Raw genomic sequence first — 57,178 nt, forward strand, 5'->3', positions numbered from 1 at the left:
CTCCGTTGAAGTAAAACAGACACAACATGCGCCCCCGGGAAAACGGGATGCACACCCTGCACAAAATTTGAAACCAGCTGTAAAAACCAGACCACACCACGGGGTGGCGGATCCAGTCAATTCAACCAATTCAATACAATAAATTGGTATCAACAAACTTGGCACACTATTGAGTTCTCAAACAACAGACACACCCGGCACCACCACAACCACAGGTCGCGGATCACTCCGGAGCAACTTCACTAACTTACCCGAACCCCCGGAGCTATGCAAATCAACGTTTCCGCGATCCACACGTCCAGAAGAGGATACCCACCCGAAATCAGCGCATAAAAAACAGCGCCATTTTCCAGGCCGTTTATCAGGGGGTCGGTCGCTATCTTTCCGCATCAGCGGCGGCGACTCGAATAACTTTACAGGCCCGGGGCTCCCGGCACAAATCCACCGGCGGGGCGGCTCCCAGGTGGCGGAACCCCCGGATTGGCGGGGATTACGGGCCCCACCGCCCTCCATCGGGCCACTTACGGGCCCGGGCGGGTTTTGTGTACCGCGTCACAGTCCGCAATGTTGCCGCCCTCGACCCTTGCGGCAACCCCGGACCCGAAGGGCCGGCGTCGTGATCATCTGGCCTGTTCTCTTGGCAGCACCGCACTGCTACCTTGGCGGGATGGAACGATCTCTGGTGAGGCCCAGGAAGAGCAAGATTATCGCGGGGGTCTGCGCGGCTCTGGCTGACCGCTTCGGTATCCCCGTGACGCTGATCCGCATCGGCTTCGTGCTCTTCGGCCTGTTCGGCGTCGGCGAGCTCGTCTACATCGCGCTGTGGATCATCATCCCCAAGGCCCCGTAGGGGAACCCCCAAAAGGCTGAACGGAAATAGCGACGCCAGCGGGCAACAGGCACGTCGTCCAGGAACGCCACATGGGACACATACTGCCGATACCGCTTCAGCGCGTCGTCGATCGCGATGTTGCCACAGTTCAGCCTGTCCTGCAGCCATTCCAGCCGGGCGCTGGTTGCTTCCGCTGCGCTGGCCCGGTCTGTAGGGGTCAGTTGGTCCGCTCGTCGACTGGTCCGCGGTGACGACGACGGTCTCGTCAACGACGTCTTCCCTGATCTGGTGCTGCGGTGTCACCGGAGTGTTGTGCCCCAGTGTTGTGCCCGGAGGAGCGCCGGGTGGGTGAGCAAGTCCGCCGTCGAGCCTGGCTTTGGCCTACGTCAGTTCGAGGGGAGTCTGTGGTCCGGCAGTTGCCAGAGCAGCGACCGATCCGCAGGGAATGAGAATGTCAGCGAACTGGTGAGCCGTTTGAGCGCGGCGAATTCCTCCGAACGGACGTAGCGCCGCGCATCTTCAGTTGATGAAAACATGCGTGCATAACTGGATCTGGGGGCAGCTGCGGCATGGCCCGGCGAGTCGAGTCCCACGACAGCGCCGAATCTGAGGATCAACGGCGGCGCCCCAGGGACATGGACCGAATCCCCGTAGCCGTTCCCGCCTGATGTCTGCGGCACGAGTCCGAAGGATCCCCTGGGTTCCTTCTCTGCTGTTAGCCCATACGAGAAGGCGGAGGCCAGGGCCGGATCCAGCAGCTCTGCGCCTGTGGTGACGTCAGCACGTTGTAGTTGCAGTCCGGGTTCCAGGGGGAGTGGACACGCTTGCGGGTCGGCGGACGGGCCGAGATAAAGCATGGCAACGGGCAAAGAGTTCTCATCAAACACGGTGGCGTGCAGTCCGGGATACCCGGCCGACGGCTCATGCCGGTGCACGCTCCAAGCGACCGGGAGCTGGATGCTTGCCTCGACGGAGCTGGAGGCATCGGCCCACGGCGTGACCAAGGCAGCGGTACGCCATTCCATCGAGGAGGCTGGGAAGCCGGCGACGGCCGGGGCGCTCCCCCCGGGGCGGCCTTCGCCGGCGTTGACGCCCTGTTGCTTCGATGCCGGCGTGAGTGCGGCAGCCATGCCCAACCCTCCTGCGGCCAACAGGGTGAACGCCAGGACGGCGTGCATGAGTTTCCTCCCAACGCCTCCCTGCCGGGATCGGGTCGTCGACAAGCCGGGTCCAAGCGCGTCGTACCCATCGGACGCCATGCTTGAACCGGCGTCGACGGGAAGCCACGGCGATTGGACGCGCGGCGCTGCATCAGAAATCTGTTGCTCAAGGGGTTTCATCGGTGCTGCCCGCCACGTCGTAGCCGAGCCGCTGGGCCCGCCGGCCCGCGTGCCTGTAGGCCCTGTCCAAGAGCGCGCCCGCGCGCGTCATGGAACAACCCAAGTAGTCAGCGAGTTCGCCCATGCTGAGTTGGTCCCAGTAGACGAGCCTCAGCGCTTCGCGCTCTTTGGGGCGGAGGGACGCGATGATCCCGGCCATGGATTCCTGCTGTGCCACCTCGCTGTCCTTCTCCCGGATGGCTGCGGCCGCCGGGCGTGACGACGCGGCGAGCAGCGCTCCAAACGGGACCTCGATTCCTTCCCGCGTTTGGCTCAGTGCCCAGCGGAACGCGTCCATGGCCAGTACCTGGGCATAGTCCGCATCCCCCGTTCGGCGAGCCAGGAACACGCTGAGTCTGTGGAAATCTGTTGGCGAGTGTAAATCTGTTGGAGAGTCAATCGCTTGGCTGGGCATGGCCCGCTCCCTATTCCGGTTGGATGATGCGCACGGACGACACCATCCGTTTGTACGTCTGCTACTCGTCCGTTTCCGTGAACGCCTTGGCTTCCTCGGGCGAGGCGCACGTCGGGGTTACGGACGTCCTGGCTGTCGCCCCGGCAGCCAGGCCGTTGAACTGGAAGTGCTCTGAAATAGCCAGCAGGGTGCCGAAACCGGTCGGGAGACGTCAGCCGCTACCGCATCCAGGCCCCCGGCAGGTACCACGAGCGGGACACCGAGTACGGTTCGCTGGGCAGGTTGCCAGCCTTCCAGGGCTCGCGGGACCGCACTTCCGGAGTGTGGCCCCGGCCATCCCTCAGGATGGCGAGGAGGGTGCTGGGAACGCCGACAAGGATGGTTCCAGCGAGCAGGACGGTCAGTACTTCCATTGTTGATTCACCTCAGGTGCTGAGTGGATTGGATGACTCCAGTGTGTCCAGCCGCCGTGTGAGCAACCGTGTGAATCCCCGCGGCCGAATACCCGCGACGCCGGAGAGCCCGCGGCGTAAAGTTATTCCTATGGCCGAGACGTGGATTCGGCTTCTCGGTCCGCCCAGGATCGAGTCCCCAGGCGCCACTCCAGCACAGCCCAAGGGCCGCAAAGCCTGGGCTGTGCTGGCCTACCTTGCCCTGCAGCCGGAGGGCATCAGCCGGACCCGGACCGCCGCACTGCTGTTCCCGGATGCCGCGGATCCGCTGGGCGCCCTGCGCTGGAACCTCTCCGAGCTGCGCCGGACCTTGGCCGGCGTTTCCATTTCCGGGGACCCGCTGCGGGTGGCCATGCTGCCGCCCTGGCGCTGCGATGCTCTGGAACTGGTCGGCTCCGCCAACGGCCACGACCTGGATCCGCGGCACTTCGACGGCCAGCTGCTGGAAGGGCTCACCTTTGCGGACAGCCCCGTCTTCGACGCCTGGCTGGCGGACCAGCGGTACCGGCTCGAGAACTGCGTCCAGTCGCTGCTGTACGAAGCGTCGCTGGCCGCCCTCGCCTCAGGGGGCGCCGCCGAGGCTGTCGAGCTGGCCACGCTGGCGCTGCGCCGGGATCCCTTCCATGCGGACTGCACCGCAGTTCTCGTGAAAGCACTCGTTGCCCTGGGCGAGCACCATCGGGCCCGGGCGGAGGTCACCAAATGCGCTGACCTGTACCACCGTGAACTCGGCCTCCCGCTGCCGGCGGAAGTGCGTCGGGCCTTGTCCGCCTCGGCTCCGGCCGCCGACCCCGGGATCCCCGCCACCGTCTCCACTGTCCGGTCTTACCTCGACGCCGGCAGCACCTCCCTCTCGGCGGGAGCCGTCGACCGGGGCCTGGAGCAACTGCGGCTCGCCGTCGTCCTGGCCCAGCGCACCGCCGCACCGCACCTGGTGGCCGAGTCCCTCGTGACACTGGCCGGGGCCCTGATCCACCAGGCCGGCGGCCGCGGTGCCGAGGTCGCCGATTTCCTGCACCGCGCGCTGTCGGCCGAAGCGCCCGACGGCGTCTCCCGGACCGCCGCCGCTGCCTTCCGCGAACTGGGCTACCTCTCCGTGCAGCGCGGCGTCCCGGACCGCGCGGCCGGCTGGCTGGACCGGGCGATGCAGTCGGCACGCGGGATCCCCGACGAGCAGGCCCGGATCCTCGCGATCCAGGGCATGCTGGCGTCAGACACCGCGCACTACGGGGACGCGGTGACGGCCTTCACCGACTCCGGACGGCTCGCGAAGGAAGTCCGGAACCGCCGGCAGCAGGCCTTCAGCGAGGCGCTGCTGGGGCGGGTCCATCTGCTCCGCGGGGAGCTGGAGCCGGCCGCCGCAGCCCTGGACCGGGCCCTGGACTGGATCGCGGAGGAACACTGGACCGCGTTCGAGCCGTTTGTCGCCGGCGTGCGGGGCGAAACGTACCTTGCCGCCGGCCAGCTGGAGGATGCCGCCGCCTTGATTGACCGGTCCTGGGTGATGGCAGACCTGGCCGGCGACCACTGCTACATGGCACTGGCGGCCGGTGCCGAGGCCCGGCTGTACCTGACGCACGGCGACCTGGCAGCCGCCGAGCACTGGATCGACCGGGGCCTGGAACCCACTCCCTGGTACCTCTGGTACACGGCCCGGCTGCTGGACGCCGCGGCGGAAGTCACCATCGCCACGGGCTCGCCGCGGGCATCAAAATTTGTGGACCGGCTGGCGGCGCTGGCCAGCCGCAGCGGCATGCGCGAGTTCGTGGTCCGGGCGCAGTCACACCGGGCGGTGCTCGGGGACCAGGCTGCCGCCCAGTCCGTGCCCTGGCTGGCAAGGGAGATCGACAATCCCGCGCTGACCGCGTTCCTGGCCCGGCGCCACGGCGTTCCCGCGTGAGCTAACGGGAGTTGGGCAGGTCCTGAGCCGATTCCGGAAGCCCTGTCCCGCCGTCGTCCGCGGGACTAACATTCAGCTGTGCCGAAAGGATTACCCCGGCGCCCGCCGTTGTGTGAAAGGACAGCTGTCATGGAATGCATTACGTGGTTCGCGCCAATTTTGCCCGGCAAACTGGAGGAGTGGAAAGAACTCAATGCGGAGGTGACCGGTCCGCGGGGGGAGGAACACGACCGCTCGAGGAAGCGCATGGGCATTACCCGGGAAGTCGCCAGCCTGATGCAGACCCCGGAGGGGGATTTCGTCTGCCTGTTCCATGAGGGCGAGGATCTGGCCAAGGCCTTCCAGATGCTGGCGGCGTCGGACGATCCCTACGATGTCTGGTTCCGCGAGAATCTGGCGAGACTGCACGGTCTGTCAGCGGAAATGTTGAAGGGCCCCATCCCGGCCACGCTGTTTTCCGACTACCGCGCCGCCGGATAAGCGCCGGCCCGCCCGCGATGCTGGCAACGTGGGACGAAGCACGCTTGGGTTAAACAAAAGCAGGGCCCGTCAAAGACGGACCCTGCTCGAAACCTGTAAGGTTCCGGACTCAGAAGAGTTAGCTGGAAGCTAAGTCTTAGAGAGCCTGGATGTTTACGGCCTGGGGACCCTTGGGGCCCTGCTCGGTTTCGAAGGAGACCTTCTGGTTCTCTTCGAGTGAGCGGAAGCCGGAAGAGGCGATCGCGGAGTAGTGTGCGAAGACGTCCTGTGAGGAGTCATCGGGGGAAATGAAGCCGAAGCCCTTTTCAGCGTTAAACCATTTGACGGTACCAGTAGCCATTATTTTTTGTCCTTCGTGAAGGTGGAGGAAAAGTCCCGACTTTCGGGTCCTCCGGTGTGGGGTGCTCAAAACCGCTGCTTCAGAAGAACAAGGTCTTTCAACCTTGCGTACTGCCTGAACTACGAACTGCATAAACACAACAACAGGATCAACAATACAGGAGATTTCCGGAGAAGATTACCACCGCGGTTTCCACGGCTCCCCCGGCACCTCACTTGCGCCCCTCCGCCGGGACGTTCGCGGATCTAGAATGGCGACATGACACCGCAGGAGTTGGCCAACCTGGCGCACCTGCGCCGGGCCCGGGACCTGATCGACCGCGACTACGCCCGGCCGCTCGATGTGCCCACCATGGCCGCCGGCGCGCTGATGTCCGCGGCGCACTTCTCCCGCCAGTTCAAGGCGGCGTACGGTGAGTCGCCCTACAACTATCTGATGACCCGGCGGATCGAACGCGCCATGGCGCTGCTGCGGGCCGGTGTCAGCGTGACGGACGCGTGCATGGAGGTCGGCTGCACCTCGCTGGGATCGTTCAGCTCGCGGTTCACCGAAATCGTCGGTATCACGCCCAGCGAATACCGGGCCCGGGAGCATCACGCGGTACAGGCGATGCCGCCGTGCATTGCCCGGCTGCGCACCCGGCCCGCGCGCAGGCCGAGCAGGATTGAAGAAGCGCCCCCGCGAGCGCAGTAATAGCGTGGAGACATGAACATTTCACTGCAGTACTCACACATCACCGTCAACGACCTGGACGAGTCGCTCGCGTTCTACCGCGACGTGCTCGGCCTCGAAGTGCGCAACGACGTCGGCTCGGACGGGCAGCGTTGGGTCACCCTCGGCAGCGCGGCGCAACCGGATCTGGAGCTCGTGCTGTCCGTCCCGCACGCCGGCCGCTCGACGGACGACGGCGACGCCCTCCAGCAGCTGCTCGTCAAGGGTGTCCTGCCGAACATCGTGTTCCGCACGGACGATCTCGACGCTACGTTCGAGAAAGTCCGCGCGGCCGGCGCGGAGGTCCTCCAGGAACCCATCGCCCAGCCGTGGGGCCCGCGTGACTGCGCTTTCCGCGACCCGTCCGGCAACATGGTCCGGTTCAACCAGGCCGCCTAGCCTCCGCGGAGCCGCCGGCTGACGAAGCCGCGCACCCCGGCCTGCCTCGCCGGACGCACTGCTCCACGGCGGGGTTGTCCATCAGCACCACGATCGCCGGTCCTCGGCGCGGGCTGCATTAGGCTGGCCGGCATGGGGAATCGTATTGGGGGTACGCCGCGCAGCGCAGCGACGGCGGCAACGGCAGCGGCGGCAGGAATCGGCTGGCTCGTCAGCGGGGCATTGTTCACGGCACTGAGCTGGTTCAGCGCCTTTCCGGTCTCGCTCACCAGGCTGGTGGTCCCGGAAACAGTTGCCGCTTCCAGCTGGCATGCGGCGGCGCCGTGGCCGATGCTCATTCCCGTCCTCTCCGTTTTGACGCTGCTGGGCATGCTGCTGATCCTGCTGCGCTTGCTGGTTTCCCGCCCGTCGGACCAGTCCGACAACCGGACGGCCATGATGAGCGTATGGCTGTGCGTGGTGCTCGCGTCTTTCTTCACCAGCGTGCTCTGGTCCGCCGGGAGCATCTCGGCGCAGTGGCCGCCACCGCGCATGGCGATGTTGCTCGACAGCGGCGGCCCGGCCATGCTGACCGCCGGCTACTGGGGCGTTGTGTGGGGCTGGATTCCTGCCGTGGTCTGGATCCGTGCGGCCCGCAGCAGGACGGCCGACGAGGGTGACAACGGCGGCCCGGACGGCGGCCCGGATGGCCTGCAGGCTCCACGGAGAATCGGCCCGGGCCGACGACGGCCCCAGGGGCGGCTCGGGGCCCTCCTCGCTGCGACTGCCATCTGCGCCGCACTGCTGGTGGCCGCGGCGCCGCTGTCCGGAGCGGCAACCCGCGCCGCCGCCAATGCCGCCCAGGTCCGGCCCGCGCCCTCGCCGTCGCCCGCCCGGCCGCCCGTTGTGTACGGCTCGCCAACCGTGGGCCCCGCGCAACAAACTCCGGATCCGAGCTGGTGCCGCAGCGGGCAGGTGGCGATTTCCCTCGGCGAATCGGACGCCGCCACCGGCCACCGCGGCATGCCCATCCGGCTGGTCAATTCCGGCACGGTTCCCTGCGTGCTCAATGGCTATCCCGACGTCGCCTTCGACGACACCGACGGCTGGGCCATGGACGTCCTGACGGTCCGCGGCGGCTCTTTCATGACTACAGACCCTGGCCCCCGCGCTATCACCGTTGCTCCGGGTGCCGCAGCCCAGGCGGCCCTGGGCTGGAACGCCATGGCCGGCGCCGGAGATACCAGGGTGGGCGCGATCCTCGTCGCGCCCTTTTCCGGCGCCGACCGGACCCGTCTGCCGGCCGACCTGGACATGGTAAGCGGCGGGTATGTGGCCGTGACCGGCTGGAGCCTGGTCCAGCCGACGGGTTAGTTGATGATTTGGCCGCGCTCGTCCGCACGGAGCGCTGCCAGGCGTTCTTTCCATGCCTGTAGCGCCTCGGGCGTCTGTCGTTCCCAATCGGTGACTTCGCCTAAGACCCTGAGCGGGGCACTGCTGCGATATGACCGGGTGGGGTTGCCGGGGAATTTCTTGTCGGTCACGTTCGGGTCGTCCTCGAATGCCCCGGTCGGCTCGACGGCGTAGACGCGCGGGGCTCCGTCACCCGGCGCGAGTTCCGCAGCGAGTCCGGCACCGTTCGGAAGGGCAGTGAAGTAGATGTGGTTCATCACGACTTCGGGACGGTAGTTCGACCTGAAGCCCGCCCTGAGGAGATCCCCGTCCCGGAGGCTGGCTTTCGTGCCGTGAAAGAAGGGACCCTCGTCCAGCGGTTGGCTCACAGCTACAGCCTAGCGAAAACAGGTGGCAAGGAAGAAGGTGGCCGAGGCCGGAGCGGGGCTTACTGAGGGCTCCCTGGCGGGAGACTGTCAGGACCGGGCTGCGGTCGGGACTTGCCGTGGGCCTTCACCCGCGGCGGCCGGAGCCTGCACCGGCCATGGCCCGGACAGCCGGCCTGTCCGGGTTGTCATGGGCGGCTGCAGAGCCCGGGGCGGACTGGGTGGACACGTTGTCCGTGGCGCCAGTGTTGTCCGGTGCCTCGCGGCGTGTCCGGCGCCCCACGGCGCGGCCCATGGCCATCGACAGCCGGTGCGAAGGCTGTTCCACAAACCGGAAGAACAGCTCGGCGATCACGAGCGAGGCGGCCACGGAAACGGCGAGCGCCAGCGGAAGTGAGACGGACCGCAGCAGGGTGACGCCGGCCAGGATGATCGGAAGGTGCACCAGGTAGAGGCTGAACGACACGCGCCCCAGCCACTGCGCCGCGGCCGTGTCCCCGAGCCGCTTGGCCGAGCCGCAGGAGATGAACAGCAGGACGATCAGCGTCGCGCCCACCGTCACAACGGCCTCGACACCGGGGATCGGCTGTTCAGGGCTGATCCATTCCGCATTGGCCAGGAAGATGCCAGCGGCGGCTACGAAGAGCCAGACCAGCCGGGGCCAGGACCGGGTCAGCTTCCCGATCCGCTCACGCTCGGCGCCAAGGACGGCCCCGATGGCGAAAATCGGCAGATAGGACAGCCAGTCCAGGCGCAGCAGGGCTCCCGCAAGTGCCAGCAAAAGGGCGAGGGCGATCTTCAGGTGCCAGAGGCGCCTGGCCCGGAGGGCGATGAGGACGTAGACCGGGAGCAGGAGGGAGAACAGGACCTCCCATTTGAGGGACCAGAGCGGGGTGTTGATGGTGCTTGCATTCAGCAGGAGCAGGCCGTCCTTGAGGACCTGGCCCACACTGGGGTCGATCACATACATGTCCGCCCACGGGCTCTGCAACGGCGACGCCGACCGGGGAACGATGGCCATCAGCGCCACAGCCACCGCCAGGGACGCCCAGGCCGGCAGGTACAGGCGGAAAAACCGCTTGGCGTAGTACTGGGCCCAGCTTCTGGCCGCGCCCGGACGGGTGAACGGCAGAACCAGGACGAAGCCGGACAGCACAAAAAAGACGTGAACAGCCGGAGTGCCATTCCAGAGCACGTGCAGCGGAGAAAACACAGCCCAAGTCCCCGCCGTCGTGAGCCCCGCGGAACGGTCGCCACTCACAGCGCTCCCGATACCCGGGAGCGTGGACACGACGTGACAGGCAACAACAACCAGGGCAGCAAGGCCCCTGAGGCCATCCAGCTGCGTCACTCTGGTTTGATCAGAATTTGAGCGCATCCACCTTATGTTACCAGTTCGTTACATTGCCGCTGGCTTCCGACAGCTCTTCAGCCGGTTCCCGCCGGCTACGGAAGGGCCTCGAAACGGATGGCGGCGATGCCGTCCTCCCACGTGGGTAGCGTCTCAAAGGCGCCCTTCCGGCTAGCTCGGAACGGTGCCGTAGATGAGCTGGTGGTCCTTTTCGTACAAGCGCCGGCCAACCAGGCCGTAGAGCGCCCGGACCGGCGCCGGAACGCTTGCCTTCATCCACACTGTCCGCTCGTCGGGCGTGAGGGGGTCCACGGCGTAGCCCAGCTGGATCAGCAGCCGGTTCTTCGGCGCGCTGGCCATGGCGTGCCTGCCAAAGGCGTCCCACTCGTGCTGGCTCATCGTCGCGGAGGCAACGGGGAGGATTGTCCGCTCTTCCTGGCCCATGTGCGGGTTGAGGACGTCATTCGGCTCGTCGAGAAGCTGTGCCGTCCGGTCGCGGGCGGCCGAGCCGGCACTGTCGCGCCAGGCCTGCAGTTCGCCGCCCAGTTGCTGCGCCACGGCAGCCGCTGCCCGGTGTTCGGCCTTCATCTGCTCCACGTGAAGGGCGCATGCGGGCGACCTCGACTCCAGCGTGGTGAACAGCCGCTCGTCCTCCGTGGCGTGATGGTTGTGCAGTATGTCGGTGAACTCCGCAATGTGCGTTCCCACCACGTCGGCGCGTTCCGTGTCGCCCGGCCGCACCTCGCGGACGAGCCGCGGGGCTTCGCCAAACTGTCGCCACAGCATCCCGTGCATCACCACCATGCCCACGGTGTCGCAGCCGCGGCCGGAGCCGGCTCCTTGTGGTTCCTGGCTGGCTTGGGGTGCGGACATGCTGGCCTCCTACACAGTGTGATGGCGGTAATTTACGCCGCCGCGGAACGCCCGTCTACATTTTCCAGACGTTTGCAGGAGGCAGTCCGCTGGGACTGGGCGCTGGAGGGACTGCACCCGCTTGAAACGCCCGACGTCGGCCCCCTCCGGAGTGACATCTGCTGGCGCGCCTTCCCGGTGGTTGCTACGATTGCTACGGAGGCAGCCATGACAACCATTCCGCACCGCGAACTGCGGAACCAGAGCAGCAAAATCCTGGAGCGTGTGAAAAACGGCGAAACCATCGACGTCACGAACAACGGCGAGATAGCGGCCACACTGATCCCTCCGTCTTCGTCCCCGTTCGAGCGGCTGCTGCTGGCAGGGCAGGTCCGGCCGGCAGCCAGCGTCGTGGACTTTCAGTCGTTGCCACGTGTCAGTCAGTCCTCCGGCACAGCCGAGATCCTGGCCGACCTCCGCGGTGACCGTTGATCATCTACCTGGACACCTCCGCTGTCCTGAAGCTCGTGGTGGAGGAACAGGAATCATCCGCCGCCGCCCGGTACCTCGCAGAAGCTGCGGCCCGTGGTGACAAGCTGGTGGCGTCCATGCTGCTGTATACGGAACTGCATTGCGCCGGGCACCGGCGCGGTTTCCCGGCCGCGCTGGTGAATTCCGTGCTCGGCGGGATCAACCTCGTGGATCTGGCGCGCTCGGACCTGATGTACGCGGCTGCCCTGCCCGGGGGTTTGCGGAGCGCTGATGCCATCCATCTAGCGGCCGCCATCCGGCTGCAGTCCGACGTCCTGGTGGCCTACGGCGCCGAACTGCTGGCGGCAGCGGTGGACGCCGGGCTCAACACGGCGTCCCCGGGCAGCCCGACGTAGACGCGCCCAGAGCCCATTCCGGATCGGGCCACGCCCGGGGGTTCCGTCGTCAGCTCGGGCGCAGCGGCCAGGGTCTCCACCCGCCGGAAACATCCCGCAGCCGGATTTCGGCGTCGTGGAGTCGGGCGGCGCTGGCGGGAGGGGGTTCGCCCTGGCCGCTTTCGGAGCCGGAACCGTCAAACGCGGCGAGGGCGTATTCGCTCCACCGGTTGCGGCTCACCGGGTAGCGTTCGCTGTATCCGCCGGCCGCGACCGAGAGCACCAGCAGCTCCAGCCGGTCCGCTGTTGTTTCCACGGTTTCGTCGCAGGCATCGCAGCCGCAGACCGGAAACGGGAAGTCATGCAGCACCCCGGCGTGCACCATCACGCCCGGGTACCGGGTCAGCACAATTGTCAGGGCAGCGGCCCCGGGATCCCGCGGGGTGATTTTGACCGCCTGCAGCATTTCCGGGCCCTGCATCAGCAGCTCCCCGGCATGGACCGGATCGTCCTGGACGTCGACGTCGTACACGGCCGTGAGATAGTCGATCAGGGCGCGGGCGACGGCGTGGAGCCCGGCGAAGCGCTCGGGGTGGCTGTCCACGCTGTAGGACTCCGGGTCGGGGCCGGCCTCGCCCCACTGCCGGCCGTAGGGAATGGGCTCCCCGTCGCGGTTGTAGTAGGTCTCAGACGGCAGGTCGGGCCGGACGTACCGGGGCTGCCCGGCGGACCGGAATACCGGAAGAGGCGGCCTTGCCGGGGGCTCGTCCGGCTCTTCCTGCGCCCAGTCCGAGAGCACGGCAATCAGGCAGCGCACCGCGTCGTCGTCCGCGCTGCGCAGAGCTTCGAGCAGGCGGTTGACCTCGAACGCCTTCTCCCGGTTTCCCACCGTGGGCGGGGCCCCTTCGTAGGCAGTCCACTTCGCGTCCGGCCGCAGCCGGGCGATGGTGTTCCCGGCGAAGACCGCCGCCGCCGCACTGAGGGTGCTGTCCTCCGCGAGCCGGGAGCCGACCGTGCGCAGGAACCAGATGAGTTGCTCCGGGTCCGCGGCCAGTCCGCCGGCCCGCACGCCCTGCGCCGCGCAGAATTCAGCGAACGGCGCATAGCCTTCCAGATGCCGGACCACCGCGGGGCCGGACCCTTCCCGGTACAGTGCGGTGCGGCGCGGAATGGGTTCCGGCATTCCGGTGGGCTGCCCTTCGAAGATGTCCTCTGGTGTCCCCATGACCGCGATCCTAGTCCGCCGCCGGAACCAGACCCGCCCGTACGTTCACGGTGATGCCCTGGACCCTGTGCCTGTACCGCCCCCGGCTGCAGGCATATCCTGCAGGAAGACCCCCTGACCACCAGCTGCCGGAGGAAGACTCATGGAAATGCCGAAAGCGTCCGACGCCGACAAGGAACACTTCCGCTCGGTGCTGCCTGACCACCCCGAGGTGATCGTCAAGCCCATGTTCGGGAACCTGGGGGCCTTCGTGAACGGGAACATGTTCGCAGGGCTGTTCGGCCCCACCATCGGCGTGAAACTGGACGAGTCGGACAAGGAGATGCTGGAAGGTACCGAGCGGACCGTTCCCTTCGGGCCACCGGAGCGTCCCATGGGCGGCTACACCGGATTGCCGGCAGTCTGGAACGCCGAGGGCTCCGGCGATGAGGCGCGGGCCCGGGCATGGGTAGGGAAGGCCTTTGAGTACGCGGCCGGGCTGCCGCCCAAGGAGCCGAAGGTTGGCAAGCCCCGGCCCAAAAAGTAGCCGCCGCCGGCCCGTGATTGCCGCGCATGGCCTGAGAAGCCTAGGGCAGAGCCACCTTCACGAGTTCTGACCGGGTCCCGGTCTGCAGGTCCTCGGTAAGGACCAGCGCACCGACCTGGGGGCAGTGATATTTATGCTCCCGGGCATTCGTTTCAAGCGGCGTCCAGTCGTAGACCTTGACGCAGTCGGTGTAGGTGCCGGATTTCGTGGTGACGGTCTCGCCGGTAGCGACTGTGTCCCGGGTGTCTTCCGCATGACCAGCGTAGAACTCCTGCCTGTAGGAATCGCCGACGCGCTGCTCTGCCTTCATCCAGATGCCGGCTTTTGCCCCGTTGCGTCCATGTATGAAGCTGCCGGAGTGGTTCAACAACATACCGTTCCAGTAGTTGTCCACGTCCTCGCCGAAGTACCATACGTCGCCGTCTTTGTGTTGCGCCAGGTAATCCCGGGTTTCCTCTACGAGCTGCCCGTTCTTGTATTCCTTATCCAGATACACGACCGTCTCCACGCCCTCGATGGTCATGGTCTCCGGCAGGATTTCGATTTCAATCCTCTCGGTGACCTTTCCCTGCTCGGTGGTCTCGTAAGTCAATTTTTTGCCGACTGGGAGGGCGAAGTATTTATTGGTTATTTGGGTGGTGAAATCGGCGGGGTTGATCTGCGGGTTGTACTCCGCGGCTCTGGTCCTTTTTGTGTTGTCGAAGGCAAACAGTGTCACCCCGCCAACAACGAGCAACAGGACGATGAGACCCAGGAACATTTTGGTACGTGGATTCATGACCTTTCCCACTCCTTCTGAGTAGAAATTCCTGCAGGGGCCAGAGCACCGCTGCTTGCCGTTGGCCTTAGGAAAAAGGTAGTGCAGTCGGCTGAACCAGAACACCCTTGCAGAATGACTTCTGATCAGGCTGCGCTTAGCGACGCGTCGGGGAGCGATCGGGTTGGGGACGGTCAGTGCGGCCGGAACAGGAGCTGGTCCGGGACTGTGCGCTGGAACGGCTCCTTCCCGGTCGCCGAGCCGGCTGAACCCGAGCGCACCGAAACCCACTCGACAGGTCTTGTCACGCAGCTAACGGGGTGTTCACATCATCCACAGAGGTTGTCCAACAGGCTTCCGTACGGTCCAAGGTATGGACAACTTTTCACGCAGATCCCTCCTGACCGCCGGCCTTGGGGCCGGGCTCGTCGCCGCCTGGCCGGGTGCCGCCGTCGCCACCTCCACCGCGGACGACGCCGGTCTCCGCACCGATCCCTTCCTGCTGGGCATCGCCTCCGGCGAGCCGTGGCCGGACGGCTTCGTGCTCTGGACCCGGCTGGCGCTGGACCCGGTGGCCGAGGACGGCCTGGGCGGCATGCCGTCGCGCAACGTCGCGGTGGCCTGGGAAGTGGCCGAAGACGCCGGCATGCGCACGGTAGTAGCCCGCGGCGTCGCGCAGGCCCGGATCGAGACCGCGCACTCCGTGCACGTGGAGCTGAAAGGCCTGCGGCCGGGGCGCGAATATTTCTACCGGTTCCGCACCGGCAGGCACCTCAGCCACGTGGGACGCACCCGGACCAGCCCGGCGCTGCATGAGACGCCGGCGTCGCTGGCCATGGCGTTCGCCAGCTGCGCGCAGTTCGAGCACGGCTACTTCACCGCTTACGCCCGGCTGGCGCAGGACCAGCCGGACCTGGTGCTGCACCTGGGTGATTACCTGTACGAATACAAGAAGGACAGCTACGTGATCGGCGGCGGCAACCCGCGCGACCACGCCGGTCCGGAGACCACCAGCCTGGCCGGCTACCGGCAGCGGCACGCGCAGTACAAGGCCGACGCCGACCTGCAGGCCGCACACGCTGTGGCGCCGTGGCTGGTGGTGTGGGATGACCACGAGGTGGACAACAACTGGGCGGATGAGGTCCCGGAAAACAAGGATGCCGGGCAGCTGAACGACACCACCGAGCATTTCCGGCAGCGCCGGGCGGCCGCATTCCAGGCCTACCACGAGAACATGCCGCTGCGGCCCTCGTCCGTGCCCGCCGGGTTCGACATGAAGATCTACCGCACCATCCAGTGGGGCCAGCTGGCCAACTTCCACATGATGGACACCCGGCAGTACCGCGACGACCAGCTCGCCGGCGACGGCTGGAAGAAGAACGTCGCCGAACGCCTCGCCGAGGACCGCACCATCACGGGCGCGGAGCAGGAGAAGTGGCTGCTGGACGGGTTCATGAACTCCACCCAGCGCTGGGACATCCTGGGCCAGCAGGTCTTCTTCGCCGAGAAGGACCGGAACAAGGCCCCGGAGATCGACGACGTCTCCATGGACGGGTGGGACGGCTACGCCGCGTCGCGCCGACGCATCACACAGGGCTGGGTGGACGCGAACGTCCGCAACGCCGTCGTCCTCACCGGCGACGTGCACCGGAACTGGGCCAACGACGTCAAGGTCGACTACAAGGACCCGGCCTCGCCCGTAGTGGGCTCGGAACTGGTCTGCACCTCCATCACCTCCACCGGAAACGGCACAGGCTCCACCACCGACCCGGCCATGCCCTGGAACCCGCACCTGAAGTTCTACAACGACAACCGCGGCTACGTGAACACCACCATCACGAAGGACGCGCTCACCGCCGACTTCCGGACGCTGGACTACGTCACGACGCCGGGATCCCCGGTCAGCACGAAGGCATCGTTCGCGATCCAGGACGGCGTGCCGGGGCTGCGGTAGCGGCGGTAGACGTCCCTCTAGGGAAAGCCGACGACGGCGGGCAAGCGCCCGCCGTCGTCGGCTTTCCCCTTCCGTAGGGCCCGCGGCGCCACGACGTCTAATCGTCTGCCAGGTACTTGACGATGCCTTCGAGCAGTTCATCCCGGAGCTGTTCGTCTCAGTCCTTAATAGGGCTCGTCGCGACCAGGGCTGGGTAAAATTAGCAAGCCCTAAGCTGGGTGCCATGACCACTGCCCCAGTGAAACGCACCCCCCTCGGCTCCCGCGTCTCACAAGCGGTGCAGACCCTCACGCCGGGGTACTTCGCCCTCACGATGGCCAGCGGGATCATCTCGGTGGGTCTTGAGCTCGAAGGCTTCGACGCACTCTCGGCCGCACTCCTGCTGGTCTGCGCGGTCTCCTACGCCGTGATCCTGGTTCTCAGCCTGGTGCGGCTGGTGCGGTTCCGCGCCGACATGCGCCGCGACTTCCTGGACCCCGGCCGGGCGTTCGGCTTCTTCACGTTCATCGCCGGAACGAATGTGCTCGGCGTGCGTCTGGGGATGGCGGGGTGGCCGGGGACGACGGCGGTGCTCCTGGCCGTCGCGGTGCTCGCCTGGGTGGTGCTGGGCTACGTGGTGCCGTGGACCGCCGTGCTGGGCCGGGACGAGCGGCCCGTGCTGAAGGATGCCAACGGCTCCTGGTTCATCTGGTGCGTGGCCAGCCAGTCCGTGGCGGTCGCGGCGGCGTCGCTGGAACCCCTCGCCGGGCCGGACTGGCGCGCCGCCCTGGCGCTGGTCGCCGTCGTCGCCTGGTCGGTGGGGCTCATCCTGTACGCCGCGGTGGGGATCTTCGTCTCGCTGCGGCTCATGACCTACCCCATCCGGGCCGAGGACCTCCGCCCGCCGTACTTCGTGGCCATGGGCGCCATGGCGATCAGCGTCCTCGCCGGCGCGCGGATCGTCGAAATGGCCGGCGCGCCCATGGTGGATGCGACGCGCGGGCTGGTGGCCGGCACCTCCGTGGTGTTCTGGGCCTTCGCCTCGTGGCTCTTTCCGGTCCTCCTCGCAGCCGGATGGTGGCGGCACGTGATCCACCGCGTGCCCCTGTCCTACGAACCCGGCCTCTGGAGCGTCATCTTCCCCCTGGGCATGTACGCCGTGGCCGGGATCTATCTGGGGCGCGCCGACCACCTTCCTCTGGTGGCGCTGATTGGCCGCACGGAGCTGTGGCTGGCTGTCGCCGCATTACTCGCGACCCTGGCCGCGATGCTGTGGCACCTGTGGGTCACGCTGGTGCGCCCGGGTCGGTGACGCTACGCCCCGGGCGGGCGAACTGGGGATGCACCAGCACACGGGCAATGGCTGGCCATCTCCTGAGCCAATGCCGGTTCATGCCTGCGCCCAGGCTCCCGGCGTCAGCTCCGACGCAGGGGCCAGGGCCGCCACCCGCCCGCAACCTCCCGCAGCCGGGCCTCGGCGTCGCGCAGGCGGGCGGCGCCGGCCGGCGGGGGTTCGCCCTGGCCGCTTTCGGAGCCGGAACCGTCGAACGCGGTGAGGGCGTATTCGCTCCACCGTTTGCGGCCCACCGGGTAGCGTTCGCTGTATCCGCCGGCCGCGACCGAGAGCACCAGCATTTCCAGCCGGTCCGCTGTTGTTTCCACGGTTTCGTCGCAGGCATCGCAGCCGCAGACCGGAAACGGGAAGTCATGCAGCACCCCGGCGTGCACCATCACGCCCGGGTACCCGGTCAGCACAATTGTCAGGGCCGCGGCCCCGGGATCCCGTGGGGTGATTTTGACCGCCTGCAGCATTTCCGGGCCCTGCATCAGCAGCTCCCCGGCATGGACCGGATCGTCCTGGACGTCGACGTCGTACACGGCGGTGAGGTGGTCGATCAGGGCGCGGGCGACGGCGTGGAGCCCGGCGAAGCGCTCGGGGTGGCTGTCCACACTGTAGGACTCCGGGTCGGGGCCCGCCTCGCCCCACTGCCGGCCGTAGGGAATGGGCTCCCCGTCGCGGTTGTAGTAGGTCTCAGACGGCAGGTCGGGCCGGACATAGCGGGGCTGCCCGGCTGACCGGAATACCGGAAGAGGCGGCCTTGCCGGGGGCTCCTCCGGCTCTTCCTGCGCCCAGTCCGAGAGCACGGCAATCAGGCCGCGCACCGCGCCGTCGTCCGCGCTGCGCAGAGCTTCGAGCAGGCGGTTGACCTCGAACGCCTTCTCCCGGTTTCCCACCGTGGGCGGGGCCCCTTCGTAGGCAGTCCACTTCGCGTCCGGCCGCAGCCGGGCGATTGTGTTCCCGGCGAAGACCGCCGCCGCCGCACTGAGGGTGCCGTCCTCCGCGAGCTGGGAGCCGGCCGTGCGCAGGAACCAGATGAGTTGTTCAGGGTCCGCGGCCAGTCCGCCGGCCCGCACGCCCTGCGCCGCGCAGAATTCAACGAACGGCGCATAGCCTTCCAGATGCCGGACCACCGCGGGGCCGGACCCTTCCCGGTACAGTGCGGTGCCGCGCGCCATTTGTTCCGGCAGTCCGGCGGGCTGGCCTTCGAAGATGTCCTCTGATGTCCCCATAACCGCGATCCTAGCCCCCACCGGCCATCACCTGCCTAGGTGCAACTACGTCCCTTCCTCCTCAACGGTACGATCTCACAAGCTGCAGCGCAGCAGGGCTTCGACCAAACCAAAATTCGATGGGGGACGACTGAAATGGTGGAACTGAAACGCATTTACTGGAGCCGGCAGACGCTCCGGTGGGGCTATGCGGCGGTGATTCTGTGGCTGGGCGCCTCCGTTGTCCTGGCGCTCATGCCGAAGATGAGCCCGGCTGGCAGCCGCAGCACAGCGACGGTCACCGACGTTTTGCGCGGCTTGCTCGACGGCGTCCTGGCCGCGGCCGCGCTCCCCGGGCTGCTCGCGCTGGTTCTGATAATTGTCGCGGTCATCATTCGCGCTAGGGACATCAAACGCCGGGACCAAGTGCGGCGTTTCAGCCGCCAGCAGCGCCGGGAGGGCATGGCACGCGCGGGCGGCCAGTGCGAGATGGAGGCCGGACTCCGGCGGCGGTGCCCGCTGCTGGCTGAGCACGGTGACCATTTCTACCCGTGGTCCAAGGGCGGATCCACAAACCTGCAGAACTTTGTCGCGGCCTGCGCCAGATGCAACCGGACCAAGGGGGCGAGGGTTCCCTCGCCCGGTCAGCAGGCAAGGATGGAACGACGACGGCGGGCGTACGTTGCGCCTGACGGTTCCGTCGGCGTCGGCGCGCGGCAGCCGCTCTCCTGAGCGGGCCGAGGGTAGACGCCCGGGATCCGGCGTTCCTCGAGGATAAGTGGAACGTACGCGTCCTTCTGATCATTAGTTGGACTCTCAGAGCTCTTCGTTAAGGAAAAACGTTAAAGCTTCAACCATAGCGACCCTTCACCAACAACACACGCCACACCAGTTTCGCCTGTCACATTTGGGGCCACTCTTGGCGTAAGACACAAAAGACCCCTAGTTCTGTCATATTTGAGCCATGACAACACCAGAGTTCCCTGGGGCGGGCTCACAGCAGACTTCGCCCAACCACCCACCTGTCGCGCCGTCGGCCTACGAGGCGTCAACGCAGGCCCTCCTGCCCCAGCCGACGAAGGCAAAGAAGCCTTTGAACGTCGTAGGCCTCATCTCGCTTATCACAGCAGCACTCGGGTTCATCTTCGCCTGTATGCCCGGCGCCCTCATCGTTGGCTGGATACTGTTGCCAATCGCATTCGTTCTGGCCCTCGTCTCCCTCTTCTTGAAAGACAAGCCAAAGGGCATGGGTATCGCTGCCTTAATCCTGTCAATCGTTGGAACAATTGTCGGGGTCGTCGTATTCTTTGCCGTCGTCGGGTCCTCCTTTGACAACGCGTTCGGCAGCGGCGACACCAAAGTCGTAGCACCGTCCGGGGATGCAGGTCCCACTGACGGTGCGGCAGCGGAAGCTCCCGCTGCCAAAACCGGGACCCGGGAAACCCCACATCCGATCGGCTCGGTCATTGAGTCCAAGGACTGGCGCGTTGTGGTCAACTCGGTCACCCTCGCCGCCACAGACGCTGTTGTCGCTGCCAACCAATTCAATGACCCGCCTGCCGCGGGTTCGGAGTACATCCTCGTGAACTACTCCGCCACCTACATCGGCGATGATGCTAACGGGCAGACGCCTTCGTTCGTGTCAGTCGCATACGTGACAGCAGATGGAAGGACCGTGAACAGCTACGACAAGTCCGTCATAGAACCGGATCCCATCAGCTCGAACGCTCTCTTTAGAGGCGGCTCGGCAACAGGCAATGAGGCTTTTGAAGTGCCGTCGGCCACCGCGTCTCAAGGCGTTCTCGCCGTCAGGGCCGGCATGTTCGGCGACAAGGTATTCGTCGCAGCCAAATAACACTCTGAGGAAGTTCGCGGTGCCCCCGGCTAATCAGCTGGGGGCACTGCTGTGCCGCCCTAAGCATTTTCAATGGCTATCACTTATGTCGCAATGCTTCTGCATCCGCTATCGACGCCAAACTTCTTGGCTGTCAAGGGGCACCGTCCTGATCTAAACCTCCAGTCCTGCGAGCAACCGTCGCTAAGGTGCTCCCGAAATGCGCTACGACTATGGCAATGCCTACTCGCCTGCCCAGAGATCTGTCACTCCGGCTTAGTCCCGGAATGTAGCGCGGCGCCCAAACTACGGGGGCCGCCCTCGTACTAATCGAATTTCTCGAACTTCAACGGGGGACCAATTGAACAAACTTTTTGCTGCCGGCTCCTTAGACGCCCTCCTGGCCCTGACGCGTGCGGAGGCTCAAACGGAGGAACCTCGGCCGCCGTCACCACACCGCCATCATTCACCGTCAATCAGAGCTGCAAGCAGCTATCCATCAGGGCGACGATGGCCAGTTGATGAAAGCTGTCGATGCACTGTCTGGCTTGCCCGCCGAGGTCACCATCTCGGATATAACCTCCACCGGCGGCGATGACGGCCGAACCTCGAGTTTGTATCCGGGACTGCGCACGAGGAGATGAAGCCGCTCATGCTGCGGGATGACCTCATCGGCCATTTCCGGCACTATGCCGAGATCATCGACGCTCCTGTCCGAACGGGTGCCGATGTCACGCGCATCGCTGCCGCGGACGGCGGCGGCTTCAACGTGGCCACAACCCAGGGCAGCTGGCGGGCCCGGAACGTGGTCCTCGCTACGGGCGGCTACTAGACGCCGAAAATCCCCGCGCTGTCGGCGCAACTGCCCAGCCACATCCTGCAACTTCACACCGACAGCTACCGCAACCCGGGCCAACTTCCCGACGGTGCCGTGCTCATCGTTGGCACCGGCCAGTCCGGCGGCCAGATCGCCGAGGAGCTGCTCGCCGTCGGCCGCGAAATCCATCTGGCGGTGTCCACGTGCCGGGAAGCACCGCGCCGGTACAGCGGCCAGGACCTCCTCTATTGGATGATGCAGATTGCACAATTCGGCCCGACTACGGACTGAACGGCCTCACCGTGGGGCAGTTGCCCTCCCCCGCGGCGAGGTTCGCCTGCAACCCGCTGGTGTCCGGCGCCGACGGCGGCCACGACATCCACCTGCGCAACCTCGAAGCGGCCGACGAGGGCGACCTCGTCTTCAGTGATGACCTTCCGGAACGACTGCGCTTGGTGGAGACGGCGTTCTACCAGCCGATGAAGCCGATGGTCGACAGCTACATTGCCGACGCCGGCCTGTCGGCACCGGAGCCGGAGCCGCCGCGCCAGGACCACTGGCTTCCTTCGGAGCCGGCGCGGCTGAGTCTCGGAGCCGCCAACGTCACGTCGGTCCTCTGGGCCACGGGCTACCGGCTGGACTTCAGCATCCTGGACATCCCGGTGCTGGACTAATGGAACTAACCCGGCACCACAAGGCGTCACCGAACACCCGGTCTTGTACGCCGTCGGGCTGCCGTGGCTGACCGGGCATGGCTCGTCCATCGTGGCGGGCGTGGGCCGCGATGCCGAGTACATTGCGCAGCATATCGCCGTCCGGTGAAGGCGACGTTCCAAGCGATGAGCACGTGGCGCGACGCGGCCCCGATAGTGGCCTAACGCATGGGCTACGAGGAGCACCCCTGGGTGATGCAGGTCAGGGAAAACCGGCGGGAACGCCGATACAAACTGCCACGCCACGAACTGCCAGCAGATAAACTATCGGCATCACTACAACTAAAAAAGATACGTACATGGTGCCGAACAGAACTGCTACAAGAAATATGTTGACAGCACCGGCGCCGGCCTGTAGTGTGTATTTTGTAAGGAACCAAGCATGGTTCCGAATCTTGGAGCCTGGGCTTGTCGCAAAGATTTTTTGGTTCTGGGATTCCAATAAGAACAATCGATATTGGAGAACCAAATGACTGCTGAAGTGATTGAAAAGAGCACGTCGGATTTCGTTGCCGCCAAGGCAGAGAACTCCCGGATGGGTATCAAATCTGTTCTGGAACCGGGGAAGTCAGCACTGGCTTCCCTCACCCCGGACCTGTTGAGGAAGCTGGCGTTCATCTCGACCTACAACGATGCGGACCCGCAGTCGCCGTCCCCGAAGAACCACGGATACCAGCGGAATCCTATGACTGAACGGTTTTCGGGAATCGGCAAGTACTACATGAAGGGCCGGAATCGGGAACTGATTCCGGCGATCATCGCTTCCGTTCGTGTCTACGACGATGCTCAGATCGAAAAGTTCAATGAACTCTTTGAGGCCGGCGATATCGACGGAATCCATGCCGCGTTTGATAAGTCCGTCTTTTCAATCGTTGATGGCCAGCACCGGTTGAACGGGCTGTACTGGGCGTGGGAGAAAGACGAAGAGTTCAACACTGATGTTCCGGTCATGCTCTTTTACGGCCTGAGGTATGCAGAAGAGGCCGCGCTTTTTGACGACATCAACACGAACCAGAGGAAGCTTCCGAAGGCTCTCATCGAGGTGACGAAGGTGTACACCGAAGAAGGTGACGGAACCCATGCACAAGCAGTGCGCGAAATCTCCTTTGCGGTGGCCACTGACGGAGATTCGGTTTGGGATGATCGCATCAACATGACGGGGGCCCGGGACGCGAACCGTTCTGTTACGTATGAAGGTCTGCGTCGCGCAACGAGCCAGATGTTCCCGGAGCGCACTCTTGACCGGCTGCGGGCTCGCAAGCTGGCGCCGAAGGATGTGGCCAAGAAGTTTTGGAAGATGGTTGCCAGCGCTTGCGGGAATGCCTGGCTGGAAAAAAAGCGCATGGTGCGGAACCCGGAGACCGGCCAGCTTGAAGAGACAGACGTCAGCTACAGGTTGAAAGACCTCGTTGGCGTCGCCTCGCTGGCGAAGCTTGGCCAGGACGTAATCACCAGTTGCCTCGAGAAGTCCAAGGACGACGAAGAGTTTTACGAGGTCATGGCCGATCTCGTAGGCCGCCTGAGTGAAGTTGATTGGGAGAAGGGCAAGCACAACCCGTGGATGGCTTCACAGGCTGGGTTTGCTGGTCAGAAGGACCTCTACGAAGTTCTTTACAAGCTGGTTTACCTCGGAGAGTCCCCCGGGGAAGCAGCCCATCCGGGCGAGTAGTGGATGACGAAAGAGGCGGTGATCTGAAGATCACCGCCTCTTTCGTGCCAGAAAGTACCTGGACTTGTCGCTCTTCCAATTTAGCAACTGCGGGTGGAATAGGTGAAATTTTTGTTCCGGGGTGGCCTCGTTCCGGAGCTACACCTCTACACCGGTGTAGAAGGCTTGGATTTTGTCGAGCCGGTGCGCTGTTCAGTGGCTTGTTCACGCTTCCATGCGCCAGCTCGCAAGATGAGCCGAACGCGGCGTAGATCTTGGACTATGTCCAGATAGGACGCGGCCAAACGCTCTGCATTGTCCTCCCTGATGCGCTCATTTCTGAGAGCTTGCTCAAGCTTGCTCACAAAGACGGCTAGTTCAGCGGAGTGATCCGGGGAGCCAAGGGACGGATCGATTGGATCGCTCAGTCCACCACGGGCGGCATTACTCCGCTCGTGATGTCGAACCCGGCCACTTCGACGGGCGCTTCATGTTGATCCCCGCTGGTGTCTCGGCGTCGACGGCGGCCACGACACCGCCCGCGGGACCTCGGCCGGGGGGCGTCCGGCTGCACGGCCATCTGGAAGTGTTAACGCCAACCGAAAATAGGGCCATTAGTGCCATTTGAAAACGGGGCCACGGGGTTGTGGTTCTGTTGTGCTGTACTGGCGGCGGGCTGGTGTTTTCTGAGCCGGTAGCTGTTGCCTTTGAGACTGATGACGTCGGCGTGGTGGACGACCCGGTCGATCATGGCCGAGGCGATGGTCAGGTCCCCGAATACGTCGCCCCAGCGGGCGAAGGGGAGGTTGGACGTCAGAATCATGGACGCGTGTTGATAGCGGCTGGAGACCAGCTGAAAGAACAGGTTCGCGGCGTCCTGGTCAAACGGGATATAGCCAACTTCATCGACCACCAGCAGGCTGTAGCGGCGTAGTTTCACCAGTTCCTGGTCGAGTTTCCCGCGGGAATGAGCCTCCTGCAGGCGGGCGACCCAGCCGGTTGCGGAATCGAAGAGGACCCGGTGTCCGGCCTTGGCTGCCTTGATGCCGATGCCGACCGCGAGGTGGGTTTTGCCGGTGCCTGGTGGTCCAAGCAGGACCACGTTCTTGGCTTCGGAGAGGAACACGCCGGTGCCCAGGTGGGCGATGAGGTTCCGGTCCGCCGAGGGTTGGTGGTCGAAGTTGTCCTCGAGGTCCTTGTGCGCGGGGAACCTTGCGGCCTTGATCCGTGTCGCCGCGCCGGAGGCTTCGCGTTCGGAGACTTCCCGGGGGAGGACAGCTGCCAGGTACTCCTCGTGCGACCAGCCGGAGTCTCGGGCCTGGTCCCCGAGCCGGCGGAACCCGTCGCTGGTCCGTGGTGCGCGCAGAGCCCGGGCGTAGTACTCGATCTGTGACGGTGTCCCGGTCATGACGCCGTCTCCAGCAGCCCGGCCGGCTGTTGGCCGAGGTCAATGCCGAAGATCTCGTCATAGGCGGCCAGATCCCGCACCTGCGCAGATTCTGGCGGTTCGGGGCCGGCGCGGGGGTCCCGCTGGGTCCGGAAGTCCCGGCGCATCACCGCCGCCCGGGCCACGTGGGCGGATCGGTCACCACCAGATGCCGGGCCCAGTGGGTGGCGATGATGGCGCCGTCATGGGTGACCCAGACGGTGTCCAGGTCAGCGGTGACATCAACGATCCGCCCAATGAACGACGGGTCCACGGAATAGTCGTTGGAGAACACCCGCACGTAGTAAATCCCGCGGCAGCCGCACCGCGTTCCGGAACATGTTCTCCGGGCTCACCGGCGGCAGTTCCCGCATCCTCTCCCGGTCCAGCACGATCAGCTCGTCAGGACGTCCGTGGCGGGACCGGGAGTACCGGTGATTAGCCTTGGGCAGCCAGTCCTCCAGCTGGCGGTTGAAATCCGCGGGTGAACGGAAGTCCCGGCCCGGGATGAAGCGTTGCCGGAAGAACCTGGTCATCCGTTCGACCATGCCCTTGGACTCCGGATCCCGCGGCGGCAGCAGCTTGATCTCCAACCCGAGGGATCCGGCGAACGCGGCTACCGGTTCCGTGAGTCGGCGCTGGCCGATGCCGGACTCGTTGTCCCACAACAGCCGGGACGGAACCGCCTGCGCATCCTGGAGCAGAGTCCACATTCCGCCCAGAAGGTCCGGTGTCGTCCGTGAGGGCAGCATCCGTGCCTGGATGAATCCCGAGAACGCCGAAGTCATCACCAGTACCGGCGGCGTGTCGTTCTGGCCTGCACCGATGGGCAGCGGCTCGTGCGGGAACCAGAGATCGCACTGGACTTGGAATCCCGGCTCGTGGACCAGCCGGTCGGCCGGGTCCGGAAGAGCGTATTCGGGCCGGATTGCGGCGACCTTCGCCCGGAACAGCGACGCGGACCCGGACCCGCCCACCCGCTCCGCGAGCGTTGCGGCCGGCATCGTCGGCGTCTTCACCAACAGCTCCCGGACCCTGGGAGCGAACGCATCAAAACTCGACACGCCGGCGGCCCGCTGATACTTCGGCGCCCGGTCCGATTCCAGCGCACGGTCCACCGTTCCGCGGGAAACCCCCACGATCCTGCCGATCTCACGCTTCGAGTGCTTGCCCGTCGAAAACAGGTGGCGTATCTCAGCCCAATCATCCAAATTGGTCACCTTCCATAATGGTCGGTGGCCCTATTTTCAGTTGGCGTTCTTGGCCCTATTTTCGGTTGGCGTTAACAGGAAGCAGCCAACGACGGCGCCCTCGTCTTAAGTGATAATCTTCCGGAACGTCTGGGTCTGGTCGAGGCGGCTTAATACCAGCGGATGAAGCCTATGTTCGACAGCTATATTGCCGCCACCGGCATGTGGGCACCGCCGCCGGAACGGGTTGCCGTGGCTGACCGGGCACGGTTCGTCCATCGTGGCGGGTGTGGGCCGGGATGCCGAGTACATTGCGCAGCACATCGCCGGGAACAGCACCGCCCGGTGACGGCGACGTTCCCGAGGGGCGGCTACCCCGTGCAGAGCCCGTCGAAGTCCACTGGTGCGGTGAGGCCGGCCAAGGTGAACCACTCCCTGGCCCATGCCTGGACCGAGGGGATCGCTAGTTGCTCGGCAACAAGCTCCGGCGGCCTGTCGAACACGGACTGCCCCTCGTCCAGGAGGTACCCGGTGCCGCTACTGGCGAGCAGCCCGAAGAGGGCAGGCTGGTCGAGGAAGGGAAGCTTCCCGCCGTCGCCGTCGGTCAGCACGCCCCAGCGCGAGGTAAACAGCGAAGACTCCTCCGGACGTTCTACGTGCTCCGCAACGAGCGGGTAGGCTTCGCCGCCGAGCCGGACCCGCCGGTAGTTGGGCTCCGTTTCGTCGAGGGCCATCAGCTGGACGTCGTCCAGCCACGAAAGCCAGACCGCTGTGCACTCCCCCTTGCTTGGATACGGGGCGGCAGCGATATACCCGGCCTTGCTCACGTGGGCGGAGTGGCCGACGGCGATGTTGTGGAGCTGCCCCCGGACCACCGGCAGGACCGCGCTGACGGGCTGGTGGTAGCTGGCGAATTTCCGCCGCATCACGTCGGCGCTTGAATTCGAGCCGATGGAGACGACCAGGGAACGGACTTCCAGCGGTGCCGCGCCGGCTTGGGCGAGGGCTTCATCCAGTCCCGCTGAAAGCCCAAGGGGACGGAATTCATTGCCGTCCATGACACCCGAGGCCACGGGCGGGTCCCACGGATACAGCAGCGGATCGAGATGGTCGGCGGCGCCGACTGCACTCAGTCCCATGGAGTCAGCGGGGTGAAGGCATCGGCAGACTGCTGGGGACTTATCACGGTGGCCCGCTTTCGTGGTTCGGGACTTCCAGTGTCCCGCACTTTGGGGGAAGCGAGCCCTTGGCGCTGGCGCCGACCAGCCCCGCCGCTTCGGTGCGAGGCCTTGTCTGCCAGCCCCGGAGCAGGCCCCCGACACCGCAGCGGATTGCCGCGCCGGTGCAACTGCGAACGGAGGCCAATCGGATTGCCAGGGCGGGAGGTCCCTTCAGAGTGGAAACCGCGGGCGGTCTCTTCGCGGCAGCGAACTTGGTCCTGGCGAACGGCGTCTTCCAGCGCCCGCGCATCGCTGCCGCGTCCGCCGAAGTCCCCGGGCATGCGCGCCCACTCCACGGCCACGACCACCGCAGCCCGCAACAACTGCCCGAAAGGCCGTGCTCGTAATTGGCGCCAGCCAGTTCGGCGCCCAGATCACCGAGAACCTGCTGCCGCCGGTCGTGAAGTTCATCTGTCCGTCTCCGCGTGCCCGCAGGCGCCCCGCCGTTACTGCTGCAAGGTCACCGCGAAACAAACGACGTGGCTACCGAGTGATCGCCGCATCTCCGGTCTCAGATCCAATTTCCGTATCTGTAGTCGCTTCGGGTACCGCTCTACGCTCCTCGATCCCTCGAGCTACATGCAGGATGGTGTCTTCGACAGCTCCGCCGATCGCTTTTGGAACTGAAGCCACTCCGTCGGCAACAGCAACGGCGGCACCCGCCACCGCCCCGGTAGCCTTCTGGCCCAAGCGCAGTACCGATTCGTGCCACTGGGTGCGCTTGATAGTCGAGGCCTCCGGCATGTTGAAGTTCGAACTAAAGATCCGCAGCAACCGCTGAAGTTCTTCGGCCGCGGTGTAGAGCCTGGCCATCTCCATGGGATTCGTGACGCGGGTAAACGTATCGACGTCCACTGCCGCCGATACGGCGTCGGACAGATTTTGAAGTGCCTCGGTGGTGCTTGCCATTCGCCGCTCCCGAGACTTGGCGATGTGACGGGAGTGAGCAGTGGAATCCGGTCCGTCATGCGCGCTGCGGACAGCCTCCAAGGAGTCCATCCGAACCATGTTTGTGAGAGCCACAGCCGCGATGACCAGCCAGTGCTTCAGTTCGCCCTTGGCTGCCGCCTCGGCGCTACCCACCCGCTTGCCGAGGTTCTTGACGGCGAGACCGTCGGCAATGGTGTTCAAGTGGTTGAGGGCTCCGGCATGCGCCTGGGCAAGCGCGGCCGCCTGTCCCGATACTTGGTCCCAAAGGGCGTCGTTAAGCCGGCCGGTGTCCTCGAAGTACCCAAATGCCTTGTCCAGGATGTGGGTCGTGCCCTGCACATTACCGAGCGCCTCGTCACGGTTATCCCGGACGATCGTGTCCAGTTTCGCGTCTACAGCCTGAACGAGGGTATCGAGGTCTCTGAGGGCCACGCGGATCGCCAAAGTTGCGGCCATGATATGCACGTTCGCGGCCGCGACAGGGTTGACTGGTGAGGAGCCCACCAGTTCGATGATGGTGTCGATCCGGCCATCGGACTGGCGTAGCACACCGGCGACGATCCCCACTTTTTCCTTGGTGGACCCGATGAGTTCCAGGTACCGAGCGTAGGACTCCGGAGTCATGTGGAAGGAGTTTCCCTCGGCACTTGCCGCCATAGCAGTCGCAGCCGCCCCAGCCAGGCCGGCAAGCAGATCGGCCAACCCTGAGCCCAGGTTCGATCTGGCCTCTTCTTTGACGTCAAGCTTTCGGAACAGCTCGGCAATTGCTGTCGGGTCGCCTGCCACCAAGGCATTTCTGCCGTCGACGTATAGGGAGATTTCACGGTCAATGTCGGTCATCCCAACATCTTCACACACGCCGGTCCTGGCAGGGCGGGCGCCACTTCGGAGTCCTCAGGATCGGTGCAGCCGAGCAATGTCACCCCCGCCCATCTATCGATGAACTCGGCATGGGGCAGCTTCTCGACGGGATCAGCAATAGCTTGTCTCTCGGCACGTCTGTGCTGCACGTGGGCGCGCCGTACATGCTCCTGGTCCCCTGGGCGCTCCTCAGAGCCCACTGCGTCACCAGAAACCACGATGAGCTGCCAAATCGGTCGGAGGACTCCGCCTCTGGATGGCTTCCCGCCCTCGGATTACGTAACCTGGTCGGTGTATTTACGAGCCGTTCATGAACCGCGACCACCGGGGCCGGATCTGCGTTGCCTTTGCACACGAGGTCGGGGCCCGGGCCAGGCGCGACAATGCTTAGCCCGGCGGTCGAGGCCCTACTTGGCGGAGAGGTTGGGCTCGATAGTCATCAGAAGACTACCTCGCCCTGAGTTTCCGGAAGCATGCCGTCGTCGAACAGAAACGGTGCGTCGTCGGTGCTCGCGCCTGCCTTCGGGGGCTTGCGAAGTGAATCGGGAACAGGCGGCAGTTCATCGGCGCTGATCAGCGGACCCGCGACGATCTGCTCAAGGAGCGCAACACCTTTAGGCAGCAAAGCCAGCGTTTCCTTGACTGCGGCGACGATCTCCACGAGCTCGACACTCCACTCCGGCGACCAGGCTGTCGGCCTGATGTAGTCGAGCGGCGAGTCGCTGGAGGCGGCTCGTCCGGCGGGCTTGGCCATCCGGTAGCCAAGCCACTTAGGGATAACGTCCATCCCGCTAACCGCGAACTGCCAGACAGCCTCGGGGACTCCGGTCAGTACCCCGTCAGCTATGCGGAGCGTCTCCGCGGCCGCATCGAAGGACACATCCGACTTTGCCGCAGGGAGCCGGGTCGGCTCGGACTTCCACTTGATGCCGGTCAGAGGAAGGGTGGCATTGCCGAATCGTTCCCCGAAGGACTGCAACCAAACCAACTTCTCGCCATGCAAGACCATACGCTCGAACAACTCCGGGTCGGCGGTTAGCGGGACTCGCGGGCTGGGAGTCGCTAGGGCCTCTTGAAAGCGTTCGCTGTAATCGGTGCCCGCGAGGACTCCGAAAGTGTAGGCGAACAGCCGTTCGACAGTCACGCTCCCAGCATCGGGAGCCGCCGCCCTGTGCAGCTGCGTCAACAGGGAGAGGAGGTTGGGATTGACATTGGGTGTGCCTTTGGCGTCGCGGTAAAGCGGAACGACGTCCTTGCCACCGCGGCCGCTGAAGAAGTGCTTGTCCGGGACCGCGGTAGTCAATGTTGCGGCCGGCCCGCTTCCTAAACTGGTCGTGGTCATCGTCGTCAGGAAGATCTGCTTGTCGGTCAAAGAAGCCCAGAGCGCCGGCCGCTCGAGTGCGATCAGCCGGGGGTCGTTGAATATCCACTGCCGATCGAACGACCGCATTCCAAACCTGACGATCGGCTCATGCGAATCGCCCGCATTGAGCCCGGCGAGAGGGGGCATCCCCGCAACATTCGTTGTAATCCGCCGACCGGTGCTCGGCGTCACGTAATAGCGAGCACGCTCAGTTGGCACACTGGTCATCACGAACTCACTCCAGCGCTGCTCCAACACAGCTCGGTCCGGGGCCGCGGGCCAGGTCCTGTTGATCATCATTCCGGGTTGCTGAAAAGGGAACAGGTCCACGAGCTTCGGGTAGGACGCCCAATCTGCTCCGCCAGAGGCGGGGATAAAAGATGCGTGCCAGTCCGTGCTAGCTTCGGCCAAATCGAGGCTCGCCTTGCCAGCGGCCAGGTCGATGAGTGCGGCGAGCTTCTCTGAGCGGGAACCCCGAGAGCTCGCATAGTGAACGGGTGCAGGCGTTGTCCGGTCGCCCCTTCCACGGCGGACTAGTGTCACTATGGCGACCGGAGACTCGATGTCAAAGACGTTTTCGTCTTTTCGGGTCCCCTTGTTGTCTCCGTGAAGGTCGAGCACCACTATCTCATCGGCAACTTCGCGTGCGAGCCGGCGGAGTCCGAGGAATCCGGGCCCGCTTAGCCACGAGGAGGCCGTGATCATGGAGACGACAGCCGGGCCATCATTCTCCTCGAAGACCTTCCAGATCGCCCAGCGCCAAAAGTAAACGTAGAGGTTGTAAAGGCTCGCGTGGGCGCTGAAGATGACGTGCTTCTTCGCGTCGTCGAAGATGTCGTCGAAGAGAGACCGGGACGAGCCGTCCCTCGGAGCGGTGACGAATCCCCCAGTGCCGGTGCTCTCTACCCGGTCATAGGGTGGATTGCCGATCAGGACGTTGTGGTTCCAGTCGAACTTGACCTCGTCGGCATGAGCCCCCTCCGTGCTGATCGGATCGGCGAGCTCCTCGACGACGTGGGGATGCTTTCGACCGAGGGTGTCCCCCAAGTAGATCGGCAGGCGCGTCTTCTCACGAAGCTTCTCGGAGATGTCGAGGGAGACCTTTAGGTGGCTGACAGCGTAGGAGGCCAAGGAGATCTCGCACGCAGATGCGTGTGCGAGTGCCGCCGCCTCTCCGACGTCTCCGGCGTTGCGCCGTGCCTGGCGAATCCACTCGACGAGGAAGGTGCCGGTGCCGTTGGCAGGATCGAACATCGAGACGACGGGATCGTCGGGCTTTGCCAGCTTCGGAAGCTCGATCTCGGGGTGCGTCTCGAGATATTCCGCCCAAGTAGTCGAGTCGGCAACTCCGAGCGGGAGCCCGAATGACTTTAGGGCATCGTCTACGATTTTGACGATGTAGCGAACCACCGGTAGAGGCGTGTAGAAGGCGCCCAGATCGCGGCGTTGTTGCGGGTCGTACTGCGCCAGGAATTCCTCGTAGAAGTAGACGACGGGGTCGTCTCGCTGGTTGTCGGCGCCAAAGTCTGCGAGCAACTCATCGACATCGGTTGCAGCGAGCTCCTCCGCCAGCTCGTTGAGGCCGAGCTCATCGACGTCGATGACGCCGTCGGAATCATCGCGGAAGCGCGAGTAGATGGCATCGAGGAACTCGTTGTCGAACTTCAACATCGACACTGATTGCTCGAGCTTGAACTCCTCGGCGTGCGCGATTCGGGCAGTGAGGAGCCCATAGACCATAGTCTGGGCATATACGTCAGCGAAGCGCGCGGGGGTGAGGTTTCCGAGAAGCTGGTCACGAACTTCGTCGAACAGGGCACGGATCGGCCCGCCATTAGTCTCGACTTCGTAAAGTGCACGGATTTCATCGCGGACATCCTGGGCAACTTCTGCCATTCTACGCGAGAGTGCGGCGGCGGACTTGAGACCTTCGCGATAGCCGTGGAAGCCCTGCCCAAAGTCTGGACCGGACACAATTTTGGGACCGACCAACGGGGACCAGGCAAGGTCCGGCACACCTCGACGCATCAGCAAGTCAAGACGTGCGCTCGTCAGCTGATGACTCCAGGAAAGGACGCGCAGAACGCGCTTCCCATCCTTCTCACGGAAGTTAACGATATGAAGAAGCTTTTCCTGGCCCTCCGAAAGGCAGAAGAACAGAAGGTCGTTCAGAGACCATTGGGCGTGAGTTCCGCTGCCGTTGCGGGCACGCTCGTTCTTAACTAGCCTCTGGACGAGGCGCCGGATGGCCCCGACCGGTAGGCGACCACCCTCAAAGTCCAGTACGAAGACGCCGAACTTCTGGTCCTTCGTAAGCGGCGGAATCTGCGAGATCTGTTTGAGCTTGGCGACCTTCTCCGGGTCGAGATGCAGTTCTTCAGGCTCCCACTCCAACTGAATATCGGCCCACGACAGGCCGTCCGGGATTGGCCAGTTGAGCCCATTATGAAGAAGGTCGACCAGATGGTCTGCCGACTTCGGCGCAGCCTGTAGCAGTTTGCGGACGCCATCTTGATTGATGCTCATCGGACCTCTATCCAGCAGATTGTTTTAGGGGCGGGAGCGTCGAGTGGCAACTGTGTCACTTTGCGAAGGCGCTTTGTCTCGTCGCGTTCGAACTCGCGAAGGGCTGACTGCAGCTTGGACCGGTCGCCAAATGGCTGACGAGGAGTTGCCGGTTCGGCGGCGATCGCCGATTCGATTGAGAGCAGGGCCCGTTCGATACCGTCGGGCGTGCGAATTGCCCACTCCACTTCGCCAGGATCAATGGTCCAGTTGGCATCGGTGTCGTCTTCGTGTGCCTTGGTGAGCACCGGGATTCGGCGGCACAAGAAGACCCCCGACGGCTCGCCGGCCTTCCCGGTAGAGATGCCGTTCGGGAGCCGCGCTACGAAGTCCTCGAGACCTGGGTCGTCCGTCGCCAACTGCAGCCATTTGAGGCGCAACTCCTCGATGGGAGCGATGTCGCCGTTGTATTCATCCTTGAATGCCTGGAACATTTTGACGTCGTCGAAGATGTCGGACTCATCGAAGAGTTTGCCGCCTGGGATACCCAGAGTCGTGGAGATCATAAGGGTCTTGTTCTGCACGCGGTTATAGAGCGTGAGGAGCGCCTCGATCTCAGCAGAAGGCAGAAAGTTGCGGATTTGGATGTGCCCGCGCGTCTTCTTCTCCGACGGTTTCTCCTTGACCAGTTCGGCTTCGATAGCTGGGGTCATGCGCCGGTCGACGCGGCCGATACGTTGCATCAGGCGTACGGGGTTCCAGTGAATATCGTAATTCACGAGGAGCGAGCCGTCCTGGAGGTTTACACCCTCGCTTAGTACATCCGTCGAGATCAGGACACGCAGCGGTGCGAGTTTCTCGCGATCTTCCCTGGAGACTTTGTTGTAGAAGGGGGCAAATCGCTTGATCATCGCAAAGCGATTCTTGCCGCGGCTACCGTCAATGCGGTCGACCTCCGTGAGACCGTCCTCCCTCAACCGCTCTTCGAGGTAGCGGGCAGTATCCGCAAACTCAGTGAAGACGATGACTTTGTGCGTGCGGAACTCCGGGGTAAATACGTCCTTTTCGAGCGTCTTCTTGCGCTCCTTCGACGGCTCCAGAAGGAGGTCACGAAGGCGGAGATACTTATCGTCAATACCGGCGCCGCAGAGGATCAGGTCCATGAATCGAACCAGCTGATCGAGATCCTCGAAGGCAGCGTCGATCATTTCCTGCAACCTGTAGTCTCCGCCGACAAGGTTGTACTCAAGCTCCTCGAGTTCCTCCTCGGTGAGGTCCTCCTCGTGCCAGACCTCTTCGAGCGTCGAGCGGTACCTGTCGTGGATATCCTTCAGCGTCAGCTCGTTGTCCAACCGCCACTCGGCAAGCCGGCTCTCCTCACTAGGGTTGACCTTCGTATTGACGTCCAGCCAATGGAGCACCTTTGCCGACAGATCGAGACATGACCCCGCGAACGCGGCGAGGCTCGACTCGAACCGCTTGAGGAAGATCGTTCGGATTAGCGCGACCACTTGGCGCTGTCGGTTCTCCGCGATCGTGTCAACGTCCTTGCTGTTTGAGAACGCCAAGGGGTAGTACATTGGCAACATGAAGAGGGGTGTGGCGCGGCTGAAGGCGGTCTGAAGCTCGGTAAACAGAGGGGCGTAGAGCGTTCCGAAGTCGTACGGGACGACCCGGGGAACCTGCGTCTCCGGAAATACCACTTCCGCTCCGCCGGCCACTTTCGAGCTCTCGACTGCGTATCGGCGACTATTCTGATGGAGGATCGACTGAAAGAGCTTGTCCTTCGCCATCAACGCCGCGATAGCGGCGTGGTCAGGGATACTGCTCTTGAATGGTTTTTCTAGTTCGACTGTGTACTTGCGCAGGCTGTTGATGCCGATACTTGCGAAGTGGTCGTCGGCGTCGACCCCGGTAAAAAGCTCTGCCTGGTGGACGAGGTCGAAGAATGTGTTGTTGATCGGCGTGGCGGTCAACAAGTAGACGGTCTTGCCCTTGCAGATCTCTTGCATACGCCACCAGCGCGAGCCCCAAGGATTCTCCTCAGTCGGCGCCTTGCCGTGGTTTCGGAAGTTGTGGGCCTCATCGATAATGATGACGTCAGCCCGCTTTGCAAGGTGCTCAATCTCGTCGCTGCCCTGTTTGGTGGTGAGGTCCGTGTGAGCTCGCACGAGGACGTTTGAGAACTGACCGAATAGTTCCGGCAGCTTATCCCTCAGCTCGGGGTTCCAAACCGCGTCCTGCCCCGTTTTGGTCGCCATAATGAGCACATTCTTGCGGTGTCGCACGGCGTAGTACTCGGTGAGCATGAGACCCACGAACGTCTTGCCAAGTCCGACGCCGTCAGTGAGGAAACCGCCGTTCCAGCGCCGCGACATTTCGATCAAGCTGTGGAAGCCTTCCTGTTGGTAAGGCGCAAGCATCGGATAGATGACCGACTCGGATTCCTCCCAACTTTTGTCGGTGGGATCCACGTTCGCTGTCAGCGCGTGGAGGGCCTTGGCGTACACTTCGAAAGGCGTGAACTCGCGGGCGTTGTGCTCCAGGACGGCGAGTAATTCTTCGTTGACGGGAACGGCCTCGCCCCAGTGCTGCTCATACCAGGCGTGTAGTTCGGCGACCTCGGGTCCCTGGAATTTGACGTTGAGCTCGACGTTCTGGGTCAGGCCCGGGCGCGTGAAGTTGGAGGAACCGACCAAGGCAGCTGATCCGACCACCTTTAGCTTGCTGTGCGTGATGTACGCCTTGGCATGGAACTTCTTCGGCTTGTAAACGCGGATCTCGATCTTGCCGCTCCGGATGCCTTCGACCACGGCCTCGATTCCCGTGAGGAAGGTGTCGCCGGTCTGTCGCTCGACAATGATGGAAGTGTCGAGCGCAGCGGCAATAGCGTCCGCCGTCGTGCGACTCGTCTCGCCTCCTACAAGGAGCCGTATCTTGTCGACCTTCTGCCAAGCACCGTCAAGTGAGAGAAAGGCTCCGATCTCGAAGTGCCCGGTGGCGATGTCAATCGCCGAGCTAATGTCGCACCACTCGCGGAGGTACTGGAGTGCTTTCCAGTCCTCGTCGGTGTTGTCTACGATGAATTGCTCTGATGACGCCACGCGTTCCCCCTCGAATCCGACCTGCCCTAGAACTCTATTCGATTGATCGCGCCGATGTTGACAAGTCGGGGGCGAGTGCCAGGGGGACTTTTTCAGCCCGCGCTGTACTGGAGGGGGATCCGCTCTTGGCGGCCGGAGGGGAGGATGAAGGTCTGCCCAGTTCTTGGGCTTTTCACTTCGGCGCAGAGGCCCTTCGCGAAGTGAAAGCTGTCCTGGCCCACATTGAACATCAGAACGTAGACGAATTTTCCACTGCGGGACTTCTCGCTGAACGCTGGGTGTGAAGAACCTCGTACGCAGAATTTCCGTCAGTCCTAGGCATCGGATCGCAGCCCCCCACGCAAGCCGGCCGGAACGTGCGGCAAATGCATGTCTAGGAGCCGCCACCCAACGCCCAGCTGGGTCCTTTGTACTTCATTGGCGATGGTGCGCAGTCGCATACCTTTGCGCTGCAGATCCTCCATGACTCGCAATTCTTCTTTGGTGTACTGCTTTCCGTGCCTGGGGCATTCATCGGCGTTCTCGATATCCCCTGACGGTGCCAGCAGAAGTCTGACGAGCTTGATGGCCACCTGCTTCTGATCAGTGTGCAGGGCCTGTGCAATGACGAAGACGCTCTTACGCTGACCATACAAATCAAGTAGTTCGAGCTGCTCCGTCCGGGCCCAACGCTTTTCCTTGTCAGCATAGGGGTCTTCCAGCTCGACGCCGGGAACCTTGGAAGTTCTTGTACTAATGGTCGGGCGGCCGTGCGGAAACTCAGGGACGATGGTTGCCGGCTTCAAAGGTGCAGGCGCCTCCGCTTCAAGCCCCCGGGGACGCGGTCGGCCAAAAGCCCGCTCAGATTCGCGTGTCTGGGGATTGACGGACGACGTTCGCTCGCCAGCTCGCGACTCAGCAGCCGGCGGGGCGGCTCGTGGCTCTTTTGGCTCTGTGGCTGCCAGGCGGGGCGGAGCCAATGTGTGGGAAGAGGAAGCCGCCGACTCCGTGGGAACGGTCTCGCTTTGCCGTCCACGGCCAAAGAGCCAGCCGGCCAACAGCCCGATGAATATAGCGAAGATCGGTTGATTCATAGCCACGTTGAACGCCCAAAATGCAATGATTACGCCGGCAATCCGCCAACCCATGTTTCCCTCCAAATGCCACTGATCTTTCGTTGGGCCGCAGAGGCACAGGTCTCCCCCAGTCCGGCAGTCGTTGACTACGCGGGCGAGTCCACGAGCTGCTTGTCCGCCCCAACAGACTCCACAAGGCTCACGGTCCCATTAGTGATCGACACAAGACCTCGCCCCGTGGCCGTTGCGAGTGCATTTTCGAAATGTGCAGAAAGTGCCTTGGTGGCTTTGAGGCGCCCAAAGGTCCGAAGCACCAGGCGCCTGAGTTCATTGGCCGACATGGGACCGCTCCCTTTCAGAATGTCAGTTGCGGCGTTGCCAATCTCCAGTGGGCTGATTTGTACGAAGATCCGGGTATCGCCAATTTGACTGGTGCGGTAGATTTTCCATTCGCCGGGATCTGTATCTGCGGGCCAGACAAACTTCTCTTTGTCCGTCACGCAAGCCGAACCGTTGATCTGCGAAACAATCTTCTTCGCCCGAGACTCGTGGACCTTCCCTAGACCGTAGGTGTAACCGACGAGCTTGGTGAGCCTGTCACGATGGATCGGGCCCTCGAGATCCACGATTTCCTCGATGGTGGCGCGGACAGATTCCTTGGCCGTCTTCTTTGGCAGATTATCCAAAGTCTCGACGTTGCCCGTAACCACGATGTCCCAAGGTTCAAATGCGGTCCGGACACCGGAAAAGCGTTCAGATGAAGCTTCGGACTGTTCGCCCGGCTCCGTCTCCGGTGCCTCGGTCGGTTCCGGATTCTCGACAGCCGAGGGCCAGTCGATGTCGACGGTTTCGTCGTCATCCGACTGTGTTTCAGCGCCGGGTTGCGACACGAGCTCTTTGATTACCGTGCCGCGGAGTTCAGCTGCCGATGCGGCAGCTCCCGCATCCCCAATGTGTGTCAACACTATGAAGACTGTGTCAGTCGCTCTCATTGCTTCCATCGCCGAGAAACGATCCCCGTGCGCCCAACGATTCCGGATCAGTCGGAGCTCGTTACCATAGATGCTCATCAGCCGCTGGGGATCATTCGCGCTGAACGGGTAGCCTAAAGCCCCCAAACGCTCAGTGACGATACGTAGCTGCGGTTGCACATCAGTGTGGCTATAGACCTTCGGCGACTTCCCCTTGATCTTGTCGAGTTGGTGCAGGACGTCCGTCCAGTGCAGCTCAGTTCCCAGGTGCGGGGACAGCATTTTCTCGATGTAGGGGTCTAGGCTTGTTGCCAGCAGTTGCAACGCTGATTGGACGACAGCTTCATTGGACGACACTAGTTGGAGCCTTTCGATAGCGACCTTGGTCTGACCGGTTGTGATGGACATCCGCGCACTTGGCTAGGACGAAGGCAACGTTCACCCACGGGGCCATACTTGACAAATCAGCGAGCAGATCTCCGCCGACCGGGAACGGATGTCATCCTCTGACCACGCGTCCGGATGTTCATCGACGATTGTTTTATTGATAGCCAGGATGCTGAATTTGTTCAGCATAGAACGTTTGCCCTTACCGGCATCGATTCCAGCCGGAGCGACCAATAGTGCCTCATCATCGGTCCATGGACGGTTGGAAAGCGCACTGTTGAGGCGCTGGGTTGTCAGCGTGAGATTGCCAAGTGTGTGGATGAGCTGGTCGCGTTCCTGATCAGCACCGGGCTCGAGACGCAGGGAGGCCCGCCAATGGCTACGCCAGCCTTGCGGCATGATGTGTTCGACTTCCAGCCTGGCCGGAAGGCTGACATCCTCTAGGCGCCGATCACGCAGCTCGAACTCCACAGCTGCGAGGATGACTCGCAGGCGGGACTGCCGGACATTTCCATACAGCTTCACGGAAGGCAATTCGGCCAGCACTTGCTGATCCGTCGGCCATTCGCGCGAATCAGAAGTCTGACCCGCCAAGAAGTCTCTGACGGAAGCTCCAGCTCTGTGGGTAGCAGCTGTGTCCAGCTCCTTAAGCAAACTGACCATCAACTTATTCACGTCTTTGGTCGTTCGGCGCAGAAGTGTGCGGCGTACCACCCAGCTTTCAAGACTAGCCAGAGCAGTCTCAACCTGATCCCGGGGAACGTTGTGATTATCCGAGACGAACCACAGGAGCAAAGGCGTGGTAGCACCGAGTTCGAGGGCTTCGATTACCCTCCGATAGAACTTACCCTCCGCGGTTTGGTCACCGATCTCAGCAAAGGACCTAAACGTGTCGGCGTCCCGTCGAAGAGCCTGGACAAACTCGGTTGCGGCCTCAGCCTCGAGCATTCGCGACTTGGCATGCTCACGGAATCTCTTGAAGACCAACTCTGTGGGCACTTCTTCCTGGGTCCGCATCGTCAGCCAGTACTGAAGAAAAATGTCGATTCTAGATCTCAGGAGCCGGCCCTGGCTGATCTGTTCTCGCCACCACTCCTCGTCGAATTCCAGCCAGTACTTCTCTGCCCAAAGGTCGACGTCGGCGCGCAGGAGCTCGCCCTGCTGGAACATCCAGTTCTTCACCAAGTCGGCAGCCAGTAGAGGAGTTCCTCGATCATTCAGGGTCTCAAAAATGAGCTGGTCGTCGTCCAGGAGGCTCAAGTTGATTGCGACGACGAACAACCTGTCGCTCAACACCGAGGTCAGCGCAGACAGTCGCGTCGGTGCGGACTCAGGACGCTCAGCGTTTGTGGACCATTCGCGAATCTCCTGTTGAAAGAAGCGGTGTGCCTGTCGGATTCTATGGCTCGATTGTTCGCTGGGATCCGCCGCGTCATCCATGGCCAGCGAGAATGGCTCGCGGTCTGTCCTTGACGGCCACAGCTTGAAGCGCCGGCTCGTTGCCCGAAACCTACGTGAATCATTGAGGACGAGCTCCTGGAGCGCCTCCGCATCGTCCTCGTTCCCCAAATCGTTGATAACGACCTGCGCTGCGTCGAGCAACAGCTGGAGCGTGGTCATTCGTTGCTGGCCGTCAATGACGGAAGACCGAGCGAGGTCCCCGGCAACGTTGGACATTTCCTTAATGACGACTGCACCCAGGAAGTGTGGGCTAACCTTCTCCAGTTCTTCAGGATCCGGCATGGCATCCAGGCAGGATTCCGCGACCCGCTTGACATCTGCCCAGAGTGGCGACCACTGATCTTCCTCGGTCCAAACATAGGGCCTCTGGAAGGCAGGAATTTCGTACTGTACTTTCGAGTCAAACAAATCCCGTGGCGTGACAGCTTCGGCTTTCAACGTTTCCCCTTAACAACCGTGACGCGGGCCAGTGTCGCGGTACTGGCTCCCCTTGGAGCTAGACCCGAGAACGAAGCTATCACCTTGGCCGATAGACCTTGGGAAACCCGCGGCAAGGAGTCTTCCAAGAAAACCGTGGGCTCTCCCGATTTGGGATAGGGGCTATCACGAAGCGTCGACGGTGCATCAAGACCACCACCAGGGCATTGCCGTTCGCGCAAAGATCCTTAGCGGGACGAACCGGACGCCTTCGGACTCTGTGGTTCTGAGCGCTCTTTGGGAGGCCTCCTACGTGCCGAGGATGACCTGTGCCACCTGATTCGCGCCCACAACGGGGTTGCCCAGACTTGCAGTTATCGGCAGTTCCACACGGAATCTCATAGAACTGACATCAACATGATGGTGAGCCGCGACGTCGTCCCGGCGCAGCACCTCGACAGCTCTGTCAGACATGTCATACGCACGGAAGAAGGTCGTAAGGAACGGTGTCGTGTAGGAGGGGTCGGGCACCTGTGTGCCGTGGTCGTATCCGCCGCCAGAGTTGGCGCCATATTCGGCGACATGTGCGAGGAACTTGTCGACGACTGATCCGCCAGCCCCGACTCCCTCCGCCCGCGCGATGATTCGATCTACCAGCTGCGGAATCGTGAAGGCGTTACCCCCAGGCTCCGCAGGCTGCAAACCGATGCTCACCAAGAACAGCCGGTCCTCCGGTGCACCTCCATCGGAGCCATCGCTCCGCTCGACTTGATGGACCCCCTCGACGGGATGCGAGGAACCGCTCCGGGTCGTAGTCTTCACCTCGATACCGGTGGGGCCCCAAGTGAAGTCCCGCGACGACCTCTTCCAACCGTCCCACGATCTGATGATCGGGGCCGCCTGCTCGTCAGCGGCGTTGCGGCATAGGGCGTCAAGCAAGAGAAGTTCGCCAGCTAGACCGAGGAGGGCCTGGTTGGACAGGCGAAGTCTCTCAATAGCCAGTTCGATGATCGGCTCGGTCTGAGCAAACGCCTGGCTCAGGGACACGTCAGCACCGCCCCGCAGCAACTCAGTGCAGATGAACGCCGCCACCTGATCGAAGTAGCCGAGCGAGGGGAGTAGGAGCCTGCTGGCGTCGAAGGGGGATGCGCCCTGCCGATGCCAGGTGCGAAACTCAATTGCGGCCCGGACAGCGCTAGAACCGGGGCTCAACTCGGCTCCTGCGAGGAACATCTCGACTTGGCCGTTGTGGTCGCGTGCGACACCGACCACATGAACGTCGGTCAACCACGTCACGTTGCGGTGATCGGCAGATGCCGCGTTCGGCACGCTTTCGATCAACTGAAGCACAGACTCATAGGTCGTCGTCAAGGATGTCTCCATCTCACGCGCCCAACGATCCGGCGCGAGTCGCCGCAAACTGCTCAGGCCCACCCGCCGGTATGCACACCCCGACAGCCACTGCGGGGTACGGCTGGTCAGGAAGCTGGTTCAGGTAGAACAGAATTTGGCCGTACGACCCGGCGGGGCGCCATGGCGCGCTCCCGCTCGACAAAGGTACTCGCTCACCTCGATGGTAGTAGTCGAAGAACGCGTCACCGCGGTAGTCGAGCGGGCCTGCACTCGGGTCGTTTGCCCCCCACGTCGTCTCAAGTTCACCGTCGATCCCGACACGCTTCGTCGTCCCAGGAATGCTGAAGCCTAATTCCGCGAGTGGGCCGCGTCTGATCGGGGGCCCCGCCCCGTAGCGGATGCCAACTGAAAACCTCGGCTGGTGCCGTTGCTTATTCCGAAGATCGGCCATCGACCAACGGCCAGACGGAACGCCTGTAACGAAGAGCCCCCGGACGGGCCTGATGAGGCACGCATCCCAGAGGCGCAGGTACGCCGGGATCGCGTACGGGCAGTCGAGCCGTACCGGTGAGGGTTCGCCTTCCAGTGGCCCCGGTGCGTTGTACAGCTGCGTGCCGCTCGGCAACCGAAGGGTGGCCGAGACTCGAGCCTGAACCTGAGCCCACAACTCGCCGAGACGGCTATCTCGGCCGGGGAGATACGAGTCGAAGGCGAACTGGTCAAGGAGATCAGCGGCCTCGGTGAGCGACAGAGAGGCATCGAGCGCACGGCCCCTCGTGGCCTGGCCGACGGTCACGTCCGATGACGGCGCGGACGCGAATAGATCGGCGACAAGCTTGGCGTTCGGGTCGGGGGCGTGGCCGTCGTTGATGAGAGTCACAAACGGCCTCGAACGAGGGCAAAGCGGCGTGCGGCCGAGGTTCGCGATCTTTCCCGTGGCGAGGAATCCCATGCCGTGCAGAACGACCGGAGAAGGGGCATCGCCAGTCATTTTTGCGGCGATCCCCTCGCGTAGGGCCTCGTCGATGTCGTGGTACGCGCCGAAGAGGTCGATTTGCTGGCTTGCGGCGAACACCCGGCACAACTCGATGTGCTTGCCGCGGTAGCCGAACCAACGTTGCATCTGCATCTGGGTGTCCGCAAACGGGCTGTTCGACGCTCGCTGGAACAGCGCCGTCGTCATCCCCTCCAAGGTCAGTCCGCGCGCCATCACGTTGCCGGAGACAAAGATGGTGGACAGGTCGCGCGCCGAGCGCCATCTCCCGGTGATCTCGTCGAAGGTCGGCTTATACTCGGGGCGGTCGTCGGCGCTGGGATCACTGTTGACGACCGAGACCCGCGTCCCGGGGATGATCTCGGTCTCGAGGATCCGCCGGACTACGGGCCAATCGGGGATCGTGCGGGGGCTGAGGATGTTGAACTCGGTGGCGAGTTCTGTGGACGAATGACGGTACCTGTCGATCCAGGCCTCCCAAAGCGGCTGTTCACAGAGCATCTTCGAGATCAGACTTGCAGGCAGGCGAGCGTCGCCTGATTCCAGCAGTTCGCGTGCAGTAGCGCGGTCATCGACACCGGCCCAGAGCAGTATGTCCTCGGCGCCGGTGAAGTGCCGCCCGATGTCCGCAGACGGATGAAAGAGCATCGAGTTCGGTTCCGGCGACGCGGACATTGCCGCGCCCCGGGTATCGAAGTCAGCACCCGCTAGGGTACACGGCCCTGTCGCTCCAACGGCTCGGTGAAGCCGAATGGCACTGGCAACGAGAAACGCGCGGACTGACTGCCCGAGATCGTCTTCGTCACGGCCGGTGAGCTCTACGCAAAGCTGCGCCGACGCCCCGCGGTCATAGTAGACCTCGCCTCCTGTGTAGTAGTGGTCGACGCCGGTCGGCTCGGGGTAGGTAGATGACCTTGGCGCGTCGCTACGAGCGGGATCAACGGGGTGCCCGACATCAAGCGGTGTTCTCAGCGAGATCACGAAGTCCCGTGGAGCTAGCGGGTTGTGATCCTCCTGGAGCAGGTTCGCTTGCGGCGTCGCGGTGTAACCGACGTATGTGGTGTAGAGGTTAGCCGGGGCGCTGCCCGACCGGGGCTCCCAAAGGTCAGCGATGGCTCTGGGAATCTGTTTGAGGTTCGGGGATAGGGGATCTTGTCCCGCCTCCACCGCGGCATCGAGCACCGATCCGTCGTCAGCTTCGTCGTCGAGCACCATCATGTGCACAGGGCGCCCAAGTTCCCGCACTGCATCAAAGACGCTCCCGCGCAGCGTGTTACCGAGCGCGTAGAGGTGGTTCGCCTGCTTCATTGCGACGACGATCAGCGGTCGACTTTGGCCAAGCTTGCGCCTGACCTGCGCAGAGGAGAGCCGGTACGTGTCCTGAAGGGAAGCAGACGCTCCGGAGAGCGCGACGCCAGGCGCTGGGCAAAGGAGACGTCGGGTAATCTTCGCTGCACTATCTTCTCCGGCGTCCAGCTGCTCGCCCAAGCGTTCGTATGTCTGTCGCCACAGAGACAATCGGGTGCCGGCGAGGATGACGACGATATTGACGCCGCGGTCGAGGGCGAGCGCAGTCACACCGAACATCGAAGAGGTTTTGCCGGACTGCACGGAGCCCATGACCAGGCCAGTACGTGTCCGGTTCACCGGCCACATGGCGTCACCTGGTTCTCCCGACCCGAAGATTCCGCGATCGAGGATGTACGCGCAATCGGTCTGCAATGCTCCTCGTGCGGTCGGTGTCAGCGCCGTCAACTCGGCGGCGTATCGATCCCACCAGGACTTGTCTGTCGCCGTCGATGCCGGTGCATCGAAGTACACCCGCTCTGCCACGTCCCCCGTCATGCCGCCACTACTCGGGCTTCAACGGGAGGATTGAACCGAGGAGCGACTCGACACCAGATGAGCCGAACCGTGCCCTGATCGCGTCCGACGCCGTGGGGATGTCGACGCCCAGCTTCTCGACGACGCCTTGGGCGATCCTGGCGATGTAGTCCCACTGGGTACGTGTCTGGGTCTTGGTGGGGCGCTTCCACTCGCCTAGCGCCGCCGAGCGGATCGCGTCCGCCGACGCCTCGATCCGATCTTCGATGTCGGAGGGAGCTCCGGCAGAAGCAATCGCAACGCCAACCAGCGAGCCGACCAACTGGAGATCCTGCCACTTGCCGCTTTTGCCGTCCGCGCGGAACTTGTCTGGCCAGAGCTCATCGTGTGCCGCGTGGAGGTCCGCCGCCTGGGCGATCAAGCCGAACAGGTCGGCGATGCGGGCCATGTCGTGCAATGGGTGCGACTCGTCTTCCTGGACCTGTGCGAGCAGCAAATCGGTGTATCGAGCCGTTGAGGGCAGCAGCTTCCCCTGTGAGTCGCCCACCAGCACAGCAACGATCCATCCGAGCACTTTGGTGCGGCGATAACGTGCCTCGCCGAAGCCGTAGTCGCGGAGGGTTTTGCCAAGCTCGGCGACGCCCGGGACTCCGACGAGGGACGGTGCGACCTCAGCGATGCTGCTGCGCGCACTTACGTCGCCGGCCGCGACGAGTATCGCACGCGTGAGTTCGACATCGTGGTAGACCGCGTTGCGGATCTCCTCAGCGTTCAGGTGCATGCCTTGCCTGTTGTAGAGCTTGAACACCTCGTGAATTTGGCGCTGGGTAGTCTCCTCGTCGTACACGATCACCGGAACTCGGTACTTTGGCCTCTTCTCGAATAGACTGCTGATCGTCGCCTGCTGACCTGCGACGTTGACGACGCGGCCTTTGACCTGCGTGTAATACATGCCGCGCAGGGGCTCCAGTTCGGGACCTACGAGACCGCCCTTGGCATCGTTGCGGAGCTTAAATGGGAAGTAGTAGTCGTCCTCCAGCTTCGCGGACAGAGGCTCGCCCATGTACTGTTTCCACGCTCGACGGAACAGGGGGTAGTCCTCGGCGAACAGCTTGCGAAAGTCAGCCTTAGGGTGCATGCCAGCCGCCTCGTCGACCCTGGACAGTGCGACAGGGTGTTTGCCGACGAAGCGCAGGAGGGCGGTTAGCCGTTGCTTGCCATCAACGACTTCGTGCGGTGTATCCGGCCCGGTGCGGAGCAGGATGACCGACGGCAGCGGGATTCCTCGGATTACCGACTCGATGAGGGCCTGGCGGTCACCTGTCCGCCAAACGTCGCCGCGCTGGTACGAGGGGTTGAGGTTCAAGTCCGTGCCAGCCAGATCCGAGATCGGCCAGACGTCGGCCTCCGCCTTCACCGGCTCAGGGAAGACCTCTTCGGCAGTAGCATCCTCCTCGGCCGACCAGGCCTCGGTCCAACTTGCGGTCGCGGACGCCTGACTGCCACCCTCGGCTTCAAATTCGGCCAGGAAGGCTTGTTGGAGCCGAGCCGCGAGTTCGGCTCGCTCGCTTAGCCGTTCGAGCGCTGTCTCCGTCAACGTAGGCGTGCCATATGCTGACTCAATCCCCTCCGCCTGAGTCTCAAAGCCGAGAGCTTCGGCCAGGCTTGCGGCGAATGCCGCTGGATCGGAGGTCGACAAGTCTTCACTGAAGTGGAGCCAGCCCTGAACGTCCGCCAGATGAGACATCCATTCATCTGAGTCAAAGCTGACGGCGCCCGCGGGGAACTGGGCGCAGGGTTGAACACCCTTGGGCGTATCCGTTGCCTCAGACAGTTCGGCGAGCAGTTCGGCGATCCGGTCATGCAGTTGCTCACGCGAGTCTTCCTCAGGAAGGCCGTCCTCGGTCTCGTCGATGCTGTATGTCTCCATTAGGGACTCCTGTTCTCCACTGTTCTCCACGTCGATGGCCTATGCTGCCTGCGGGGGCGCCGCGCTCATCTTGGCCGCCTTGAGATCTACAAGCAACGGCTCGGCAATGGCCCTGACTACGCTCGCATTCACTGCGTTGCCAAGGGCCTTGTAGGCCTTGATGTCGCTCTCCGGCAGGTCGATGCCTCCCAGACTCTGCAATTCCGCGCACTCGCCCGGCGTCATATACCGACGCTTACCGGTGGGAGAGATGCTTGCCCCGAGGATCGGAACCTGCGTGATCGTCATCGCAATCAGGCTCGGCGCGGTCGTTGGCCGTTTCACCCGGATGCCGGAGGCGCGCACTTGTAAGACGTACTCGTCAATGTCGCGTACTCCGCCCTGAGCGTTCCACTCGAACTTCTGGAAACTGGACGGAAATTCCCACGGCTGCCACTTGTCCAGCCATGGCTCGATCCACTTTCGGTTGGTGAGAAAGAACTCGCGGTTCTGGCGGATGAATGTCTGCTTCCATGCCGGAAACTCCATATCGCCATCGCGGCGCGAGTGACTCGGGATGAGTTCACCCTGCTCTCGGGTGCTAAGCCTCTCGAGCGGGAAACCGAAAGAACCACTAAAGCCATCGAGTTCGCGTGGACCACTGCGGGCCCACGATTTCGGCGGGGTCGTGGTCTCGTACGGATAGGTCGCCCTGAACTCCATCGACCAGATCGGGAACGAGGGAAGCTTGACCTCAGCGGGTGAGCGGCGCAGGAAGTCGCCCCACATCTCGATTGCCCGCAAGGTCTGTTCGTGGATATTGCGCGAAGGCTCAGCGTCGGGGCGCAGTACCGAAGCGATGCTGGTCGTCCCTTCGAACTCCGTCGGCCATTCGAAAGCGTCGAGGCCGTCTAGCGATCCGACGAAGTAGGCCCGCTCCCTAACCTGCGGAATGCCGAACTGATGCGGAGAGAGACGGTGGACCTGAACCTCGTACCCCAGTTCTTCGAGCTTTGCCACGATCGTTGCTGCAGTCCGTCCGCCACGGTGCCGGAGGATGTTCGGGACATTCTCCAGGATCAAGCGGCGGGGACGCTTCACACGGAGGATGTCAAACACCTTGAAGAAGAGTCGGCCTTGCAAGGTGTGCTCGAAACCGAGTTGCTCACCTGCCTTCGAAAACGGCTGGCAGGGAAACCCAGCCGCGAGGACATCATGGTCCGGCACCGTTTGGGCGATCATCTCGTCGGAGTCCAGTTCGTTCACGTCATACCCCGGCGCGATGCCGAAGTTGTGCTCGTAGAGCGTGTTCAGGGTGGGTTCCCATTCGGCCGCGAATACGCCTTCGCCACCGAGGTCGCCGAGTGCGACGTGGAACCCACCGAGCCCCGCGAAAAGGTCGATAAATCGGAATCTGGCGTCGGGCTGGTCCACCGATCCCCTTTCGAGTTTGAAGTTGCAAGGTGTGAGTCTGCGCAACGCATGCCGCTCCACTCCGAAGCTCATCCGAGCCCCCTGCGAGTCAAAGTCGGAGCATCTCCGCCCGATTATGCAGGTCTCGTCCGGAAGCAGCTCGGCGCGGGCCACGAAGTGACCAGGCTTGCAGTCGCCCGTTGTACTCTAGCGAGGACGTGCGACATCAAGGGAATGCCGCGCCGAACACTGCTGGCAACACGGCTCGGATTATTGCGCGTCCGCTATCCGGCGCAGGCGCTTTGGCGCAGCTTCAAAAGACACAGCGTCCAGATTGCACGATTTTGCCAGGTCTCCGGGGAGCCGATATAGGCCAGGGCCCTTGGGCGAACCGAATTGGTAAAGCCTGTAGAGGTGGTACAGCTCTGGAGCGGCACGCGACACCCGGACTTCTCCTCGCGTGACGAAGAAGGGCACGTCAATGGCGTACTTGGTGGTCTTGACCTCGATCCACTTTTCGCGGCCTGAATGGTCAAAAGAAAGTACGTCATAGCCGAGGCCATCCCCTTTCGTTTGCGCCACGTGCTCAACGCGGTCTGCAAGTTTCGTTCGGCCGATGCTATAAAGAAAGGACTGCTCCCGCCTTGCCACGACTAACTCGCCCGCCAAGCCTAGCGCTCGGTTGGCTGCTTCCAGTTGGAGATAGTCTCGCCTAAAGGGCCGTGCCATTCCCCGGCCATGCAGAAGGTCCGTAATCACCTCGGGCGGCGCGTCAGCCTCCCGTGTGATGTCAATCGGCCCTAACGGCGCATCATCTGTGAGCCTAGACTCCAATATTTGATCCAGGTATTTTCTACGTCCTAGCTGTACTCGGCCAGGACGTTGGTTACATGTTGAAAGGGTGAAGACCTCTTAGGTTGGTGGTTACCACACACACCTAACGACTAAGAGGTCTTCATGGTCCACCGTAATGCCCGTCTGACTCCTGCCGGTAGAAGCATCCTTGTCCAGCGTGTTCTGGACGGCCGTCCCGTGGCCCATGTGGCGAAGGAAATGGGTGTTTCCCGCGCATGCGCCCACCGGTGGCTCAAGCGCTATGTCGAACACGGCTGGGCCGGGATGGAGGACCGATCCTCACGCCCACATTCGTGCCCGCATGCCACCCCCCAGGCGAAAATGGAGGACGTGCTCGCGGCGCGTAAGAAGCACCGCGAAGGCCCGGTCGAGCTGGCCGAACGCTGCAAGGTCCCGGCCCGCACCGTCTCGCGGATCATCGCCAGGGCCGGGCTGCCCCGGTTGTGGGAACTGGACCCGATCAGCGGCGAACGCATCCGCGCCGGCCGCGCCACCAACCACCGCTACGAACGCGACACCGCCGGAGAGCTGCTGCATATCGACGTCAAGAAACTCGGCGGCATAGCGAACGGCGGCGGCTGGCGGGTCCACGGCCGCAGCGAAGCCGTCAGAGGCCGCGGCATCGGATACGACTACGTCCACGTCGCCGTCGATGACCACCCCCGCCTGGCCTATGTCGAGGTCCTCCCCGATGAGAAAGGCCCGACCTGCGCGGCGTTCCTGACCAACGCCGCGGCGTTCATGGCCGCGAACGGGGCACCCGTTCGCGAAGTCATGACCGACAACGCCCTGGCCTACATCCGGTCCGCCGACTTCGCCAAGGCCATCGCGAATCTCGGCGCCAAACACCGGCGCACCAAACCGCGCAGCCCGTGGCAGAACGGCAAGGCCGAACGGTTCAACCGCACCCTCCAGGAAGGCTGGGCCTACAAGAACGCCTATGACTCCAGCGACCACCGCACACAGGCCCTCACGGGCTGGCTAGACTTCTACAACCACCGCCGCAACCACAGCGCCCTCGGAGGACGACCACCCATCAGCAGATGTAACCAACCTGCTGGCTGAGTACACCTAGCTCGCTAAGAACGGCCTCTACCAGACTGTGTTGATAATTTGCCAAGGGTGACAGGCCACGCAGGTGTGGGTAGCCGAGACCCACCAGCACTGCGCTGATGTTACTCATTTTGAATGATATTGATTTCAAGCTCCGCGAACGGAATTGTCCGGAAAGTTCGCGATATACATTGGCCTTGACGTATTTCTGCCCTTGCACGTCCATCACAAGGAGATCGAAATACTTAGACACTGTGACGCTAACTTCGTGGTCAGTCCACGGTTTTCCGGTCTCCCCCATAATCATGCTGCCAGGCTATAGCATCGTGCTCCCCATTCCGTGACTACGCCAGGCGACAGTCTCAGGGTTAGGTCATAGCCCCAATACTTTCCAATCACCCGCCTGCTACAACCCTCCTTTACAACGATCTGACAACCTCGCGGCCCGGCCGTCAGCATTCTGAGGGGACCAAGACTCCGAGCCCGCCTCAGCGGCAACTGTGGCACCCGCCCAGGGTCCCGTCGTCGTGCTGGCGCGACCTCGTTTACGAAACGCAACGCGATCCTCCACCCACCCCTTACTGTTGAACCTGCACCCAACGAAACCGTTTACGTAAACCGTTTTCCGAGACCGATTACGTAACGCGGATAGAAGACACTAGAGACAACCTCGGGGAGGAGGAACATTGGTCACCATCCGCGATGTCGCCAAGCACGCCGGCGTCTCCCCGGCCACCGTTTCTCGGGTTGTTAACGGTCTCGTCGGCTACTCCGACGAGACCAGAGTCCGCGTCGAAACTGCGGTCAAAAGTCTCAGCTACGAAACGGACTACCTCGCCCGCGGTCTCAAGACCCGGCAAACCTCCGTGATCGGGCTGCTCGCCCCCATGGTCTCCGACGCTCTGGCCTCCCAGGTTATGCAGGGCGTGGAGGAAGAGGCCCAGGAACGCGGCTACGCCGTGATGCTCGGCCGCACCGGTGCCAAGTCCGCCTACGACGCGACCCGTCACCTGCTGCGGCTCGGACACCGCCGCATCGGCCCCTGACCGGGGACCCGGCGTCGGTCCACGTTGCCCAGCCGCGCCAGCGCGGCTACCTCCGCGCCATGACCGAAGCCGGCTGCACCCCGGTCACCGCGACCGGAAGCTTCTTCTACGAAAGCGGGGCTCCCGGCGTCGACGACCTGCTGCAGCAGGAACCCGGCCTCACCGCGATCTTCGCGATGAGCGACGAGATGGGCGCCGCCGTCGTCAATGAACTGCAGCGGCGCGGGCTCCGGGTGCCGGAAGACGTCTCCGTCCTGGGCTTCGATGGCACCTCCACCTCCCTGCACGTGAACCCGCCGTTGAGCACCATGGCCCAGCCGCTCGAGGAAATGGGGCGGATGGCCGTGAAAAAGCTGCTCCGCTCCCGCGGCCTGGGGCCGAAGATCATGCCGCACCGGCTGATCGAGCGCGGTTCCACCGCGCCGCCCAGTCCAGCGCCGCCCAACCAACTAGCCCCGCCCGGAACCCCAGAACCCACCGGCTAAACCCCACAAACCACCGGCGGCGGCCGGCACTCCCGCGTGCCACAAACCAGGCAGCCGCCGCAGTTCCGCATGCACCAAACCACTCGCACCACCACACATAACAAGGAGCAATACATGAGGCAGCGCCGCCGCACCTGGCAGACTCTTCTCGCCACCACCGCATCCCTGACCGTCGCCGCCGTCGCCCTCACCGGCTGCGGCGGTACCGCCACGGAAGCGAAGAGCACCCCGAAGGCCACCGCCGCGTCCTTCGAGGGCAAGGGCCCCATCAACTACGTCTCCAACCGCGATGCCTCCGGTGCGGCGAACAAGAGCATCGAAGAGTGGAACGCCGCCCACCCGGAGGAGAAGGTCACGTTCATCGAACTGCCGGACTCCGCGGACCAGCAGCGCCAGCAGCTCATCCAGAACGCCCAGATCAAGTCGGGCACCTTCAGCGTGCTGAACCTGGACGTCGTCTGGACCTCCGAGTTCGCGGCCAACAAGTGGATCATGCCGCTGCCCGCGGACGCCGTCCCCACGGACAAGATGATCCCCGCCACGGTCAACGCCGCCACCTACCGTGATTCCCTGGTCGGCGCCCCGTACTACACCGACGGCGCACTGCTCTACTTCCGCTCGGACCTGCTCAATGCAGCCGGCATCGCCGCCGCGCCCAAGACCTGGGACGAAATGAAGACCGCCTGCAAGGCGATCCTGGCCCTCCCGGAGGCCGCGGGCATGTCCTGCTAAGCCGGCCAGTTCGACAAGAACGAGGCCCTGACGGTCAACTTCTCCGAAGCCGTCGCTTCCGCCGGCGGCCACATCGTCGACGCCGACGGCAAGCCCACGGTCAACACCGCCGAGGCCAAGAAGGGCCTGAACCTGCTGGTGGACGGCTTCAAGGACGGCATGTTCCCGTCCGACGCCATCACCTACCTTGAAGAGCAGGGCCGCCGCGCGTTCCAGGACAGCAAAGTGGTCTTCCTGCGCAACTGGCCCTTCGTCTACGCGTCCCTGACCGCCACCGACGGCTCCAGCAAAGTCAACGGCAAGTTCGACATCACCTCCATCCCGGGCACCGACGGCCCCGGCGTCTCCACCCTGGGCGGCCGCAGCCTGGCGATCTCCCCGTTCACCCCGAACAAGGCCAGCGCGCTGGAATTCGTCAAGTTCTTCACCAGCCAGGAGCAGGCGCAGAAGCGCCTCGCCCTGTCCTCCCGCGCCCCGGTCTACGGCGCCCTCTTCGAGGACCCCGCCGTCGTCGCCAAGCGCCCGTTCTTCCCCACCCTGCTGAAGTCGCTGAACAACGCCCAGCCCCGCCCCAAGGTGGTCCAGTACGGCGCCATCACCAAGGCGATCCAGGAAGAGGCCTACGCGGCCATCACCGGCAAGAAGGACACGGACACGGCCCTGAACGACATGCAGACCAAGCTCACCGAGCTGTCCAAGTAGTTCCAGGAATTCCCCAGCAGTTCAGACCACCCGCCTGGGGGGGGGGGGTGTTTCCGCCGGGCAGATACACCTCCAACCCAGATCGGTACACCCCATTACAAAAAATAAAACCCCCTGTTTGGCGGGCGGGTTCCTCCGGGGGGGCAAGACACGCTGCAACTCCAGTTAGGTACCCAGCATGACGACGACGACCGCCCCGCCCGCCGGCGCGCAGACCAGCACGCCCCAAGCAGGCAGCCTGCGCAGATGCGGCAAACGCTCCCCCGGCGAAGGCCGCATGGCCGCGATGCTGCTCTCCCCCACCATCTTTGTGCTGGCCCTGGTGATCGTGTACCCGCTGCTCTCCGCGGTGCACCAGTCCCTCTTCCGCGCCGAATCCGGCCTGGACGCGGACGGCTTCGTCTCCGACGTGGAATCCTTCGTGGGCCTGGCCAACTACGCCGACCTGTTCGTCGGCGAATCCGGCCGGCGCTTCCTGAACGCGTTCGCCAACACCACCTTCTTCACCGTCACCACGGTCTTCTTCGAGACCGTCCTGGGCCTCTGCCTGGCCCTGGCCATGAACCGCGCGTTCCGCGGCCGGTCCTTCCTGCGCGCCAGCATTCTGGTGCCATGGGCCGTGCCCACCGCCGTGTCCGGCCTGCTGTGGCGCTGGATCTTCCAGTCCGACGGCATCGCCAACACCCTGCTCGGCAGCGAAATCCTCTGGACCGCCGAGGGCAACGCCTCCAAGCTCGCCGTCATCATCGCCGAGGTCTGGAAGACCGCCCCGGTCATCGGCCTGCTGGTCCTCGCCGGCATGCAGGTCATCCCCGGCGAAGTGTACGAGGCCGCCCGGATCGACGGCGCCGGCTGGTGGCGCCAGCTCGGCTCCATCACCCTCCCGCTGGTCAAGCCCACCCTGCTGGTGGCCGTGCTGTTCCGCATGCTCGACGCGCTGCGCATGTTCGACCTGCCCTTCGTGCTGATCGGCCCCGGCAAGGAATCCGTGGAAACCCTCTCGATGCTGGCCTGGGACGAGTCCAACCAGCTGCGCTACGGCGCCGCCTCCGCGTTCGCCGTCATGCTCTTCCTGTACGTCGCCGTCGTCGCGATCGTGTTCGTGAAGGTGCTCGGCGCCGACGTCACCGGCGCCAAGGAACTGAAGCTGCTGTCGAAGAAGCCCGCCCGGAAGAACCGCATCGCGGCAAACCAGACACAGGCGACCGCTGACCAGAAGAAGGCCGAGGCCACCCGATGACTATCTCCGACCTCCGCAACGCCGCGGCCGACTCCGGCGCCGCCGCCGTCTCCTCGAACGGCACCGCCGACGCCCCGCCGTCGAACCGGCCCAAAGCCAAGCGCACCTGGCGTTCCTACAGCGTCTACGCCGGGCTGGCCCTGATCTTCGCCTACTGCCTGGCCCCGTTCTCGCTGGAAAACTACGCCAAGGTGTTCGACGGCTCCACGATGTTCGGCCAGGCGCTGCTCAACTCGCTGATCGTTGCCGGCACCACCACCACGTTCGCGCTGGTCCTGGGCGTGTTCGCCGCCTACGCCATCTCCCGGCTGAACTTCCGCTTCAAGTCCCTGATCCTCGGCGTCATCATCGCTACCTCGATGTTCCCCGGCATCTCCGTTGTAGTGCCTCTGCTGCACCTCTTCACGGACATCGGCTGGATCAACACCTATCAGGCGATGATCGTGCCGAACCTGTCCTTCGCGATTCCGCTGGCGGTCTGGAACCTCACCACCTTCATGAAGGCGCTGCCGTTCGACCTCGAAGAGGCCGCGATGATCGACGGCTGCACCAAGTGGCAGGCGTTCCGCCGGGTGCTGCTGCCGCTCGCAGCGCCGGGTGTCTTCACCACCGCGATCCTGACGTTCATCCACAGCTGGAATGAGTTCATCATCGCGCTGTCGATGATCAACGATCCGAAGATCCAGACCGCCACTGTGGCGATCTCTAAGTTCACCGGCGCCACCGAATTCCAGGCGCCCTTTGGCGAGCAGATGGCTGCCGGTGTGATCGTAACCGTCCCGCTCGTGATCAAGGTGCTGATCTTCCAGCGCCGGATCGTCGAAGGCCTCACCGCCGGCGCCAGCAAATGAGCCCTCTTGAATCGACGGCTCCGGAGCCTGCCAATGAGTGGTGGCAGTCCGCCGTGATCTACCAGGTCTATCCGCGCTCCTTCGCCGACGGCGACGGCGACGGCGTGGGCGACCTCGCCGGGCTGATTGCCCGGCTGCCGTACATCGCCTCCCTCGGCGTCGACGGCATCTGGATGACCCCGTTCCAGCCCTCCCCGCAGCTGGACCAGGGCTACGACGTGTCTGACTACTGCGGCGTGGACCCGCTGTTCGGCACCATGGAGCAGTTCGATACGTTGCTGGAACTGGCACACTCGCTGGGCTTGCGCATCCTGCTCGACGTCGTCCCCAACCACTGCTCCTCGGAGCACCCGCTGTTCCAAGCGGCCCTCGCGGCCGCCCCGGGGTCGCCGGAACGGGACATGTTCCACTTTGTCGAAGGCCTCGATGCCAAAACGCCGCCGAACAACTGGCAGAGCGTCTTCGGCGGCCGCGCCTGGAGACGCGCCACCCCCGGCTCGGCGACCGACACGGACTGGTACCTGCACCTGTTCTCGGCCGGGCAGCCGGACTGGAACTGGCGGAACCCCGCCGTCGGCGACTACTACGACGGCGTGCTGCGCTTCTGGTTCGACAAGGGCGTGGACGGGCTCCGGATCGACGTCGCCCATGCGCTGTTCAAGGCCGAGGGCCTGCCGGACTCACCCTCCACCGGCGGGGTGGTGGACGGGCTGCAGTCCAACCCGCAGGTCTCGGACCAGGAGGAAGTCCACGAGGTGTACCGCCGCTGGCGCACCCTGGCCGAGAAGTACGCGCCGCACAGGCTGCTCGTGGGCGAGGTCAACCTGGAACCGGCCCGCGCCGCACGCTACACCCGCGCCGATGAAATGCAGCAGGCCTTCGCCTTCGCGTTCGTGAAGCTCGGCTGGGATCCGGTGGCCTGGGCCGCGGCCGGGAACGAGCTCGAAGCCGCCCGCCGGCTGCACGGCGCGACCCCGACGTGGGCGCTGGAGAACCACGACATCGTCCGGTCCGTGACCCGCTTCGGCGGCGGCGAGATCGGCGTCCTGCGCGCCCGGGCCGCGCTGGTGGCGCTGCTGGGGTTGCCCGGCCCGGCTTATTTGTACCAAGGGCAGGAGCTCGGGCTGCCCGAGGTCGACGTCCCGCTCGCGGCCCGGGTGGACCCGATGTGGGCCCGCGGCGGCGTCTGCCGCGACGGCGCCCGGGTGCCGCTGCCGTGGACCGCGGACGCGGCGCTGAACCACGGCTTCTCCCTGACGGAGCCGGCTGCGGAACCCTGGCTTCCGCAGCCCGCGGACTGGGGCACCCACGCGATCGAGCTCCAGCAGCAGGACCCGGAGTCCCAGCTGGCGCTGGTCACTCGAGCGCTGGAGCTGCGCCGGAAGCTGTGGACGACCGACGTCTTCGGCCCGAACGACGGCGGCACCTGGCGCGTTGAGCCCGGCAACCTGCTGGTCTGCGAACGCAGCGCCGACTTCTTCGTCGCCGTCGCCATGGGCACCGGACCGGTGCAGCTGCCGGCCGGATCCGTCGTGCTCAGCGCTGTCCCGTTGGTGGAGGACGGCTGGCTCCAGCCGAACAACGCCGCGTGGGTACTGCGGGACTGAGCTGACCAGCCACACGAAGTCCAGTCCACGAACCCCGTTGCGCTATCACTTGTAGCTGCTCTCAGCGCTCAGAACGCCCATAAATGATATCACAACGGGAAGTGGGCGGACCATCGGCTCCTCGGCGGATGGCCCGCTGGCCGCCGTGCCGGCACGGGTCCGCTGGCCATGGCCGACGTCGCGGCTTAGAAAACCGGCTCATCAGCTTTTTGGCGTGGCGTCCTTCAAATGAAGGGCTCGTCTCGGGTGCGGTGGAGCATGGGCTGGCGCCCAGGTCGGACTGACTCGTGCAACTGCCGAGCTGGTCGCCATGATGGCCAGCGGGGCAGAGACTGCAAGGACGCGCCCGGCAAGACCGGACGCGCCCTTCAGTGCCCCGAAGCCGCGAGTCGGTTCAGGCGAGTGAACTAGTCGACGAGCGCCGGCTGCTTGTGACCCTCTGAAGCGTCAACAGAAACCCCAACCTTCCTCCGCTGGTGCAGCCAGT

51 protein-coding genes and 1 pseudogene (1 of these 52 cut by a window edge) are annotated in these 57,178 nt (G+C 63.9%); 24 read left to right on the forward strand and 28 right to left on the reverse strand.

The features are described from left to right. Positions 1-667 precede the first annotated feature (667 nt). The gene (locus AC50YM_RS09715) at positions 668-850 is read left to right on the forward strand and encodes a PspC domain-containing protein (protein WP_494956740.1); all 183 of its coding nucleotides are present in this window, start codon (positions 668-670) and stop codon (positions 848-850) included. A gap of 368 nt (positions 851-1,218) precedes the next feature. Here the strand turns inward: AC50YM_RS09715 and AC50YM_RS09720 are convergent, their stop codons facing one another. The 3 genes from AC50YM_RS09720 to AC50YM_RS09730 all read right to left on the reverse strand — a co-directional run bounded on the left by AC50YM_RS09720 (position 1,219) and on the right by AC50YM_RS09730 (position 3,039). Beyond that, entirely contained in the window at positions 1,219-2,010 is a 792-nt protein-coding gene (locus AC50YM_RS09720) for a hypothetical protein (protein ID WP_494956741.1), read from the reverse strand. Positions 2,011-2,158: 148 nt separating this feature from the next. Further along, positions 2,159-2,509: a sigma factor-like helix-turn-helix DNA-binding protein gene (locus AC50YM_RS09725; RefSeq protein WP_494956742.1), complete on the reverse strand. Its 351-nt coding sequence runs from the start codon at positions 2,507-2,509 to the stop codon at positions 2,159-2,161. 335 nt (positions 2,510-2,844) lie between these two features. After that, complete coding sequence (locus AC50YM_RS09730) at positions 2,845-3,039, reverse strand: hypothetical protein (RefSeq protein ID WP_494889527.1); 195 nt, start codon at positions 3,037-3,039, stop codon at positions 2,845-2,847. A gap of 130 nt (positions 3,040-3,169) precedes the next feature. Here AC50YM_RS09730 and AC50YM_RS09735 point away from each other — a divergent pair, with 130 nt between their 5' ends. Beyond that, a complete protein-coding gene (locus tag AC50YM_RS09735; RefSeq protein ID WP_494956743.1) occupies positions 3,170-4,978 on the forward strand; it encodes an AfsR/SARP family transcriptional regulator in 1,809 nt (602 codons plus the stop codon). A gap of 129 nt (positions 4,979-5,107) precedes the next feature. After that, positions 5,108-5,458, forward strand: a complete 351-nt coding sequence (locus tag AC50YM_RS09740) for a DUF6176 family protein (RefSeq protein WP_494956744.1) — start codon at positions 5,108-5,110, stop codon at positions 5,456-5,458. A 136-nt stretch (positions 5,459-5,594) separates the two neighbouring features. Here the strand turns inward: AC50YM_RS09740 and AC50YM_RS09745 are convergent, their stop codons facing one another. Continuing rightward, the gene (locus AC50YM_RS09745; RefSeq protein ID WP_024365339.1) at positions 5,595-5,798 is read right to left on the reverse strand and encodes a cold-shock protein; all 204 of its coding nucleotides are present in this window, start codon (positions 5,796-5,798) and stop codon (positions 5,595-5,597) included. Positions 5,799-6,056: 258 nt separating this feature from the next. Here AC50YM_RS09745 and AC50YM_RS09750 point away from each other — a divergent pair, with 258 nt between their 5' ends. From AC50YM_RS09750 to AC50YM_RS09760, 3 genes are all read left to right on the forward strand, one after another. Continuing rightward, positions 6,057-6,491 (forward strand): helix-turn-helix transcriptional regulator, encoded by a 435-nt coding sequence (locus tag AC50YM_RS09750; RefSeq protein WP_494956745.1) that lies wholly within the window; start codon positions 6,057-6,059, stop codon positions 6,489-6,491. 12 nt (positions 6,492-6,503) lie between these two features. Continuing rightward, positions 6,504-6,908, forward strand: a complete 405-nt coding sequence (locus AC50YM_RS09755; protein WP_494956746.1) for a VOC family protein — start codon at positions 6,504-6,506, stop codon at positions 6,906-6,908. Between the two features lie 132 nt (positions 6,909-7,040). Beyond that, on the forward strand, positions 7,041-8,261 hold the full coding sequence (locus AC50YM_RS09760; RefSeq protein ID WP_494956747.1) for a DUF4232 domain-containing protein: 1,221 nt from the start codon (positions 7,041-7,043) through the stop codon (positions 8,259-8,261). Here the strand turns inward: AC50YM_RS09760 and arr are convergent. The 3 genes from arr to AC50YM_RS09775 form a co-directional block, all read right to left on the reverse strand. Beyond that, positions 8,258-8,668 (reverse strand): NAD(+)--rifampin ADP-ribosyltransferase, encoded by a 411-nt coding sequence (gene arr, locus AC50YM_RS09765; RefSeq protein WP_494956748.1) that lies wholly within the window; start codon positions 8,666-8,668, stop codon positions 8,258-8,260. The two genes, AC50YM_RS09760 and arr, sit on opposite strands and share 4 nt — an antisense overlap. A 124-nt stretch (positions 8,669-8,792) precedes the next feature. After that, a complete protein-coding gene (locus tag AC50YM_RS09770) occupies positions 8,793-10,043 on the reverse strand; it encodes an acyltransferase family protein (RefSeq protein ID WP_494956749.1) in 1,251 nt (416 codons plus the stop codon). 144 nt (positions 10,044-10,187) lie between these two features. After that, a complete protein-coding gene (locus tag AC50YM_RS09775) occupies positions 10,188-10,889 on the reverse strand; it encodes a hemerythrin domain-containing protein (RefSeq protein WP_494956750.1) in 702 nt (233 codons plus the stop codon). 207 nt (positions 10,890-11,096) lie between these two features. Here AC50YM_RS09775 and AC50YM_RS09780 point away from each other — a divergent pair, with 207 nt between their 5' ends. Together AC50YM_RS09780 and AC50YM_RS09785 are read left to right on the forward strand one after the other, a co-directional pair. After that, entirely contained in the window at positions 11,097-11,360 is a 264-nt protein-coding gene (locus AC50YM_RS09780) for a type II toxin-antitoxin system Phd/YefM family antitoxin (RefSeq protein ID WP_494956751.1), read from the forward strand. Next, positions 11,357-11,755 carry a type II toxin-antitoxin system VapC family toxin gene (locus AC50YM_RS09785; RefSeq protein ID WP_494956752.1) on the forward strand — a complete coding sequence of 133 codons (399 nt, stop codon included), beginning with the start codon at positions 11,357-11,359 and terminating at the stop codon, positions 11,753-11,755. Before AC50YM_RS09780 ends, AC50YM_RS09785 begins: the two co-directional genes overlap by 4 nt. Before the next feature lie 49 nt (positions 11,756-11,804). On the opposite strand, the gene AC50YM_RS09790 is transcribed toward AC50YM_RS09785, so the two are convergent. Then, positions 11,805-12,959 carry a DUF6226 family protein gene (locus AC50YM_RS09790; protein WP_494956753.1) on the reverse strand — a complete coding sequence of 385 codons (1,155 nt, stop codon included), beginning with the start codon at positions 12,957-12,959 and terminating at the stop codon, positions 11,805-11,807. A gap of 142 nt (positions 12,960-13,101) precedes the next feature. Between AC50YM_RS09790 and AC50YM_RS09795 the strand changes: the two genes are divergently transcribed. After that, complete coding sequence (locus AC50YM_RS09795) at positions 13,102-13,485, forward strand: TfoX/Sxy family protein (RefSeq protein WP_494956754.1); 384 nt, start codon at positions 13,102-13,104, stop codon at positions 13,483-13,485. A 40-nt stretch (positions 13,486-13,525) separates the two neighbouring features. Here the strand turns inward: AC50YM_RS09795 and AC50YM_RS09800 are convergent, their stop codons facing one another. Continuing rightward, positions 13,526-14,263, reverse strand: a complete 738-nt coding sequence (locus AC50YM_RS09800) for a hypothetical protein (protein ID WP_494956755.1) — start codon at positions 14,261-14,263, stop codon at positions 13,526-13,528. Positions 14,264-14,615: 352 nt separating this feature from the next. Here AC50YM_RS09800 and AC50YM_RS09805 point away from each other — a divergent pair, with 352 nt between their 5' ends. Together AC50YM_RS09805 and AC50YM_RS09810 are read left to right on the forward strand one after the other, a co-directional pair. After that, a complete protein-coding gene (locus AC50YM_RS09805) occupies positions 14,616-16,196 on the forward strand; it encodes an alkaline phosphatase D family protein (protein WP_494956756.1) in 1,581 nt (526 codons plus the stop codon). Between the two features lie 223 nt (positions 16,197-16,419). Beyond that, the gene (locus AC50YM_RS09810) at positions 16,420-17,487 is read left to right on the forward strand and encodes a tellurite resistance/C4-dicarboxylate transporter family protein (RefSeq protein WP_494956757.1); all 1,068 of its coding nucleotides are present in this window, start codon (positions 16,420-16,422) and stop codon (positions 17,485-17,487) included. Between the two features lie 104 nt (positions 17,488-17,591). On the opposite strand, the gene AC50YM_RS09815 is transcribed toward AC50YM_RS09810, so the two are convergent. Then, complete coding sequence (locus AC50YM_RS09815) at positions 17,592-18,746, reverse strand: DUF6226 family protein (protein ID WP_494956758.1); 1,155 nt, start codon at positions 18,744-18,746, stop codon at positions 17,592-17,594. Between the two features lie 135 nt (positions 18,747-18,881). On the opposite strand from AC50YM_RS09815, the gene AC50YM_RS09820 reads away from it, so the two are divergent. From AC50YM_RS09820 to AC50YM_RS09845, 6 genes are all read left to right on the forward strand, one after another. Then, positions 18,882-19,457: an HNH endonuclease gene (locus tag AC50YM_RS09820; RefSeq protein ID WP_494956759.1), complete on the forward strand. Its 576-nt coding sequence runs from the start codon at positions 18,882-18,884 to the stop codon at positions 19,455-19,457. Between the two features lie 232 nt (positions 19,458-19,689). Beyond that, a complete protein-coding gene (locus tag AC50YM_RS09825; RefSeq protein WP_494956760.1) occupies positions 19,690-20,580 on the forward strand; it encodes a hypothetical protein in 891 nt (296 codons plus the stop codon). A 619-nt stretch (positions 20,581-21,199) separates the two neighbouring features. After that, positions 21,200-21,391: an NAD(P)-binding domain-containing protein gene (locus AC50YM_RS09830; RefSeq protein WP_494956761.1), complete on the forward strand. Its 192-nt coding sequence runs from the start codon at positions 21,200-21,202 to the stop codon at positions 21,389-21,391. Positions 21,392-21,490: 99 nt separating this feature from the next. Next, positions 21,491-21,667, forward strand: coding sequence for a hypothetical protein (locus tag AC50YM_RS09835; RefSeq protein WP_494956762.1), 177 nt, complete (start codon positions 21,491-21,493; stop codon positions 21,665-21,667). An 11-nt stretch (positions 21,668-21,678) separates the two neighbouring features. Then, complete coding sequence (locus tag AC50YM_RS09840) at positions 21,679-22,050, forward strand: hypothetical protein (RefSeq protein WP_494956763.1); 372 nt, start codon at positions 21,679-21,681, stop codon at positions 22,048-22,050. Positions 22,051-22,558: 508 nt separating this feature from the next. Then, positions 22,559-23,758 (forward strand): DGQHR domain-containing protein, encoded by a 1,200-nt coding sequence (locus AC50YM_RS09845; protein WP_494956764.1) that lies wholly within the window; start codon positions 22,559-22,561, stop codon positions 23,756-23,758. 568 nt (positions 23,759-24,326) lie between these two features. Here the strand turns inward: AC50YM_RS09845 and istB are convergent. The 16 genes from istB to AC50YM_RS09925 all read right to left on the reverse strand — a co-directional run bounded on the left by istB (position 24,327) and on the right by AC50YM_RS09925 (position 48,849). Then, positions 24,327-25,145: an IS21-like element helper ATPase IstB gene (istB, locus tag AC50YM_RS09850; RefSeq protein WP_494956765.1), complete on the reverse strand. Its 819-nt coding sequence runs from the start codon at positions 25,143-25,145 to the stop codon at positions 24,327-24,329. After that, positions 25,142-25,291: a hypothetical protein gene (locus AC50YM_RS09855; RefSeq protein ID WP_494956766.1), complete on the reverse strand. Its 150-nt coding sequence runs from the start codon at positions 25,289-25,291 to the stop codon at positions 25,142-25,144. Before AC50YM_RS09855 ends, istB begins: the two co-directional genes overlap by 4 nt. After that, complete coding sequence (locus tag AC50YM_RS09860; RefSeq protein ID WP_494956767.1) at positions 25,291-25,437, reverse strand: Mu transposase domain-containing protein; 147 nt, start codon at positions 25,435-25,437, stop codon at positions 25,291-25,293. Before AC50YM_RS09860 ends, AC50YM_RS09855 begins: the two co-directional genes overlap by 1 nt. Then, complete coding sequence (istA, locus tag AC50YM_RS09865) at positions 25,406-26,374, reverse strand: IS21 family transposase (RefSeq protein WP_494956768.1); 969 nt, start codon at positions 26,372-26,374, stop codon at positions 25,406-25,408. The genes AC50YM_RS09860 and istA overlap by 32 nt, the downstream gene beginning before the upstream one ends. A 350-nt stretch (positions 26,375-26,724) precedes the next feature. Beyond that, on the reverse strand, positions 26,725-27,492 hold the full coding sequence (locus AC50YM_RS09870; protein ID WP_494956769.1) for a hypothetical protein: 768 nt from the start codon (positions 27,490-27,492) through the stop codon (positions 26,725-26,727). 564 nt (positions 27,493-28,056) lie between these two features. Then, on the reverse strand, positions 28,057-29,343 hold the full coding sequence (locus AC50YM_RS09875) for a hypothetical protein (RefSeq protein WP_494956770.1): 1,287 nt from the start codon (positions 29,341-29,343) through the stop codon (positions 28,057-28,059). A gap of 460 nt (positions 29,344-29,803) precedes the next feature. Then, entirely contained in the window at positions 29,804-33,253 is a 3,450-nt protein-coding gene (locus tag AC50YM_RS09880) for a type ISP restriction/modification enzyme (protein ID WP_494956771.1), read from the reverse strand. Then, positions 33,250-36,336, reverse strand: coding sequence for a helicase-related protein (locus AC50YM_RS09885; RefSeq protein ID WP_494956772.1), 3,087 nt, complete (start codon positions 36,334-36,336; stop codon positions 33,250-33,252). Before AC50YM_RS09885 ends, AC50YM_RS09880 begins: the two co-directional genes overlap by 4 nt. 314 nt (positions 36,337-36,650) lie before the next feature. Next, positions 36,651-37,121 carry a hypothetical protein gene (locus tag AC50YM_RS09890; protein WP_494956773.1) on the reverse strand — a complete coding sequence of 157 codons (471 nt, stop codon included), beginning with the start codon at positions 37,119-37,121 and terminating at the stop codon, positions 36,651-36,653. A 416-nt stretch (positions 37,122-37,537) separates the two neighbouring features. Further along, entirely contained in the window at positions 37,538-38,770 is a 1,233-nt protein-coding gene (locus AC50YM_RS09895; RefSeq protein WP_494956774.1) for a DUF3320 domain-containing protein, read from the reverse strand. A 30-nt stretch (positions 38,771-38,800) separates the two neighbouring features. Continuing rightward, positions 38,801-40,648 carry a DUF262 domain-containing protein gene (locus AC50YM_RS09900; RefSeq protein ID WP_494956775.1) on the reverse strand — a complete coding sequence of 616 codons (1,848 nt, stop codon included), beginning with the start codon at positions 40,646-40,648 and terminating at the stop codon, positions 38,801-38,803. 288 nt (positions 40,649-40,936) lie between these two features. Beyond that, positions 40,937-41,998 carry a PD-(D/E)XK motif protein gene (locus tag AC50YM_RS09905; protein WP_494956776.1) on the reverse strand — a complete coding sequence of 354 codons (1,062 nt, stop codon included), beginning with the start codon at positions 41,996-41,998 and terminating at the stop codon, positions 40,937-40,939. A gap of 13 nt (positions 41,999-42,011) precedes the next feature. Further along, positions 42,012-44,819: a Z1 domain-containing protein gene (locus AC50YM_RS09910; RefSeq protein ID WP_494956777.1), complete on the reverse strand. Its 2,808-nt coding sequence runs from the start codon at positions 44,817-44,819 to the stop codon at positions 42,012-42,014. Positions 44,820-44,826: 7 nt separating this feature from the next. Next, on the reverse strand, positions 44,827-46,728 hold the full coding sequence (locus tag AC50YM_RS09915) for a GmrSD restriction endonuclease domain-containing protein (protein ID WP_494956778.1): 1,902 nt from the start codon (positions 46,726-46,728) through the stop codon (positions 44,827-44,829). Between the two features lie 39 nt (positions 46,729-46,767). Further along, positions 46,768-48,213, reverse strand: coding sequence for a DNA cytosine methyltransferase (locus AC50YM_RS09920; RefSeq protein WP_494956779.1), 1,446 nt, complete (start codon positions 48,211-48,213; stop codon positions 46,768-46,770). A 177-nt stretch (positions 48,214-48,390) separates the two neighbouring features. After that, positions 48,391-48,849, reverse strand: coding sequence for a protein NO VEIN domain-containing protein (locus AC50YM_RS09925; RefSeq protein WP_494956780.1), 459 nt, complete (start codon positions 48,847-48,849; stop codon positions 48,391-48,393). Positions 48,850-49,077: 228 nt separating this feature from the next. Between AC50YM_RS09925 and AC50YM_RS09930 the strand changes: the two genes are divergently transcribed. Then, positions 49,078-50,040, forward strand: a complete 963-nt coding sequence (locus AC50YM_RS09930) for an IS481 family transposase (protein ID WP_494956781.1) — start codon at positions 49,078-49,080, stop codon at positions 50,038-50,040. Here the strand turns inward: AC50YM_RS09930 and AC50YM_RS09935 are convergent. Continuing rightward, the gene (locus tag AC50YM_RS09935) at positions 50,012-50,335 is read right to left on the reverse strand and encodes a hypothetical protein (protein ID WP_494956782.1); all 324 of its coding nucleotides are present in this window, start codon (positions 50,333-50,335) and stop codon (positions 50,012-50,014) included. The genes AC50YM_RS09930 and AC50YM_RS09935 overlap by 29 nt on opposite strands. Before the next feature lie 379 nt (positions 50,336-50,714). Here AC50YM_RS09935 and AC50YM_RS09940 point away from each other — a divergent pair, with 379 nt between their 5' ends. From AC50YM_RS09940 to AC50YM_RS09965, 6 genes and pseudogenes are all read left to right on the forward strand, one after another. After that, positions 50,715-51,074, forward strand: coding sequence for a LacI family DNA-binding transcriptional regulator (locus AC50YM_RS09940; RefSeq protein WP_494956783.1), 360 nt, complete (start codon positions 50,715-50,717; stop codon positions 51,072-51,074). 59 nt (positions 51,075-51,133) lie between these two features. Continuing rightward, on the forward strand, positions 51,134-51,559 hold the full coding sequence (locus AC50YM_RS09945) for a substrate-binding domain-containing protein (protein WP_494956784.1): 426 nt from the start codon (positions 51,134-51,136) through the stop codon (positions 51,557-51,559). Positions 51,560-51,673: 114 nt separating this feature from the next. Beyond that, positions 51,674-52,993, forward strand: a pseudogene (locus AC50YM_RS09950) (ABC transporter substrate-binding protein). A gap of 178 nt (positions 52,994-53,171) precedes the next feature. Beyond that, entirely contained in the window at positions 53,172-54,233 is a 1,062-nt protein-coding gene (locus AC50YM_RS09955) for a carbohydrate ABC transporter permease (RefSeq protein ID WP_494956785.1), read from the forward strand. Further along, complete coding sequence (locus tag AC50YM_RS09960; protein ID WP_494956786.1) at positions 54,230-55,084, forward strand: carbohydrate ABC transporter permease; 855 nt, start codon at positions 54,230-54,232, stop codon at positions 55,082-55,084. Before AC50YM_RS09955 ends, AC50YM_RS09960 begins: the two co-directional genes overlap by 4 nt. After that, on the forward strand, positions 55,081-56,691 hold the full coding sequence (locus tag AC50YM_RS09965; protein WP_494956787.1) for an alpha-amylase family glycosyl hydrolase: 1,611 nt from the start codon (positions 55,081-55,083) through the stop codon (positions 56,689-56,691). Before AC50YM_RS09960 ends, AC50YM_RS09965 begins: the two co-directional genes overlap by 4 nt. Positions 56,692-57,098: 407 nt before the next feature. Here the strand turns inward: AC50YM_RS09965 and AC50YM_RS09970 are convergent, their stop codons facing one another. Then, positions 57,099-57,178, reverse strand: partial view of an amino acid permease gene (locus AC50YM_RS09970; RefSeq protein ID WP_494956788.1) — the 3' portion only. The gene runs 1,330 nt beyond the window's last position; the window shows 80 of its 1,410 coding nt (coding positions 1,331-1,410); its start codon lies beyond the right edge, outside the window; the stop codon is at positions 57,099-57,101.

Source organism: Pseudarthrobacter sp. RHLT1-30-1 (assembly GCF_059383415.1).

Bases quoted from the DNA above. Each gene is read 5' to 3' on its own strand.
- AC50YM_RS09715 (WP_494956740.1), top strand. From the start codon at position 668: ATGGAACGATCTCTGGTGAGGCCCAGGAAGAGCAAGATTATCGCGGGG.
- AC50YM_RS09720 (WP_494956741.1), bottom strand. From the start codon at position 2,010: ATGCACGCCGTCCTGGCGTTCACCCTGTTGGCCGCAGGAGGGTTGGGC.
- AC50YM_RS09725 (WP_494956742.1), bottom strand. From the start codon at position 2,509: ATGGACGCGTTCCGCTGGGCACTGAGCCAAACGCGGGAAGGAATCGAG.
- AC50YM_RS09730 (WP_494889527.1), bottom strand. From the start codon at position 3,039: ATGGAAGTACTGACCGTCCTGCTCGCTGGAACCATCCTTGTCGGCGTT.
- AC50YM_RS09735 (WP_494956743.1), top strand. From the start codon at position 3,170: ATGGCCGAGACGTGGATTCGGCTTCTCGGTCCGCCCAGGATCGAGTCC.
- AC50YM_RS09740 (WP_494956744.1), top strand. From the start codon at position 5,108: ATGGAATGCATTACGTGGTTCGCGCCAATTTTGCCCGGCAAACTGGAG.
- AC50YM_RS09745 (WP_024365339.1), bottom strand. From the start codon at position 5,798: ATGGCTACTGGTACCGTCAAATGGTTTAACGCTGAAAAGGGCTTCGGC.
- AC50YM_RS09750 (WP_494956745.1), top strand. From the start codon at position 6,057: ATGACACCGCAGGAGTTGGCCAACCTGGCGCACCTGCGCCGGGCCCGG.
- AC50YM_RS09755 (WP_494956746.1), top strand. From the start codon at position 6,504: ATGAACATTTCACTGCAGTACTCACACATCACCGTCAACGACCTGGAC.
- AC50YM_RS09760 (WP_494956747.1), top strand. From the start codon at position 7,041: ATGGGGAATCGTATTGGGGGTACGCCGCGCAGCGCAGCGACGGCGGCA.
- AC50YM_RS09770 (WP_494956749.1), bottom strand. From the start codon at position 10,043: ATGCGCTCAAATTCTGATCAAACCAGAGTGACGCAGCTGGATGGCCTC.
- AC50YM_RS09775 (WP_494956750.1), bottom strand. From the start codon at position 10,889: ATGTCCGCACCCCAAGCCAGCCAGGAACCACAAGGAGCCGGCTCCGGC.
- AC50YM_RS09780 (WP_494956751.1), top strand. From the start codon at position 11,097: ATGACAACCATTCCGCACCGCGAACTGCGGAACCAGAGCAGCAAAATC.
- AC50YM_RS09790 (WP_494956753.1), bottom strand. From the start codon at position 12,959: ATGGGGACACCAGAGGACATCTTCGAAGGGCAGCCCACCGGAATGCCG.
- AC50YM_RS09795 (WP_494956754.1), top strand. From the start codon at position 13,102: ATGGAAATGCCGAAAGCGTCCGACGCCGACAAGGAACACTTCCGCTCG.
- AC50YM_RS09800 (WP_494956755.1), bottom strand. From the start codon at position 14,263: ATGAATCCACGTACCAAAATGTTCCTGGGTCTCATCGTCCTGTTGCTC.
- AC50YM_RS09805 (WP_494956756.1), top strand. From the start codon at position 14,616: ATGGACAACTTTTCACGCAGATCCCTCCTGACCGCCGGCCTTGGGGCC.
- AC50YM_RS09810 (WP_494956757.1), top strand. From the start codon at position 16,420: ATGACCACTGCCCCAGTGAAACGCACCCCCCTCGGCTCCCGCGTCTCA.
- AC50YM_RS09815 (WP_494956758.1), bottom strand. From the start codon at position 18,746: ATGGGGACATCAGAGGACATCTTCGAAGGCCAGCCCGCCGGACTGCCG.
- AC50YM_RS09820 (WP_494956759.1), top strand. From the start codon at position 18,882: ATGGTGGAACTGAAACGCATTTACTGGAGCCGGCAGACGCTCCGGTGG.
- AC50YM_RS09825 (WP_494956760.1), top strand. From the start codon at position 19,690: ATGACAACACCAGAGTTCCCTGGGGCGGGCTCACAGCAGACTTCGCCC.
- AC50YM_RS09830 (WP_494956761.1), top strand. From the start codon at position 21,200: ATGAAGCCGCTCATGCTGCGGGATGACCTCATCGGCCATTTCCGGCAC.
- AC50YM_RS09845 (WP_494956764.1), top strand. From the start codon at position 22,559: ATGACTGCTGAAGTGATTGAAAAGAGCACGTCGGATTTCGTTGCCGCC.
- istB (WP_494956765.1), bottom strand. From the start codon at position 25,145: ATGACCGGGACACCGTCACAGATCGAGTACTACGCCCGGGCTCTGCGC.
- AC50YM_RS09855 (WP_494956766.1), bottom strand. From the start codon at position 25,291: ATGCGCCGGGACTTCCGGACCCAGCGGGACCCCCGCGCCGGCCCCGAA.
- AC50YM_RS09870 (WP_494956769.1), bottom strand. From the start codon at position 27,492: ATGGGACTGAGTGCAGTCGGCGCCGCCGACCATCTCGATCCGCTGCTG.
- AC50YM_RS09875 (WP_494956770.1), bottom strand. From the start codon at position 29,343: ATGACCGACATTGACCGTGAAATCTCCCTATACGTCGACGGCAGAAAT.
- AC50YM_RS09880 (WP_494956771.1), bottom strand. From the start codon at position 33,253: ATGAGCATCAATCAAGATGGCGTCCGCAAACTGCTACAGGCTGCGCCG.
- AC50YM_RS09895 (WP_494956774.1), bottom strand. From the start codon at position 38,770: ATGTCCATCACAACCGGTCAGACCAAGGTCGCTATCGAAAGGCTCCAA.
- AC50YM_RS09910 (WP_494956777.1), bottom strand. From the start codon at position 44,819: ATGACGGGGGACGTGGCAGAGCGGGTGTACTTCGATGCACCGGCATCG.
- AC50YM_RS09915 (WP_494956778.1), bottom strand. From the start codon at position 46,728: ATGGAGACATACAGCATCGACGAGACCGAGGACGGCCTTCCTGAGGAA.
- AC50YM_RS09920 (WP_494956779.1), bottom strand. From the start codon at position 48,213: ATGAGCTTCGGAGTGGAGCGGCATGCGTTGCGCAGACTCACACCTTGC.
- AC50YM_RS09925 (WP_494956780.1), bottom strand. From the start codon at position 48,849: ATGGCACGGCCCTTTAGGCGAGACTATCTCCAACTGGAAGCAGCCAAC.
- AC50YM_RS09930 (WP_494956781.1), top strand. From the start codon at position 49,078: ATGGTCCACCGTAATGCCCGTCTGACTCCTGCCGGTAGAAGCATCCTT.
- AC50YM_RS09935 (WP_494956782.1), bottom strand. From the start codon at position 50,335: ATGATTATGGGGGAGACCGGAAAACCGTGGACTGACCACGAAGTTAGC.
- AC50YM_RS09945 (WP_494956784.1), top strand. From the start codon at position 51,134: ATGACCGAAGCCGGCTGCACCCCGGTCACCGCGACCGGAAGCTTCTTC.
- AC50YM_RS09955 (WP_494956785.1), top strand. From the start codon at position 53,172: ATGACGACGACGACCGCCCCGCCCGCCGGCGCGCAGACCAGCACGCCC.
- AC50YM_RS09960 (WP_494956786.1), top strand. From the start codon at position 54,230: ATGACTATCTCCGACCTCCGCAACGCCGCGGCCGACTCCGGCGCCGCC.
- AC50YM_RS09965 (WP_494956787.1), top strand. From the start codon at position 55,081: ATGAGCCCTCTTGAATCGACGGCTCCGGAGCCTGCCAATGAGTGGTGG.